Genomic DNA, 57,671 nt, shown 5'->3' with positions numbered 1-57,671 from the left:
AAGCAGGCACGGACGGCATTGCGGAGGCGCGGTAATGGAACCGATCCTTGACATCAAGGGCCTGGAAGTCGCCTACGGCAAGGTGGAAGCCCTCAGGGGCCTGGACCTCTGCGTCGGCGAGAAAGAGATCGTCGCTCTGCTCGGCAACAACGGGGCCGGCAAGTCCACGACGGTCTCGACGATTTCCGGCGTGGTGCGATCCAGGTCCGGGACCATCACCGCGTTCGGCAGGGACATCACCGCGGCCGCGCCCTGGTCGATCGTCGAGCGCGGAATCGTGCACGTGCCCGAGGGCCGGCGCATCTTCTCTCGGCTGACAGTGCACGAGAATCTCCAAGTCGGCGGCTACACCGTGCGTGAGACGGCCACGGTCGACAAGCGGATCAAGCAGGTCTACGAACTGTTCCCCCGCATGGCCGAGCGCCGCCACCAGCAGGGAGGCACTCTTTCCGGCGGTGAGCAGCAGATGCTCGCCATCGGCCGGGCGATGGTCGCCGGACCCCGGCTGATCATGCTGGACGAGCCCTCGATGGGCCTGGCGCCACTGGTCGTCGCCCAGGTCATGGACGCCATCCGCTCCATCAACGAAGCGGGCACGTCCGTGCTGCTGATCGAGCAGAATGCACGGGCCGCGTTGAAGGTCGCGCACCGCGGCTACGTCATCGACTCCGGCCGCGTGACGCTGACCGGACCGGCTGGTGACTTGCGTACCGACCCGCAGGTCGTCGAGGCGTACCTGGGGGCGTGAGACATGCAGAGAACAGAACCGATCGACACGATCGACTGGCACACCGGGGGCGAGCCTTTCCGCATCGTGCCCAGCAGCCCGGCCGCGGTGACCGGCGACGGGCTTACCGTCGCCCAGCGCCGCGTCATAGCGATGAACAGCGACGAAGTGCAGTGGATGCGGGCCCTGCTGTGCAGCGAACCGCGCGGTCACGCGGACATGTACGGCGGATTCCTGGTTCCGCCGGATGACGCCGGTGCCCATCTAGGGGTCTTGTTCTGGCACAAGGACGGCTTTTCCACCGCGTGCGGACACGGAACGATGGCTCTCGGAGCGTGGGCCGTCGCCTCGGGTCGGGTACCGGCCCCCGCCGACGGGGTCACCGACGTCGTCGTCGACGTGCCCTCGGGGCGCGTTACTGCGAGTGTCCGCACCAGCGAAGGACTGGTCGAGGAGGTGACTTTCACCAACGTCGCCAGCCACGTCCACGCAACCGACATCCCAGTCGAGACCTCGCGTGGACCCGTCACCGTCGACATTGCTTTCGGCGGCGCCATGTATGCCGTCCTGCCGGCAGCGGCGATCGGCCTGAAGGTGAGGCCGCAGGATGTCAGCCAGCTCATCGCGGTGGGCCGTGAGATCCGTGACGCTCTCAACACCGCCGGCGTCGCCGAGCATCCCAGCGACCCACAGCTGTCAGGGGTGTACGGAACCATCTTCGCAGAGGAAGTCGGACCTCCACGAGTTCACGCGGATGGCAGCCGTCAACTGCATCAACGCAACCTCACCGTATTCGCGGACGGAGAAGTGGACCGCTCTCCGTGCGGGTCTGGCACCTCGGCCAGGGTCGCGCTCCTGGCCGCGACCGGGGACCTGCGCCCGGGAGACGAGCTGCACCACGAATCTGTGGTGGGTTCCGTCTTCCGTGCGCGCATAAAAGAGCGAGCCACATCGCACGGGCAGCCAGCCGTGATCGCATCTATGACGGGAACAGCTCACATGGTGGCAGAATGCCGATTCACCGTCGATCCACGAGATGACCTCGTTCCCGGGTTCGTACTGCGATGACTGTCAACCTCGATGCCGCAGACGTCTTCGCGCTGGGCCCTGTCGCCGCTGTCGCCGCTATCCGCGACGCACTGGCTGGAGGCCTCGAGCCCGACAGCGACGTACCGCGAGCTGTCCTACCGCTTGCCTATGGACAGGGACTGCTCATGCCGTCGGAGGCAGGCGGGTGGTTCGGGGTGAAGATTGCCACGGTATCCCCGGGCAACACCGCCCGCGGCCTGCAACGGATCAACGCCACCTACCTCCTGCACGACAGTGCAACACTGACCTGCGCAGCGATCCTGGACGGCATCGCCCTGACAGCTCTGCGCACGCCGGCGGTCTCGGTCGCAGCCGGCCTGGACAGGTTGCGGGCCCTGGCAGCCGGTTCGTCCGCCGGGCTTCGGCTCGTTGTCTTCGGCGCAGGACCGCAGGGCGAGGGGCACGCACGCATGATCCGAGCCCACGTACCCGTTGCTGACGTCACCGTCGTGGCGCGCAGCGCCGGTACGCCTCCCGTATGGGCCGACCGCCGCCTGGTGACCGGCGATGCGGAGGTTGCGAGCCGTGTCCGCAGCGCGGACGTCGTCGTCACGGCTACTTCAGCACGTGAACCGGTCGTTGATGGCAGCCTCGTGCAGGACTCGGCGCTCGTCCTGGCCGTCGGTTCCCACGAGCCATCGGTGCGTGAACTGGACGGCGCTCTCATGGGACGTGCGACGGTCGTCGTCGAGAGCCGCCAAGTCGCACTACGTGAGGCCGGCGACGTTGTCCTAGCGGTACGGGAGGGCTGGCTGCAGCCTGAGTCGCTGGTGTCGATGACCGACCTGCTCCGCTTGGGCTGCTCCCCCGCTGCCAACCGCCCTATGGTTGTGAAGACGAGCGGGATGGCATGGGAGGACCTGGTGATCGCCGTCGCGGCTTACAGCCAGGGCGGCCGAAGGGTGTCCCGCGGCGTGTCTTGTGATCTGTCGTCGTGCTCCGTTACTCCCCCCGCTTTCGCATGACGATTCAGTCACAGCCTTGGCGAAGGCTGGGTACCCGGCAGTGCGGCCTTCCGGTACGCAGGTCAGGCACGGGCCGGTCACAGACGCACCGTCATGATGCTCCTTTCAGGCGCGGGCGCCGGGCCAGGGTGACCGTGCGCAGCGCCCATTCCGCGGGTCCGTAGGAGTGGTGGGCAAGCCACCAGCGGCTGAAGGCCAGTTGCAGGGCGAACAGGGCCAGGGCGGTCAGGGTGGCGAAGGCCGGGGAGAGCCGCCCCACCAGAGCTGCGCCGTATCCAGTGAAGACGAGGGCCAGTACCAGTGACTGGGCGAGGTAGTTGGTCAGGGTCATGCGGCCTGCCGGGGCCAGGAGTGCCGTCATCTGCCGGCCGTGCGGCCCGGCCAGTGTCCGCAGTACCGTGGCCGCGTAGGCGACGGCCAGCAGCGGCGCGGTCACCACGTCCACGGCCAGCGCGAGCAGTTGGTACGCCGTGCCGGAGTAGCCGTGGCTCGCGTGTGCCCAGACCAGGCCTCCGGCGACGCCGATCGTGAAACCGGTCTGCTGCAGGCGGCGCAGGAGCGAGGTGTGACGGGTGGGGTCGGTCAGCATGCCGCACTTGCCGGCCGCCAAACCCAGCAGGAACGCGGCGAAGGCCGCAGGAGCCTGAAAGAGGACAAGCATGACCACCACGTCGGGCATCTGACGCAGGTTGGCCCTGATGACCGATGCGGCGTTGCCTTGGAGCGCCTGAGTGGCTTGGCGGCCCTGTTCGGTCACGGCGGCGGTGTCGATGCCACCGCCCCTGGTGGCGGCCAGTGCCCAGGCCAGCAGTAGGTAGCAGAACGCAGTGAGGGCGAAGAGGGCGATGGCGGCGCGTAATGCGGTGCACGGCCGGATCCGGTGAACGGCGAGCAGGATGAGGCCGAGTACGGCGTAGGTGGTGAGGATGTCGCCGGGGAAGAGCAGGAGGGCGTGGCAGAGCCCGAGAGCGAACAGGCCGGCGCAGCGCCGCAGGAAGCGGGGCAGGAAGGTGGCGCCGTCGCGGTCCGCGGAAGCTAGCTGAAGGGTGAAGCTGTAGCCGAAGAGGAAGGAGAACAGGAGGTAGAACTTGGTCTCGCAGAAGACCTCGGTGGTGAAGCGGACGGCGGTGTCGAGTGCGGAGCCGAAGGCCGGGTCATCCACACCGGTGCCCTGATAGGCCGAGGCCATGAAGGTGACGTTCACGAGAAGGATGCCGCAGAGGGCGAAGCCGCGCAGCGCGTCGATGTCGGAGAGGCGCTGCGGTGCTGCCGCCTTGGCCGGCGGCACCGATGTGGGCTCTGCCGCGGGTCGGATGGTCATCGTTTCGCTCCTTGGGTGCTGACGGAGGCAAGAAACCGTCGTTGATCGTCGAGGAAGCCGTCGGCGAACAGGGCTCTGGGCGTGCATAGTGCAGTCAGGGTGAGGCGGAGTGAGGAGTTCTCCACGTCGTGCTTGACCAGGCCGTGGGTGGCGTCCGGGTAGTGGGCGACGCGTAGCGCCGGCGCTGGCAGGAGCCGGCGGTAGGTGGCCTCGGTGTCGGCGGTGTCGACGTTCACGTCGTGGCCGGCGAGCACCAGCAGGACCGGCATGCGGCGCAGTGCGGGCAGGTCGGCGCTCGCGTCGGCGGTGTGGTTTTCGGAGATGAACCTCCAGCGGGCGGCCGTCATGCCCTGCGGATCGCCGACGGCACGGACGTACTCCCCGTATGAGGCGCCCCGCCTGAGCAGTTCCAGCCCGGTCTCACGGCGGCGCAGGGCGGCGGTGATCTCGGTGTCGGAGGCGCCGTCACGGCGCAGTTCGGCCAAGAGGTTGTAGCGGCCTTGTCGGTGCCAGTTGATGGCGGGTGAGACGGCGATGGTGAAGCGGATGCCGGGGTCCTTGGCGGCGATCTTGGGCAGTACCCAGCCGGCCTGGCTGGCGCCCCACAGGCCGATCCGGCTGCCGTCGACGTCTGGTCGCTGCCGGGCCCAGGCGATGGCGTCGACGGCCTCTTGGGCGCGGTCGTCCATGGACTGGTCGAGCCAGTCGCCGGGCGCGCCTTTCACGCCCGGCTTGCTCCAGGACAGTGAGGCATAGCCGGCGCGGGCGAAGGACTCCCAGATCGGCCGGTAGAAGGTGTCGTGCGTGGCGTCGACAGGTCCGTCGCCGTGCACGAAGACCACGAGCGGGAAGGGCCCCTTTCCATGCTTCGGCAGTGCCAGAACGCCCTCCAGGGTCTGGCCGACCCGAGGTATCGTCACCACCTCTTCGCGCAGGTCGTAGGTGTTTTGCCAGACCACCAGCCCACCCAGGCCCGCTGCCATGACCACCAGTGCGGCCAACGTCGCAAGCACGATCCGGACCTTCCGGCGGCGTAGAGCGCCTTTCAGCGCCATCTTCCCTCCAGGGGATATTTATCAGACTAGAAACGATCGTTTTCGTTTCGACCGTACTATGATCGTACGTAGAGTGCGAGGAAGACTCATCGATTTGGCAGCCACCATCCGCCGCGTCGTACCCCGGCAAACCGAGGAGCAGGTGGCCGCGTTGTACTGGGAGGGGTTCGGCGAAGACGTGTTGTGAGCTTGGCCGGCTACCAGCTCTCAGGGCGCGGTCTGGCTGGCGGCGACATACGCGACATGTTGTCCAGCTACGGGCTTTTGCGTGGGATGTCCCGGCTCGTCATGCTGGCCCTGCTCGATCGCACCTCGGAGCCCGGGGAGCTGGTCATGGACGGCATAGCCGTCGACCCCGCCTACCGGAGCGCCGGCATCGGCGGCCTGCTGCTGGCCGAAAGCGCGACCATCGCGGCCGAACATGGCTGCTGCATGAGTGGCACGGCTTCACCGCCGTACGTAGCGAGCAGACCCGTACCTCAGGGGTCTCATGGGGTTTAGTGCTGTGCCTACGATGCATCGCGCCGTCCCTGCCAACCCGAGCGGCGGCGCATCCGGCGACATCTTGAACTTGGAGCAGCAGCGATGACGACCCGGCCCCCGGGCGCCTCCGCGGCGGAGCCCGCGACGCCCGGGGTCAGTACCCGGACCCTGGTGTTCGGCCTCGTCCGCGAGGACGGCACTGCAGACGCTGGCGAACTGTACGCGGTCGCCCAGACGCTGGGCATGACCAACCAGCTGGTCAGACTTTGCGTCAAACGGCTGGTCACCGAGGGGCGGTTCACCCACGGGGGCCGGGGACGCAAGGCCGTGCTGCGCGCCACAGCACCGGGATCGGTCATGAGATCCGCGACCTGACAACCCCCGGAGCCGATCTCGCGTTTTGCCATTACTTGGTCCGGATCAGCGGCACAATGCGGGACGTCACCGAGGGCGGCATGTGGGTAGGCGCGACGAGCTGGCTGCGCCGGCAGTGCGGCGCCTAAACGAGTCATTCCGATGTGATCAGTGGTCGTAGGCGATGAGGGAGCGTGTGACCGGCTGGCCGTCTTGTGGTTGTGCCAGATCGCGGCGGCCATCGCGAGGACGCGCTGGGCGACGCGGACGGCGACGCCTTCGAAGGTCCGGCCTCCGTACTGTTCCAGGTCGAGCTGGCCCTTGAGGGTGTCGTTGACCGACTCGATCAGCTGTCGCACTGATTTCAGGAGGCTCTCGCCCTTGCGTTTGTTCTCGCGCTTGTACGACGGCCGCAACAACTCGGCACCCCGCAAGGCCAGATCGGCCTCGAACTCCTTGGAAGCGAATCCCTTGTCGGAAATCACCAGCAGCCCCGGCCGGTCCGTGACCGTCTCCGGTTCGCGGTCGAGCATCGCGGTCAGTACCTCGCGTTCGTCGATCTTCGGGTTGGCAAGAGCCCACAGGATGGGCATCCCGGTCGGGGTGCATACCAGGAACAGGTGCAGGCCCCAGAAGAACCGGCTGTGGCTAGCGCAGTACCCGTATCCGGCCCAGCCGGCCATGTCCGACCGCTTCACGGCCGGACGCGAGCGGCCGCATGCCACCGGCGTGGAGTCGACGATCCAGTGATTGTCGAAGCAGAAGTCCGTGTCGGCGGCCAGGAGCCGTATGATCTTCTTTTCCAGCGGCAACGCGGCCCTCAGCCGCTTGTTCCAGCCCGGTTGCTTGGGCACGTACGGGAACATCTCACCTAAGCGGGAGTCCACGAACCGCAGCCACCGCGACTCCGAAGTGAAGCCCAGCAGCGCCTGCGCGACGGCGAGGCAGACGAGTTCGGAGTCCGTCAGCTGCGGCGGTCGGCCCAGCCATCGGGTGCCTCCGATCTCGTCGTCGATCTTCACGTACAGTGCGGTCAGCAGGGCATCCAGGTTGTTCGTCACACAACGATCTTGGATGCCCTGTCTGCATTCCCGGACACCGTCAGCATTCGAATGTCAACGAGAGCTGCGCCGTCAGTTCGGTCGGCGACCGTTCCAGCATTTGTGACAGGGTGAACGAATGGCGACGAACCGAGGGCACTCACCCGATCTCCACCCCACCGGATTCAAACCGTGGTCGGACACCACCCCTGCCCACAGAGATCTCCTCGCGGCGAAAGCGCTCGTCTACGACCCCTGCGGGTTCACCTGCTCGCAGCCAGCCCCAGAAACCGAGAGTGCCGCATACGCAGCCCACGCCTTCACTCTTGACGGACTCGCCATCCGATTCCGCGCAGCCAAGACGACCCCGACAAAGGTCGGCCAGTTCGTCACCGTGTGGAAGAGGTCCCTGGGCGGGCCCATCCAGCCTTTCGACGCCACCGACCCCGTTGACCTCTTCGTCGTCAGCACCCGCGACCATCATCACTTCGGCCAGTTCGTCTTTCCTATGGAGGCGCTCCGCCAACACGGTGTCGCATCAGCAGACAGCTCCAGTGGGAAACGAGCCTTCCGCGTCTACCCGCCCTGGGTGACCACCATCAACCGCCAAGCCGGCACTGCGCAGGCGTGGCAACTGGACTACTTCCTGTACCTGCCCCAGGACCGCCCCATCGATTCCGCCCGCGCGCAAGAGCTGTACCACCCATAGGACGCACGCCCAGCCGGGGTGACATGATCGCCTACGACCTCTGATCATTCGGAACCACTCATCTACTGAGCTTTTCGTTAGTTCTGTGGTGTTTGGGGATGCATGATCAGGCCGGTGTGGGTGCGGAAGGACCAGGGGAGCTGCTCGCTGGAGCAGACTCGGTGGATGCCGCGTTCGGCTGCGTCAGCGACATCGGCGAGGTGGTCGCCGGCGAGGTTGGCCAGCTCGCGGGTTTTGATGGCCGACCACAGCAGTTCGACCGGGTTGAGTTCGGGTGCGTAGGCCGGCAGCCGCTCGAGGGTGAGCCAGTCCTGCTCGCCCGCCCAGGCCCGCATGCCCCGACTCCAGTGCGCGGACAGTCCGTCCCATACCAACACCACCGGCTCACCGGCGTAGAAGGTTTTGATCTGTTCCAGCACCTCGATCAGGGAAGTGGTGTTGTAGCTGCCCGGCTTGAGGTGGAAGCACAGCCGCGGGCCGCGTTCGGGGTCGGCGGCGTGGTAGCCCAGCGCGGCGGCCATCCCGGCTCGTTTCCAGTTCAGCCGGTGCCGCAAGAGCGGAGTGCGGCCACGGGGTGCGTAGCTGCGACGCACCTCGGGCAGCAGCGATATGCCTGATTCGTCGAAGAACACGATCCAGGCACGTTTCTTCACCGCCCCTTTTTGATGCGCGGCCACTCTTACTGGCTCTAACAAAAGCGCGTGATCATGTGACTGTCGGCTTGATCGTTCGTTGATGCGGGCATGGGGAAGCGTCAGTCGCGGCCGTGGATCGTGTCGGACGAACTGTGGTCGCTGATCGAGCCGTTGCTGCCCGAGCCGCCGCCGAAGCAGGTTGAGGGACGGCCGCGGGTGCCTGACCGGCAGGCCCTGTGCGGCATCCTGTTCGTCCTGCACACCGGCATTCAGTGGGAGTACTTGCCCCAGGAGCTGGGCTTCGGCTCGGGCATGACGTGCTGGCGGCGTCTGGCGGCCTGGAACGAGGCCGGCGTCTGGGACCAGCTGCACCAGCTGCTGCTGAACAAGCTGCGGTCGAAGAACCAGCTGGACTGGTCGCGGGCGGTGATCGACTCCTCGCATGTCAGAGCGGCTCGGCGAGGCCCAAAAGCGGACCCAGCCCGGTCGACCGCGCACGGCCGGGCAGCAAGCACCACATCCTCACCGACGGCCAGGGCATCCCGCTCGCGGTGTCGCTGACCGGCGGCAACCGCAACGACGTCACCCAGCTCCTTCCGCTGCTTGACAAGATCCCAGCGGTCGCGGGAGTCGTCGGCCGGCCCCGACGCCGCCCGGACATGCTCTTCGCCGACCGCGGCTACGACCACGACAAGTACCGCTGGCTCCTTCGCAAGCGGGGCATCCGGCCAGTGATCGCCGAACGAGGCCAGCCTCACGGCACCGGCCTTGGGACCTTCCGGTGGGTCGTCGAGCGGACCATCTCCTGGCTGCACGGCTTCCGCCGCCTGCGCATCCGCTGGGAACGACGCGACGACATCCACGAGGCCTTCCTCGGCCTTGCCGTCTGCCTGATCACCCACCGACACGTCCAAAGGCTTTGTTAGGGCCACTTAGGCAACCCATCGGGCGATCTCGGACTCGTCCCGCTCGACGGCCTGGCGCCTGGGCCGCTGCAGACTCCACCCCAGCCGCCCGGTCAGCAGACGCCATACCGAGGCCCGGGCCAACGTCACCCCGGTCACCCGCTCGACCACGACGCCGACCCGTTCCAGCGTCCACAGGTCCGCCTCGAACCCGTGCGCCTGGGCGCCCTGCTCCAGCACAGTCCGAACCGCTTCGACCCGGGCGTCGTCCAGCTTGGGCGGCCGACCGGTAGCCGAACGCCGCCGCAATGCCTGAACCCCGCCCTGCTCCCACAGCCGTTTCCACCGGCGCACACTCTCGGGATGCATCCCCACTGCCCGGGCAACCTCGGATGAAGGACGTCCCTGCTCGAACAACTCGGCCGCGCGCATGCGCCGGGCCTCGGCCAACTGGGGCCGCGTCAACGGCAGAACGGAGACACCGGCAACAGCATCTTGCGGCTTGGAAGACACACCATCATGCTCACACCCCTGAAGCTCCTGCACCCACAGAACTAACGAAAAGCTCAGTAGTGACCTGAGTCAGAGATTCGTCAGGCCCTGCTGACACTCGCCCATCTGCGGGTGGGACACACCTATGCCCAGCTCGCGGCCGGGTTCGGCGTTGGAACCACGACGGCATACCGCTACGTCACCGAGGCTGTTGAGCTCCTGAACGTCCTCGCCCCCAGCCTGGCCGACGCGATGCGCACCGCGTCGGTGAAGGCGTATCTGATCCTGGACGGCGCGCTACTGCCCATCGACCGCACCGCCGCGGACCGGCCGTTCTACTCCGGAAAACACAAGAAACACGGAATGAACGTGTAGGTCATCGCCGACCCCTTCGGCCGACTGCTGTGGGCCTCACCGGCCATGCCCGGCGCCGTCCACGACGTCCGTGCTGCGCGTGAACACGGCATCGTCGGCGCCCTCGCCGAGGCCGACATCAAGTGCTGGGCCGACAAAGGCTACCGGGGCGCCGGCGGCACAGTCCGGATCCCCTACATGGGAGACCTTCTCGACAGGTCAGAAGGCGGCGAACTCGGTCTCGCGCGAAGATCCGGGCCCTCGGGGAGCAGGCCATCGCCACCCTCAAGTCCTGGAGGCTCCTCCGCAAACTGCGGTGCTCGATCACCAGGGTCATTAGCCTCGTCCAGGCCGTCCTCACCCTCCATCTGACCAGCTCATAGTGAAGATGGAGAAGGCTCAATGCCTCCCAGCCCGGTGACACCACCATTTCAACCATGACCGACAAGGGGCGCAAGTCATGCCGGACCCGGAACCCAGGAACCCAGAAACCCAGAAACCCATTGTGGGGCCAGGGAAACGGTAACAGGGGCGAACACCCCGGTCCGAGCCCCATAATCGCGGCAAGCTGGATTTCAAGGTACATCCTGTCGTACGCGAACAGATTGCCCCTTCTCGTCGACATCTCGACCAGCAGGGACGGAGGGGAACGTTGATGCCCTTCCCTGCGTTCGTTGCATCCTTCTGTCCGCGGAGTGTTTGGTGACCAGGTCAGGTCGCTGGAGCTGCAAGGCGGGTCAGGCGCGGCTTCCACTGTTGCTGCGGCGACTACGGACCCGGACTGTCACAAAGCCGGTCAAGCCGCCGAGGACGATGCACAGCGGGGAATACAGCAGCAGGTCCCAGTGCCGGAACTCGGCCGGCGCCTCACTCAGGGTGAAGCCCGAGACGATCAGGCCACCCAGCCCGCGAATCAACAGCACACCGCAGAGCGTCCATAGCCCACCCCTGACCAGGCGCGAGGCAGCTAGGTGGTTTGTCGGCCGGACGCCGGTGACAACGAGCCAGCAGGCCAGGCCCAGCATACCCGCGACGGTCAATGTGAGCGGGCGGGACGGCAGCTGCGATTCCGCCACCCCCACCACGACGGCCGCGTAGTCGGCCCGCGAGTCCAGCGGCCAGGGGGAGAACGCCCACACTGCATGCAGGGCCCCAGCCGCCGACAAGCCCGCACTCGCCGCGATAGCCGCGGCTCTAACTCCCAGGTCTGCGCCTGCCGTTGAGCCACTCCCCGGCTGTCGTGTCCCGTCATCCCCCGCCGGTCCGAGCACCCATGCCACCAGGTTCATCCCGCCACCCCTTCCGAGACACATCCGTACAGTACTGTACGGATCTCCGTACAGTACTGTACGGCACATGGGTAAGGGCAAAGTCGGCAGGGATGACTGGACTATGGCCGCGTTGCAGGCGCTGGCCCGCGGCGGGATCACCGCGGTAGCGGTGGACCGACTGGCGCGTGAGCTGGGCGTTACGCGCGGCAGCTTCTACTGGCATTTTGCCGACCGGGAGGCCCTGCTAGTGGCAGCCCTGGAGACCTGGGAACTGCGCGCCACCGCCGAGGTGATGGCGGCCGTCCGAGCGCTGGGCGATGCCCGGGCTCGGGCCCGCGCTCTGTTTACGGAGGCTCTTGGCGGCGAGGAAATCGCCGGTCTCGAGCCCGCTCTCGCCACACAGACCAGACACCCGGCCATCGCCGAGGTAGTTGCCAGGGTCACTGAAGCCCGACTGGCCTTTCTGACCGAGATCTTCACCGACCTAGGCTTCGGCCCGCAGGGCGCCCGCCCCCGGGCACTCGCCGCCTACGCCGCCTACCTCGGCTGGCTCGAACTGCGCCGGACCGCAGCCACCCTCGCCCCCGAGGCTCAACTCCACGGTCCCGGCTCCTCTGCCGCGCTCGACCACCTGATCGGTATGATTCTCACGCCAGCGGAGCCACCCACTTGTCCTGGGCGAGATCTGAAGTGGCGAACAGATACCTGACCCCGTTCGGGCGGGTCTAGGCGCTGTTTCTCGGATCACGTTCGGAGCCAGACGATGAGTGCTGCGAGAGTGACGGTGCCGAGGTAGATGTAAGCCCGCTTCTCGTAGCGTGTGGCGACGACCCGGAAGCCTTTCAGCCGGTTGATAGCCCGTTCGACGGTGTTGCGCTTCTTGTAGCGTTCGCGGTCGAAGCCGGTGGGCCGGCCGCCGAGGGAACCGCGATTGTGGTGGTGTCTTTGCTGGTCGGGCCGTTCGGGGATGGTGTGGGAGATGCCTCGTCGTCGCAGGTAGCGGCGGTTTTCGCGGGACGTGTAGGCCTTGTCGGCCAGCACGTGGTCGGGCCGGGTGCGAGGCCGGCTCACTCCGATGCGGGGCACCGAGACCTGTTCCAGGACGGGGCGGAGTTGGGGGCCGTCTCCGTAGTGTCCGGGTGTCAGGAGCAGGGCGAGGGGCCGGCATCGTCCGTCGGCTGCGAGGTGGATTTTGGTGGTGAAGCCGCCGCGGGAGCGTCCCAGGCACTCGCGGACTTGAGGACCTCCTCCAGCCGGAGGGCCAGTTTCCGAAGTACCGGATCGACCTGGTTCGTCCGCGGGCGGACCCCCTTTTGAGGATTTACGGCGGGAGGTGTCGTGCGCGCGCCGGCGGCGTGCTGGTGGGCACGGACCGCGGTGGAGTCCACGGACACGTCCCAGTCGATCCGGCCTGCGGCGTCCTCCGCAGCCTGCATCTTCGACAGGAGCGTCTGCCAGGTCCCGTCCGCCGACCAGCGGCGATGACGTTTATAGACGGTCTCCCACGGCCCGAACCGCTCTGGGAGATCCCGCCACTGCACCCCCGTGCGGACCCGGTAGAGCACTCCGTTGATCACCCGTCGGTGATCACTCCCCCGGCCCCCGCGTGCACCACCGCGAGGTAAGAACGACTCCAGCCGCTCCCACTCCGCATTCGTCAGGTCCCCACGTCCCATGCCCTCAGCCTGCCCCCAACATCCCACCCACGGAGGGAGATCCGAGAAGCAGCACCTACTGATCTTTTCGTAAGTTCGGTGGGTGTGGTGGCCCTGCGAGTGGGAGGCTTTCGGGGTGGCTTATCAACCCTCATCTTCGGCTGCCGGCTCGTCTCTTCCTCCTTTGTCACGGCCTCAGTTGGCGGAGGCGCGTCGTGTTCGGGCGGTCGAGTTGCTCGAGGAGGGCGCCTCGAATGCGGAGATTGCGCGGGCGGTGGGGGTGTGTGCCGAGAGTGTGCGGCGTTGGCGTCGGGTGTGGGAGCAAGACGGTGCCCCGGGCCTGCGGAGACGGTCAGCCACCGGGCGTCCACCCAAGCTGGACGACGCCCAGGTCGAGCGGGTGCGGGCCGCGCTGGAGCAGGGCGCCCAGGCTCATGGTTTCGAGGCTGATCTGTGGACCCTGGAGCGAGTCGGTACCGTCGTGGAGAAGACAACGGGGGTGGCGTTGTCGAGGGCATCGGTATGGCGGCTGCTGACCGGCCGGCTCGGGTGGAGCCTGCAACGGCCCGAGCGGCGGGCGGTCGAACGGGACGAGTCCGAGATCGCCCGCTGGATCGCGCACGAGTGGCCGCGCATCAAAAAGGGGCCGTGAACACACGTGCCTGGATCGTGTTCCTCGACGAATCAGGTGTCTCCCTGCTGCCTCAGATCCGCCGCACCTACGCACCCCGAGGGCGGACTCCGCTGCTGCGGCACCGCCTGAACTGGAAGCGGGCGTCGATGGCCGGGGCCCTGGGCTACCACTCCACCGACCCCGAACGCGGGGCCCGCCTGTGCTTCCATCTCAAGCCCGGCAGCTACGACACCGCCGCCCTCATCGAAGTCCTCGAGCAGGTGAAGGTGTTCTACCGCGGCGAGAACGTGGTGTTGGTCTGGGACGGCCTGCCCGCCCACTGGAGCCGGACGATGCGGGCCTGGGTCGCCGAGCAGGACTGGCTGACTCTGGAGCGATTACCCGCCTACGCTCCCGAGCTGAACCCGGTGGAACTGCTGTGGTCCTCGCTCAAGAAGCGTGAACTCGCCAACCTCGCCGGCGACCACCTCGCCGATGTCGCCGACGCCACCGAACAAGGCATCCACCGCATCAACACCAACCCCCAACTTCCATGGTCATTCCTCGCCCACACCGGCCTGGCCATCCACCCACCACACCCACCGAACTTACGAAAAGATCAGTAAGACGTCATTTCACTTGGCCAGTCGGCGGTGACATATGAGAGTCGCGGCGATGGCTGTGAAGGCAAGGAAATGTTCCGGCTTGCGCTCGTAGCGGCGGTGCAGGCGGCGGCAGCCTGACAGCCAGGACACGGTCCGCTCCACCACCCAGCGGTGCCGGCCCAGCCGCCGGGAGGACTCGATGCCCTTGCGGGCAAGGCGGTGCCGGATGCCGCGGGAGGCGAGCCATCGCCGCAGGTGGCGGTAGTCGTATCCCTTGTCACCGTGCAGCTTGGCGGGCCGTCGGCGTCGCGGGCCGCGACGTGAGCGGATGGGTGGGATGCCGCGGACCAGCGGGATGAGTGCCTGGCTGTCGTGGAGGTTGGCGGCGGAGATGCCGATCGACAGAGGCAGGCCATGGCGGTCGACGACGAGGTGGATTTTCGATCCCTTCTTGCCACGGTCGGTCGGATTCGGTCCCGTCAGCTGCCCCCTTTGAGGGCCCGGACGCTTACCGAGTCGATCGCGCACCGCGACCAATCCAGCTCACCTCGGGCACCGAGTTCATCCAGGATCAGGCGGTGAAGCTTGGCCCACACCCTGGCCTCGGTCCACTCGGTGAACCGGCGGAAGGCCGTCACGCCCGACAGCCCGAAGCCTGGCGGCAGTTGGTTCCAGGTGCAGCCTGAGGTGGCCACGAAGACGATGGCAGCCAGCACCTCGCGGTCCCCTCGCCGCCGGTGCCCTCCACCCTGGGGGCGGACCGGGGCCGACGGCACCACCCGCTGGAACAACGTCCACAGGTCTTCCGGTGCCATCCGCTCGACAAGCGCAGCAGTCATCGCCCCAGACTGCCGCAAGATCACGCCAACTGAAATGGCGTCTAAGGGTTACGGGCTTATCTGACCGGTCGGGCGGCTGGTTCGAGTCGGCCAAGTGAGCACTGCCCCGGCTAGGCGCTGGGATCGTCTCGAGCGATCGCAGGTGGGTGCCCGGCTGGCTGCTCACGGCGCCCGGCTGCTCCTCTGCTCGGCGCTGGCAGGGGGCGTAGGCATACTTCTGGCATGTCTTCTGGGCTCGTTACTCGCCTGCAGTTGACGCTCATGGGCATTGAAGCCTGCTGGGCGGGCTTCGGCGCGTGTGCGGGGTTCGTGCTGGGCGGGTGGTGGGGACTGGTCATGGGGGCTGGTGCGGCGGTTGCGGTCGCGGAGATGTGCCGCTTCTTCTACCGCCCTCACCTGCCGGAGTCGACGCAAGAGAGGCTGCAGGAGCCTTTGTTGACTGCTGAGGCCAAGGGCTTGGCGGAGGAGCAGGCTGATTTGTCCCTCGTGCTGATCATGGTCTATAAGGCGGTGATGTTCCCGCTGACACCTGGCGGGGTGAGTGAGGCGGAGCAGGCGGCTCATCGTGCTCTGGCGTACCGGGCGGCTGCCTACGAGGGTTTGCCGGCTTCGGTGCGGGTGCCGGCTGCTGCTGCGCTGGAGGTCATCGACGAGGGTCTGGACGAGGATCGGACTGTAGCGGCGCTCGGCGCACTGATACGCGCGGTGTACGACCTGCGCAAGCTATGACTGCCGGCGGGTGACGGACGATTCAGGTGTGGTCAGGCGCCGACAGATCAGCGTAGCGCTGGCCGCAAGGATTCCCAAGGCGAAGCATCAGCACCGCAACGGCCGGCCCGGCAGAATCAGGGCCTCGGTCAGACCAATTTGGGTGCAGCCATGCAGGAAGTACACGTCGACGGCATCCGGTCTATTGTCTTGGTCGACCGTAAGCCAAGTAGCTGCGTTACATCTGGGCGGTCTCGAACCGGGTATCCGGCTCGAGGTCGCGGTTCGACGGGGCGGGCAAGCTCCTCGTTTTGGAGGCGGAGGCGCTCCTTGCCATGACCGGCTTCCTGCTGCGTGCTGTGCCTGACGAGACCCCTCTAACCGATGCAGAGCAGCGACCGTGATCCGTGATCATCACCGGCTCTAGGGTGCTGCCGCTTAGGTCGGCGCGCCGGCCCGGCCCGTTCGGACTCTGGCCCGCCAACAGCCATCGCCAAGACGAGGACCAGGGGCACCAGGACCAAGAGCCGGCTCCCGGCTGTAAGCCGGAAACGGGATGATCATCTGAGGGCGGGCGAGGGACAACCGCACCGACGATTCGCCCTCAGATAGAACAGCGTGCTGGCCAGCCGCCTGCCGGAGTGGTTGCAGGCTAACTGGCTCTAACAAAAGCGCGTGATCATGTGACTGTCGGCTTGATCGTTCGTTGATGCGGGCATGGGGAAGCGTCAGTCGCGGCCGTGGATCGTGTCGGACGAACTGTGGTCGCTGATCGAGCCGTTGCTGCCCGAGCCGCCGCCGAAGCAGGTTGAGGGACGGCCGCGGGTGCCTGACCGGCAGGCCCTGTGCGGCATCCTGTTCGTCCTGCACACCGGCATTCAGTGGGAGTACTTGCCCCAGGAGCTGGGCTTCGGCTCGGGCATGACGTGCTGGCGGCGTCTGGCGGCCTGGAACGAGGCCGGCGTCTGGGACCAGCTGCACCAGCTGCTGCTGAACAAGCTGCGGTCGAAGAACCAGCTGGACTGGTCGCGGGCGGTGATCGACTCCTCGCATGTCAGAGCGGCTCGGCGAGGCCCAAAAGCGGACCCAGCCCGGTCGACCGCGCACGGCCGGGCAGCAAGCACCACATCCTCACCGACGGCCAGGGCATCCCGCTCGCGGTGTCGCTGACCGGCGGCAACCGCAACGACGTCACCCAGCTCCTTCCGCTGCTTGACAAGATCCCAGCGGTCGCGGGAGTCGTCGGCCGGCCCCGACGCCGCCCGGACATGCTCTTCGCCGACCGCGGCTACGACCACGACAAGTACCGCTGGCTCCTTCGCAAGCGGGGCATCCGGCCAGTGATCGCCGAACGAGGCCAGCCTCACGGCACCGGCCTTGGGACCTTCCGGTGGGTCGTCGAGCGGACCATCTCCTGGCTGCACGGCTTCCGCCGCCTGCGCATCCGCTGGGAACGACGCGACGACATCCACGAGGCCTTCCTCGGCCTTGCCGTCTGCCTGATCACCCACCGACACGTCCAAAGGCTTTGTTAGGGCCACTAAGAGGGCATCTGATCTGAGTAATTGGTGTTCTGGGATGGTTTTGTGACTGGCGTCGTTGGCGGTCGTTGGATGAGGCGTGAGTGTTCGTAGTCCGTACCGAAGTGACGTGTCTGACGCCCGCTGACCTTGATTGAACCGGTCTTCAACGACTGGCGGGCGAGACGGACCGGCCCCGGAATGGCAGCCCGGGTGCACGAACTGCGAGAGAGTGTCAACGCGATCCTCTACGTCAACCGCACTGGCATCCCGTGGGAGTACCTGCCGCACGACTTCCCGCCCTACAAGACCGTCTACGACTACTACGCGAAGCGGGAAACCGACGGCACCCCCAGGTCCACGACCTCTTACGCGACAAGACCCGCCAGCTCCACGGCGGCCGTGCGGAGCCGACCGCGGCCGTGGTCGATGCGCAGAGCGTGAAGACCTCGACAAACGTAGCGGAGACGAGCCAGGGCATTAATGCCGACAAGAAGATCAAAGGACGCAAGCGGCACCTGATCACGGACACCCTCGGCATGGTCTTGGCTGTCCTGGTGACCGCCTCGAACGTGCACGACACCACCGGCGGCAAGCCCCTGCTCGACGACCTGGCCGCGACACATCCCAGCGTGTCCAAGGTCTGGGGCGAAACGGGTTCCCAGAACAGCATCTTCAACCACGGCGCCGGTCTGGGCATCGACGTCGAGGTGGTACAGCAGCCGCGGGCCAGGAGATTCGAGCCGCTGCCGAAGAGATGGGTGATCGAGCGGACCTTCGGCTGGCTGATGCAGCACCGCCGGCTGGCGCGGGACTACAAAGCCCTCCCGCAGAGATCCCGGACGATGATCCACTGGGCCATGGCTAACAGATGTCCCGCGAACTGACCGGGAAATCCGCACCAACCTGGCAAATCGAAACGGACATCCTGATCATATCCGCGTGAACACTGAGCCTCTTTCATCCTGTGCTGGAGGGTGAAATGGGCTGGTCAGCGGGTGTGGTGACGAGGCAGGGCCCCTGGTCGTTGGCGTGGTGATCTCACTCAACACGTTGGCGACCGAAGGGGCCCTGGTGGTTCCGTATCCTGCCACGCTTGACGTCCCGCACGAGGTGGTTGAGCACGTTGCCTGGCTGCTTCACGAGCGCCATCGAGCTCACAACACCCGATGGCGTAAGCTCGGCCGCTTCAAGCAGGCTCTGCTCACGCTGGTCCATCTGCGGAAGAACGAGACGTTCTCGCAGCTCGGAGCCAGTTTCGGGATATCCCAGGCCACCGTCTGGCGTTATGTCGACGAGACACTGGACGTCCTGGCCGGCTGGGCGCCCAGCCTCTACGAAGCCCTCACCGGCCTCGGTGAAGGCGACCACGTCATCGTTGACGGCACCTTGACCTCCATCGACCGCATCCGTGCGGACGAGCCGTACTACTCGATGAAGTACCGCCGGCATGGCATGAACGTGCAGGTCATCGCCCGCCCTGACGGCACACCCCTGTGGTTCTCCCGCGCAACGCCTGGCGGCACCCATGATCTGACCGCGGCTCGGGCCCACGGCATCATCCAAGCCTGCCTGACACGGCAGATCCTCGTCCTGGCCGACCGCGCCTACCAGGACGCCGGCGCCACCGTCCGCACTCCGTACAAGAACCACCGCGAACAACCCGAGCACTACCAGCAGTTCAACCGCGACCACGCACGGCTGAGAGCTCCTGGTGAACGCGCCTTCGCACAGCTCAAGTCCTGGCAAATCCTCCGCCGAGCCCGATGCTCCACCCGCCGCATCGGCACCATCATCCAAGCCGTCCACACCCTACTGAACTGTAACTATTCGGATGAAAGAGGCTCACTGATCAGATGCCCTCTAAGTGCTGCTCTTGGCCGCAGCCTTGATGCCGCATCAAACCTCCCCGTGATCACATCGGCGCCCATCGTAAAGACAAAGCCCGGCCAGTTCTTCAGCCCCCACGGCCGCTGCCACAGGTCCGTCTGGGCGCAACGGCGCCGAGAACGCCGTGAGCCCCGGCACCGGGGAGGCCGGGGCTCACTCACGTATCTGCGGGGGTTCGGATGCGCACCCGTGCTCGGCCCATCACTCCCTCAGCGCAGGGGTTACGGCTTGGCGGAAGCGGCCCCGGGCTCATCGACCTTCGGCACCTGCGCGATATCGATGTCCGTGCGGATGCAGTGCGAGCGGGCAGGGCGGCGGAACCTTGCAGCAGTGTCCCGGGCAACGTCGACGGCCACCTCCCGCACCACTGCAGGCTCCACCAAGACCACTTCCAGCGTGCGCTGTGTTCCCCAGCCCGCTGAAAAGTTTATCCCTCCCACGGATGCACGCGCGACGGCCGGACCAGGACGTCGCCAAGGGCACGCCCGAGACATGCGGACAGGGTGGTGCTGCGCCCGGCATACCGGAGACGCCGCACGGCGTCGTAGCGGCCCACCAGCACCGTCCTGGGCGCCTGCGGGGGGTCGGTGACTGCACCGATGATGGCCCCGGTGGGTGGTGGCACCGTGTACTTGTGCCAGGCTCGGGCGCCCCCGATCTAGGGCTCGTCCAGTCGCTTGGAGCACAGGCCTCCAGCCCGGCCGCCGTCCACTCCAGCCACCCCCGGGCCACGGTGCGATCGGTGGTCGACGGGCACAGCGTCAGCGGTGCCTCCGACCGGTGGCCGGTGAACTGGGCTTTGAGCGCCGTGCGCCGCTGCTCGTACGGCCAGCCGGTCAGGCCGGCCGCGTCTGCGTGGATCACGTCGACGGCCACGGAGTGCGTTGGCCACCGGCCCGCCCCCTGAACCGCGCTGCGCCCGTGCCGGGCGAGGCGCTGCTGGAGCCGCCCGAACGCGAGCCGGCCGTGCTGCAGCGGAGTCGACATCCCCAAGGTCGAGATGGGCTCCGGCGAGCCGGGCCAGGTAGATGGCGTGGCCGCCGGGGAACGCGTAGCTGTTGTAGGCCTCCTGGCTGGTGTGGACGGTGGAGGCTTCCTGGAAGTGGACGATACCCCGCTTCGGGTTGCCGAGGTTGAGGGCGAGCTCCCGATCAGTTGCCTCTCTTCTCCCCGGACTGACGCCCAGTGCCACTTCCACGCCCGCAACAAGGGGCCAGTGACTAGCAAATGCGCCAAATCATCGCCGAAGGACTCAAGGACGTACATTTCCAGGACGGCGGCGGGCGTGCTATGGGACTGTCGGAAGGGGAGACCAACAACATCGACTATCTCGATCTGGATTACTGAATAGGAGTGAAGAGTGCGACCGGCGAATGCCTTTCCATCGCCCGTGACAAGAGCCCGCTGCTCGACGCGGACCACGACCCCGCCCGCGTCGCCGAGGCGCTGCGCCGCACCTGGGCGCTGTCGACGCCGATCCCGACGGCGACATGGTGCGGTTCAGCACCAAGGCCGGCATCAACTACACGCTTCGCTTCACGGACGCGGAGCCGACCGAAGACGCCCTGCTGCCCGAACCGGTCCTCACCGAGGCGGTCCTCACCCACCCCGGCTTCGCCACCGCCCATGCGGACTCGCCGAGCGAGGACACCATTAACATCCAGTCGCGCAACCGGAGATGTCGCCTCCGGGTCCTGGAAGTCGATCCCCAGCAACGCCCTCGCTCACGAGGACATGTCTGCCCAGCCCTGGTCTCGCCCTCACCGCCGACAAACTGCTCGTCAGCGATTCAGGCAACGCGGAGCGGGCCGCCGCCCCCCTCCGCAACTATGTAGCGGCCTCCTGGAACAAGCAGCACCCACCACTGCGCGAGCACGCCCAGGCCAACGCCCGCACGCTACGCACCCAGTAAGGGGAATTCGTTGATTTTCGAAGCTATCGGAACGACAGAGCGCGAATATAGTTCACAAATCCGTGGGCTCATATCCGGCATACCAACGACGTCTGCGCCTCTCTCCATGCGTGCCAGAGCGGAGATCATGCGCGGCGCGAAGCAGCATATTCGTGCCCTTGGTAACAATATAGACTGGCGGATAGGGCTGGTGCTGGTTTACAGTTTGAGTTCTCAGCTATGGGAACACTTTGAGAAGTGGTACTTCTATATTTTCACGTCTGATCCCACTCGGATATTGTCGAGTGACTGGTTTGGCAGAAATCCTGCTGAAAGGGTGCTTGGCCCAATCGCTGCGACTGCAGGGCTTTGGGTTATATCACGGCCGGGTCCGGACTCCTGATTCATTTAAATACCAACAGCGCCGAGGTGGATCGCGAGGCGTAATTGCTTTCCGATCTGCGACCGTCGTGATTCTGTGTTCTCGTATGCAGCGAGCATCCTATGTGCAACAGCGTGCACTTGTGCGGGCAATAGAGAAGTCGGCTCTATGGCTCGCGCGGGCGATTCTTGTGAACTCGACAAATAGGAGCCTGAGTTCCCCCCGGTCCGTTCGCCGTCGGCATCTGAAACTGCATGCACGACTGGTAGCAGCCGCGCTTCACGAAGCAACTCGGCGACTAGACGTTGATCAAGAGGCTGGCGCGTCCGAAATCGGCTTGCTAGCGCACCAAATCTGCGAACAGGCTTCACGTGACCGGTGGGGAGCTCTTCTGGAAGATCATGCGTTCAACGGTCTCACGCCAGTGCATAGTCGTGAGTGGCTCCGTCTTCTCGGTTCTGTCACGGGGTTTGCGGCCGCGGTCGTTGGGATCGGCTTTCTGAACCTGCCGGCCGCCGTCCAGCCTACTGTGATCGGTGCCATCGGCGTCATCGTTCTTACTGCCGCATACGGACATCGTTCGCCGCGCGCCCTTGAACTGCTCGATTCAGTACGGGGCGTGCAGCGACCATGATTCCGACGGCACGAAACATCCCGGGAACGCTGGCGGTTGGATGGGTCATCTACCTGCTGAGAGGTCGTGGAGGGCAACTGGCCGTAAACCAAACTGCCCTGACGGGAGTGCCATTGCTTTTGACGCGCGGAAGGGGCTTGTTGAGATATCACGGAGTACGCCGGCCCAGCCCTCTGAATTGCGCTGCTGCGCGCCGGGCGAGGCGGTGTTGAAGCCGCTCGAAGACGAGTTGGTCGTGCTGCCACACCACCAGCTCGCCGTCGAGACCGGTGCCTGGCGGCAGCTGTGTGGCGGCCGCAGTGCAGCTCTCGGGAACGCAGCGGTCATGTCGGTGCCGTCCCACTTCGGCTCGGTCGCCCAGTCTGGCGTCAGATCGGGGGCGTTCACTGGTGGTGGTCAGCGAGCTGGTCACCAACGCCCGGAAGTACGCGCCGGGCCTGGTGCTGATGGATGTGCGGATCGTCGGCGACCTGGTCGAGATCGTGGTGTGGGACTCCGCGCCGGTGCTGCCGGTGGCCCGTGCCGCGGACGCCGACCGGGTGGGCCAGCATGGGCTGGAGATCGTGATGGCGGTCGCTCAGGGCTTCGAGGTGCAGATGGAGCCGGTCGGTAAACGTGTCACTGTCCGCACCGCCCTGCTCGACGACCTCGGGCGGTGCCGTCACCGGACGTCGTCCCCTGTAGCGCTCCGCTCTAGTAGGGCTTGGTCAGGTTCGTATATGAGTGGGTATGTCGCGGTGGCAGGTGGGGCAGGCACCGTTCCAGGTGGTGAGGAGTATCTGGAGTTCGCGGACTAACTGGTAGAGGCCCAGACCTGCACCGCGGCTTTTGGGTGGTGGGCCAGTCGTTGCAGGGTGCAGAAGGGGTGGGCGGCGGAGACGAGGGTGACGTGGTGGTGCCAGCCGCAACGTCAGCCGGTCCGAGGTGATCTCCTACTACATCGCCTACTGCCCCGACACCACACTGGACGAGCTGATCCGCATCGCGGGCAGCCGCTGGGCGGTGGAGGATTGCTTCTAGACCGCGAAGCAGGAGTGTGGCCTGGACGACTACCAGGTCCGCCGTTATCCCGGCTGGCACCGCCACATGACCCTCGCCATGGCAGCCCACGCCCAGTAGCCGTGCGCTGCCGCCCAGGACGCTGGACAGGGCCGTTGTCAGTGACCATGGCACTGTATTGCGCTTCGAGGGTGGGATGATATGCGGTCACGAACTGACCGGCTTTGGATTGGGAATTGCTCGCTCCGCTGATACCGCGCCGAGACGGGCCAGCCCGTGGTGGCAGGCCAGCAGGTTATCAACGGGATGATCGTCAAGATCCAGGCCGGTATCACCTGGCGTGACCTGCCCGAACGCTACGGGCCGCGGCAGCGGTCTCCATCCGCTTCCGGCGCTACGCCCTGGACGGCGTGCCCACCCGGGCTCTGCAGCAGATCCAGGCCCGGGCAGACGCGGCAGGTGACATCGACTGGCTCGTGCAAATCGACTCCACCATCGTCCGCGCCCACCAGCACGCCGCCGCCACCGGCCGAAATGGGGGAAGCACCGGCCGGACGAACAGGACGATCACGCCCTCGGCCGATCCCGAGGCGGACTGATAGCCAAGATCCACCTCGCCTGCGACGGCAAGGGCCGCCCTCTCGCCCTCCTGATCATGGCAGGACAGCGTCACGCCAGCATCTGCGCATAGGTCCTGCTGGACAGGATTCGACTTACTTCCTCGGACCGGCCCAGGCCGGCTATGCCGCCAACCTGACCGTGCGATCGCGGCCGTCACGGTGGTCGGTTACCGACATTCGACCGGCACTTCTAACCGCCACCGCAGCATCGTCGAACGCTGCTTCACCAGTTCGAAGGCTTTCGGGGCATCGCCACCAGATATGACAAGACCGCCACTCCTACGAAGTGGCGATCAGTCTCGCGCTCCTCCTGCTCTGGGCAACTCATTCCCACCACGGCCATGCGGACGGGGGTAGTGGGCCAGGACTGGCTGGCTCTAGCTCCTCCCGGGTGCGAGCCCGCCAGCTGTGCGGGTCGACAGTGGTTTCCGATGTAGCAGTGACGTTCACCAGTGCCGTGAGCGCGGCACCTGCCAGTTGCTCCTGGTCCAGGCCCGTGGCCGCCATCACGCCGTGGGTGTGGACCGGGACGAGTATGTGTCCCTCGGCGAACGTCGGAACGGATACATGCGTCGTACGAGGGCCGACCCGCTTGACGCGAATTTGCACCCGCTTATATTCGGCACTGCTCTGCACTTGCGTCGTCTCCTCCTGCTGTGCACTGTCCTGTGTGCGGTCACCCGGGACGGCAAGCGGCATCGGCCCGGGACCTGCTCGCGCAGGTCCCGGGCCTCAGGCACCGGCGCTCTCCCCAGGCGCTCGGCGCGTTCAGCCGGCCAGCAGCGTGACCCCTCGGTCCGAAAGAGCGCGGCTGATCGGCTCGTGGATCATGCCGCACCCGCTGGAGGGGCCGCCGCTGAGAATGCCGTGGGCGGTCGAGCCGTTGTAGACGCCGCTGCCGCTGTCACCAGGGCCATCACATGCGGTGCTCCATGTCATGCCGGTGAGGGTGCGGTTGGGGTAGGAGACGGTTGCGTTGGTCTCGGTGACCTGCCCGCAGGTGTACCCGGTCGTGGAGCCCTCCTTGCAGACGTACTGACCGACGTAGTCGTAGTCCCAGCTGGTGATACGCGTCGACGGGTAGACCCAACCGCGGGGCTGCCAGAAGCTGGGGTCGTCGATACTGACGATGGCGGAGTCGCCGTAGTAGCCGAAGGTGTAGTCGACCACGCTGCCCACTGTCTGGTAGCCGTAGCTGTATGTGGGGACCTGCCAGTACGCGCTGTCTTCCGCGCAGTGGCCGGCGGTCATCATGTAGTACCTGCTGCCGCTGTACGCCATGAATGCACTGGAGCAGCGGATGTTGGCGCCGTAGATGGCCAGGCCTGAGCGCAGCGGGGGGTCGCAGGAGTACTGGCCGCCGCAGTAGAAGGGCTTGGAAGCGTGCGCGTAGGTGCTGACGGTGAGGGCGTCCCCGAAGGTTCGCTGCGCCCACTGCACCACTGAGCGCTGGGCCTTGCTCAGTGCTGCACCTCGGGGCAGGTCCAGGCGCACCTTGTTGTCCTGGACGACGACCGCGGACTGCAGCCCATGGGCGGCTCCCTTGTTCGCTGCCGCGATGCGTTGGGCGAGCCGGGCCGATATGCGGTCCAGCTCCTGCAGGCTGTGGCCGACGACGACGGTTGCTGTGTCGGGCGCCTGCATCTGCGTCGCCCGGTCCTTCACGAGCGGCGCGGTTGTCGACTGGGTGACGGCGACCGTGAGCCGACCGCCATGCTCCTGGTCAATCCAGGCGCCACCGAAGCGGGAGCCCAGACGTCCGCGCAGCGAAGTGGCGACGTCAGTGAGGCGGTCCTGGCGGAGTACGCGCTGCTGCGCTTCCTGGGCCGAGACGTGGTGGTCCGCAGCGAGTTGCGTGGCGGCGGCTCGTTGCGAGGTACTGAGCTGTGGGGTGTTCTGGTCGCTGCTGCCGACAGCGGGCGAGGTGAGTGCGCAGGTGACAGTGAGAGACGCGAGGGCGGGCCACAGGAGGCGTCGTCCTTTGCTTGCCAGTAACGTCTTCATGCCTTACCTCCGGGGTGGGGGGACTCTGTGTGAGCGGTAGGCCGGACGGGTCGGGCAGTCCAGGGCAGGGGCCGACCTCTTCCCCCGCCCCGGACGTTGCCCGGGGCGGGGGGAGCCGCCCCGGGCCGTTCTGTGCGTCGATGTAGTGCTGGTCTGTCAGTAGCTGGTGCTGACGGTGACGCCGCTGAAGCCGCTGACGGCGTACAGGCTGATGTAGTTGGCGCCGGCCGGAGGGTTGGTGATGGTCAGGGTGTGGCTGTTGCCAGTCCCCGTGGCACGCTGCGTGTAGCTGGTGGTGGTGGCCCAGCCGCTGCTGCTGTAGTACAGGTCGGCGTCACCGGTGCCCCCGGCAGTGGTGATCTTCAGCTGCGTAGTGCCAGCCGGGACGTACAGGTAGAGGTAGGCGTAGTTGCCCGTGGTGGCGGCCTGATTGCTGCGCTGGCAGTTCTGGCCCAGCTCCCGGGTGTCGGTACCGGTGCACTCGGTGACGGTGCCCCCGCCGCTGCCGACGGTGACGGTCCTCGTGGCGGTGGAGGTGGCTCCCTTGTCGTCGGTGACGGTGAGCTTCACCGTGTATGTCCCGGCGGCGCTGTAGGTCTTGCTGGGGTTGGCGGCGGTGGAGGTGGTGCCGTCACCGAAGTTCCAGGACCTGGAGGCGATGGTGCCGTCGGCGTCCGTGGACTGGTCGGTGAAGGTGACCTGCAGGCCCTGAACTGAGGTGGTGAAGGCGGCGGTGGGCGCCTGGTTGCCGGGCGGGTTGGTGCCGCCTCCGCAGTTACCCGCGGCACAGCCCGCCAGCCAGGTGTACCAGTCGTTGTTGTAGCGGGTCCCGATGCTGCTGGTCAGGTAGGTGCGGGCGGCGTTCCAGTTGCCGGACCGGTAGTAGCCCAGCACCGTGTCCATCTCGGCGCGGTGGTTCTCGAGCATGTACCGGGTGGCGAGGTAGCCCCAGCGGTAGATGCGCGTGGTGTCGTTGCTGTACGTGGTGTCGAACAGGGTGCTCAGGGCGTAGGTGCGCCGGCCTGCCTCGGTCATGGCCTCGGTGTAGGGGACGCCACGGTAGGTGTAGGAGACGTACTCGGCGAAGCCCTCGATCCACCAGATGGTCGGGGTGGTGGTGCCGGCGCTGAAGTCGCCGTACATGTCGTAGCGGCCGTCGAGGTAGTGCGTGTACTCGTGGTTGAGGTTCCAGATCTGGAAGTCCGGGCGCAGCCACTCGGCTTCGTAGGCGATGAACCGGGGCTGGTTGCCGGCTGCCGCCGGGTTCCCCTCGAGGTACATGCCGCCGTTGTTGGTGTCGATCCCGTACATGGCACCGGCGTAGGTCTGGTAGTCGGTGCTGGAGTCGAAGACGACGACCTCGATGGTGCTGTTGTAGTCGTTGGCGACCGGCCCGTTGTCGCGCACGACGCTGTGGAAGTAGGCATCCTGGTTGCGCAGGCTGGCACAGCTCGAGGAGAGCTCACCGGAGGTCATCTGCTGAGCCTTGATGGTGATGCTGGAGCTGCACGCGTAGGTCACCGTCAGCACCGAGCTCGCCAGTTGCGACGACAGGTTGCACGTGCCGTAGTAGGAGCAGTTGGCCTTGTCGTAGTAGTCGGTCATCTCGGCCACGCCGACCCAGAGCGGGGCAGTGGTGCCCTTGATCGAGCTCGAGTTGAGCAGGCCTGCTGCCAGGGGCCGGACCTTGGTCTGCAGCGTGGAGTGCTGCAGGAACCTGCCGAGCTCCCTTCCGGCGTTGGAGGTGAGGTAGGCCTGGTTCGTGCCCAGCAGTGAGACGTGGCTGGAGGCGAAGTTGTACAGCGCGTCGATCAGGCTGGTGTCGGACTGCACGGCGGTCACGAACGCGGGCACCTGGTGGCCGCGGAAGGTGACGGTGTAGACGTTGTTGGCCGCGTTGAGCATCCACCAGGAGGTGTTCCAGGAGGAGCTGTAGTCCGCCAGTATCCGCTTCAGGACGTAGATGTAGCGGGCGTTCTCCTCAGCGCTGTCGATCAGAGTGACGGCCTCGGAGAGGGTCTCGCCGTTGGCGTCCGTGACGTCACGGGAGTGGGCGCTGGCGAAGAAGGCGTCCAGAGCGGAGCGGATCGCGGTTTGCAGAGCGCTGCCGTAGGCGCCCACCGTGCTGGCGTTGTAGTAGTGCACGTAGTAGCCGGCTCGCAGGTAGAGCACGAGCTGCGGCATGCCGGTGCTGGAGTTGCCGGGGTAGGACGCGGAGCCATCACGCAGGGCGTAGGCGACCGTGGTCATCTGCGCTTCGCGAAAGGCGGCGGAGGCGTCGCTGCCGGTCAGGTTGAACAGCGTGTTGACGCAGTCCGTCGTGGACGTCTTGATCTGCTGTACCAGCGCGCTGCCTGAACGGCTCGTAAAGTCGGAGACGTTGCAGACGGCTGCTGCGGCGGCGGACTTCTTGCCGGCCGTGTTCTTGGCGACGGATGGCCGCAGCGGGGGCTTCTCGGACTGGTCGTAGGACTCCTTGAGGGCATCCTTGCTCGCCGCGAGCGGTGGGAGTTCAGATACCTTCAGGCGCCCCTTGGCGACGTGTTCGGTCTCCGCCGCGGCGGAGTGCGCCGCAGGCGCCGGACCGGAGTGCTTCTCTCCTCCGACCGCAACGCGTGCCGCGGACCCGGGGGCTCGGGTCTGGGCGCTGGCCGGCTGGGTCAGCAGACCGGCGCCCATGGTGAGAGTCAGGGCCAGCGGCAGTGCCGCGCCGAGACTTCGCCGGACGAGTGACATTCTCACTACGCCTCCCACGAGGGGGTTGGACCACGCCAGGCGTGGTCTATGGGGGATAGGTGGAGGCCGCGTTTCGCGGGGTCACGCCGCAATAGGGCGGGACAAGGCCGTGATTGACATGACCACGACTGGGTGCCATGTACCATTGCACAGGTGACATGTCCCAGGGAAGCGGTGCAGCGCATCCACACCCGCCAACTGCCATAACAAGAGCAGGCGATGGGCCATAAACTGCGACTGGCTTGGCGGGCACGACGAGGCCGGCATCCGGCCTTACCGGATGCCGGCCTCGTCGCAGCCCGATCCCTGAAGAATCCCGTTACTCAGTCAGTGGTCAGTAGGGAAGTGACAGGCGGCCTGACGGCCTTCACGTCCCACACGGGCCAGTGCGGGCCGCTGGCTGCGGCAGATGTCCTGGGCTTTAGGGCATCGCGGATGAAAGGAGCAACCGCTGGGCGGCGCGGCCGGACTCGGGGGATCACCGAGAAGGACGATTCGCTCACGTCGGCGCTCGGCGGCTGGGTCGGGAAGCGGGACGGCGGAGAGCAGAGCCTGGGTGTAGGGGTGAGCTGGTGCGTCGTATACGTCGCGCTTGTCGCCGATCTCGACTATGCGGCCGAGATACATCACCGCCACCCGGTCGCATATCCGCTTGACGACCGACAGGTCATGGGCGATGAAAAGAAGAGCGAGGCCGAGCTCGTGCTGCAGGCGCTCCAGGAGGTTGACGATCTGGGCCTGCACGGACACGTCGAGAGCGGATACAGGCTCGTCGGCCACGATGAGTCGGGGGCCTGTGGCAAGCGCGCGAGCGATGCCGATGCGCTGGGCCTGGCCACCGGAGAACTGGTATGGATGACGGTCCAGATGCTCCGGGTTGAGCCCGACCAGTTCCAACAGCTCTACGGCCCTATGGCGTGCAGCTCGCGCGGATTTGCCCTGGATCAGGAGCGGTTCGGACAGGATGCGACTGACGGTCTGCCGCGGGTTGAGGGACGCGTACGGATCCTGGAAGATCATTTGCAGGTGTCGCCGTGTCGGCCTCAACTGACGCTGCGACAGGTGGGTGATGTCCTGGTTGTCGAAAGCCACCGTGCCGGCCGTTGGTTCCAAGAGCCTGACGAGCATTCGCCCGGTGGTGGACTTGCCGCATCCGGACTCGCCGACCAGTCCCAGGGTTTCCCCTGCTGCCAGGTCGAAAGCGACCCCGTCCACCGCTCGCACACGGCTGGCAGGACGGCCCAGGCGGCGCCGTCCAGGGAACGTCTTCGTCAGGTCGCGCACAGAGAGCAGTTTGCTGTCGGTGAGCGGGGTGGGAGCGGGGGCGTTCGAAAGGCTCACCGCGCCTCCTCAGCCGGGTGTTGTATGTCGGTACGGGACGTGCCGTGTTCGGGGATACCGAGGGGCAGGTGGCAGGCGACGAGTCGTCCTGGAGCGTAATAAGACGGCCTGGGCTGCTCATCCGTGCAACGAGCGCGGATGGCCTCCTCCGCTTCGGCCGCACGGGAACAGCGCGGTGCAAAGGGACACCCGGGTATCGGTGAGGCGAGTGAGGGCGGACTGCCGGCGATCGTTCGCAAGGGTGCGTCGTCCGGGTCATCGAGCCGCGGTATGGAGTCGAGCAGCCCCCGGGTGTAGGGATGAGCGGGCTGCCGGAACAGATCATCCACGGGCGCCTGTTCGGCGGCACGCCCGCCGTACATGACGAGCACATCGTGAGCGACGCGGGCCACCACGCCCAGATCGTGAGTGATCATCAAGACGCCCAGTTGCCGCTGCTGCTGCAGCCGGGCGATCAGTTCCAGGATCTGCGCCTGGACGGTGACGTCGAGGGCTGTGGTGGGCTCGTCAGCGATGAGCAGGTCGGGTTCGCAGGACAGCGCCATGGCGATCACGGCTCGCTGCCTCATGCCGCCGGAGAACTGGTGCGGGTACTCCCCCGCCCTTCGGGCGGGTTCGGGGATGCCGACTTCGCCGAGCATGTCCACGGCATGCCGGCGGGCCGCCCGGCGACCGGCGCCGAAATGGCGGCGGCGGGCTTCGGCTATCTGCTCGCCGACCGTATAGGCAGGATGCAGCGCGGACAGCGGGTCCTGGAAGACCATCGCCATGCGCCGACCGCGCAGCCGGCTGAGCTGCTGGTCGGTCAGGGACAGCAGCTCTCGTCCGGCCAGGGCGATCGAGCCGCTGACCCGGGCTCGCCGGAGCAGGCCCATGACGGCCATGGAGGTGACCGATTTGCCGGACCCTGATTCCCCGACCAGCCCCAGGGTGCGGCCGGCCTCGACGGTGAAGGAGATGCCGTCGACCGCACGGACGGATTCGGCCCGGGTCTCGAACTGGACCTGAAGGTCTCTCACCCGCAGCAGTGGCGTATCGGTTTCGGTGTTCGACGGCACGTCAGGTCCTCACCCTCGGGTCGATGACGGCGTACAGGAGATCGATGAGGACGTTCGCCATCACGATGAAGAAGGCGGCCAGGAGCGTGACCCCCAGTACGACGGGCTGATCGGACCGTTGCAGGGCGTCATAGAAGAGCCGGCCCACGCCGGGGATGCCGAAGATGGACTCGGTGATGACGGCGCCGGCGAGCAGGGCGCCGAGGTCCATGCCGAAGAGGGTGAGCACGGGCATCATCGCGGAGCGCAGCCCGTGCTTGACCACCACGGTGCGTGCGGGCATGCCTTTGGCCCTGGCGGTGCGGATGTAGGGCTGGGCCATCGCTTCGATCATGGAGCTGCGGCTCTGGCGGGCGTACATCGCTGCGTAGAGCAGTGCGAGTGCGAGCCAGGGCAGCAGAAGGTTGGTGGCCCATCCCAGCGGGTCGCTGGTCAGCGGGGTGTAGGTGGGGTAGGGCAGGAGGCCGCTGATGCGGACCAGGCCGTAGATGAGCATGACGGCGGTGAAGTAGACGGGGAGCGAGGCGGTGGCGACGGCTGTGACCATGAGAGTGCGGTCGAGCAGTCCGCCCTTTTTCAGGGCGGCGGTCACGCCGGCGCCCAGCCCGAGCACGAGCCACATGCAGGCGGCGCCGAAGGCGAGCGAGGCGGAAACAGGCAACCGGTCCATCAGCAAGTCCCACACCGGCAGGGCGTTGTCGTAGGAGTAGCCCAGGCACGGGAAGCCGCAGTGCAGCGCATGCGGTCCGCTGCCGAGGTCACGCCCAGCGAAGATTCCGACGAGGTAGTCGCCGAACTGTCGCCATAGCGGCTGGTCGAGTCCCATGTAATGGCGCACCTCGGCTAGCCGTTGCGGACTGCACGTCTTGCCGCAGGCGGCTGCCGCCGGGTCGGCAGGCAGGAGGTAGAAGATGATGAAGGTGACGGCGCAGATGGCGAGCAGCACGCCCGCCACGCCGAGACACCGGCGGATCAGGTAGGCGATCACGAGCGGCCTCCCTGTGGGTCGAGGATGTCGCGCAGAGCATCGCCGAGCACCGTGAAGGCCAGCACCGCGATGAAGAGGAAGGCGCTCGGGATGAGGAAGTACATGGGGTCTGTCTCGTAGTAGGTGACGGCCTCGGCGATCATCTGACCCCATGAGGACGTAGGCGGACGCACCCCTACCCCGAGGAAGCTCAGTGCTGCCTCTGTGCTGATCATGCCGGGGATCAGCAGGGTGGTGTAGGCGATGATGGGGCCGGAGATGTTGGGCAGGATCTCCCGGGTCAGGATGCGCCACGACCCCGAGCCAGCCACGCGCGCCGCGTCGACGTATTCGCGGTGGCGCAGGGAGAGAGCTTCGCCCCGCACGATGCGGGCGATGCCAGGCCAGCCGAAGACGCCGATGACAGCGGTCATCAGCAGGACCCGGTTGACGTCCTGCGCCACGGACATCATGGCGATCATGAAGATGAGCGAAGGGAAGGACATGGTCAGGTCCATGAGCCGGCTCAGCACAGTGTCGACGCGGCCGCCGAAGTAGCCGGCCGCAATGCCTGCCGCAGTTCCCGCCACGACGACGATCGCCGTGGCAGCGAACGCGATCAGCAGCGAGACCTGGGCTCCGTGGACGACGCGCGCGAACAGATCGCGGCCGGTGGCCGGCTCGACTCCCAGCCAGTGCTCGGCGCTGATGCCGCCGAGCGAGCCGCGGGGCATGCCGCCGAGATAGGGGTCGATGGCGCGGCTGTCGAAGGCGGTGGGTGACCAGCCGCCGAGCCGGGCGAGCAGCGGGGCGGTCAGCGCGGTCAGGATCAGCAGTGCTACGGCGATCAGGGCGGTCCTGGTGCCCCAGTCGCTCCACAGCTTGCGCGAGGTCGAGCGAAGCGGGTGCTCTGGTAGAACTGGCGGATCGGCCTGCGTGCTGGTGTTCAGTGTGATGGCCACGGGGCGTTGTCCTCAGCCCTTGCTCTTGGACGGGTCTTTCAGGCCGATCACTGCGAAGTCGAATTGCCCCGTCCAGGCGCCGTGGCCGAAGGCTCCGGCGATGTTGTCGCCGACAAGCAGGGGCTTGCGCTTCCACAGCAGCGGAACGGCCGGCGACTTGCTCTGGATGACGATGTCAAGATCGTTCCAGGCCCGGTCGGCGCTGGCTGCGTCAGACATCGCGGCGATCTCGTCCATCCGCTTCTCCACTGCCTTGTCGCGGAACTGGGAGACGTTGCCCTGGTTGCCCTTCTCCTTGATGGTCCGGCCGTCGAACACGAAGGGCAGGAAGGTGGAACCCGAGGGGTAGTCGGGGCACCAGCCGTTGATGGCCATGTCGGGCGCGTGCTTGGTGTCACCGATGGTGTCGTAGTAGACGGAAGGGTCGACGGTCTGGATCTTCAGGCGGACGCCTACCTGGGAAAGGCTCTGCTGGAGGGCCTCGGCTCGGGTCTTGTCGCCCGTGGAAACGGTGATCGTGGTGGAGAAGCCGTTGGGCTTGCCGCCCTCGGCGAGGAGCTTCTTGGCCTTGTCAGCGTGGCTGGTGGTCGAGCGCCCGTAGGCCGAGTTGGAGCGTCCCTCACCGGTGAGCGCCGGCGGGAGGTAGCGGGTTGCGATGTCGTTGAGGGCGGGTCCACCGCTGGCGGTCACCTGGGCGGACTTGTCGACCGCATACTGCATCGCCTGACGCAGCTTCAGGTTGCTGAACGGCGGCCGGGAGGTGTTGAGGGCGAGCATGTCGGTGCAGCCGGTCCGCTCGGCGACCAGCCTCCTTTTGACCTCGGGCCGCGGCAGCACCTTGGCGATGCTGGACGGCTGCATGTCGGACCACTCGACGGACGAAGCGTCAGCACCCTCGCTGGCAATGATGCGGTCGTCGATCTGACCGCCCTTCAGCCCCATCTGCACGACGATCTGGTCCGGGTAGGCCTCGCGCACCGGGTCCGTGGTCTTGGCCCAGTGGGGGTTGCGGACCAGTATCAGCTTCTTGCCCCGTGCGTAGCTCTTGATCTTGTAGGGCCCGGAGGAGAACGGGCGCAGGTCGTACTGCACGCCCTTCTCCTGCGACTGCGGCACAGGAGAAAAGGTGGGCAGCGTGACCGTGTAGGAGAACTCGGCGACCGGTCTGCGCAGCGAGAAGATGATGGTGCGCTCGTCGGGCGTCTGGATCGAGTCAAGGTGCTTGCCCTGCAGGGGCCCGGTGTAGCCGTCGGTATCGGCCAGGTAGCGCTGGGCGTAGTCGGGGCCTCCGACCAGGTCGGGGGCGAAGGATCGCTCGACGTTGTACTTGATGTCCTGGGCCCGGATCGGACTGCCGTCTTCGTACTTCAGGCCGGGCTTGAGCTTGAACGTCCATACCCGTCCGCCCTTGGACGGCTTGCCGAGGTCGGTAGCCAGGTCCGGGACGATTCCACTGCCCTGGTCGCCGGGGGCGGCCTTGAACGTCGTCAGGGTGCGATAGAGCAGGCGGGTACCGAAGTCCATGGTCGGCATCACCCAGTTGCGGGCCGGGTCCAGGTGACCGAAGTCCTGGTTGGACAGCACGGTGAGCGTGCCGCCCTTCTTCGGGAGGCCGCCGATGATGGTGCCAGTGGCGACTCCAGGCTGCTCGTGCTTACCGGAGTCGCTCCCGCCTTCCTGACTGGTACAAGCGCCCAGCAGGGCAAGTGCGAGCGAGGCGCTCAGCGCTGTGGACAGAGCACGAGTTTGACGAGGCATGGTCACTCCAAGGAGGCGAGGAAGAAAATCCGGTGAGGTGTGACCGGTAACATAGTAATGTGAAATTTTATAGCCAAGAGTTACGGCGCCTCGTTACCGATCTGTGTCCCGCCGACAGGCACTAGACGCAGAGCGGCCCAACATTTCGCAAGTGTGCCCGCTCAGACTCAGTAGGCTTCGACGACGCGTGCATCACCGGGTACGGCCAGGCGGGCACCCCCTGCCTCAGACGCCACTTGCCACGCAGCTTCAACCACAATGCATGGGCAGTCATGCCTGCCGTCGCGTGCTCGGACGCAATAAGGCGACGAAGCAGGCTGGCGCACAGGGCCAAGGCCTCGCAGGTGCCATAGTTCGGGTTCCCTGGCAGGACGCGTCGCCTAACGAGCTCGTGCACGGTAGGCAGTGAAGCGTCGAGGATGGCAGCGGGGCTCGGAGTTCACATCTGCCGTGCCGACGTCAGGTCCGCGGTCTGTTGAAGGGACAGCAGGCTGGCGACGGCTTGGACGATGTCACTCATGTGCTCGCGGCGGCCGAGATGGCGGGCCAGGGCCTGCCAGTTCTTCAGGTGCGCGATGCCGTGCTCGACCCGGACACGTCGTGAGGAGTGCGCTTTGCGCTGCCGCTCGTGCATTTCCTCGTACCAGTCCGGGCGTTCTTCCTGAACTTGCGATGCGGAGGTGTGACCACCCGGCCGCCGGTCTGCGCACCCAGGCCCTGGTAGCCGGCATCGGCGAGGATCTCCATGGCGGGACCGTTGGCCAGGAGACTGACCAGCCCTAACTGGCGGGCGTGGGTGATGTCCGCGCAGCTTCCGGGCCTGGCCGGACTGCAGAACAGGAGCCGGCCATCCGCGTCGGTGCGGACCATGGTCTTGACGGCGTTCTGCTTGCCCTTGCCGGAGATGAACTTGTCCCGGTCCTTGCGGCCGGCCGCCGGACCCGGATCTTGGTGCCGTCGATGATCCCGGTCTTCCCGCTGGCACCGAGATGGTCGACGACCTCGGTCAGAGTCCGTAGCCGCACGCCGGGGCTCACGGTGCATCCTCGCTCGGCGAGCAGCGGCCGCACCTCGCCGATGGCGCGGGTGATGGTGGAGCGGTCCACGTCGAACCAGCAGGCCAGCACGTCGTGCGTGGCCCCGTGCCGGAGGTGCACGAGCGTGGCCAGGAGCCGGTCGACGAACACGAGCCGGTGCTTCGCCCCGGCGCCCACCGCCCGCTTCCACGGCCGGGACGCAAGCTTGGCCTGATGCCGTTCATGCCACAACGGGCCCAGCTCAGCCACCAGTTCAACGATCACATCGGCCGAAAGACCCGTGATTCTCCGATTGCTGACGATCGCTGCACGAGCTACGTTCCCCACCACACGACCATGATCGCCGATCAAAAGCTCGACACCTCACCGCCTACGGTGCACGAGCTCGTAAAGGGTGTTGCACAAGGCCGTGATCAAGCAGCCTGAAGCGGGCGGCTGAGCTTGGCGGTCACGCGGCGAGGGCGAGGTTGTGCATGCGGGCGACGGCCTGGATCGCGTGGTGCAGGCCGTCGCCGCGTTGGCGGCAGTCGCGGAGGATCTTGTAGTTCTTCATCCGGAAGAAGACGTGCTCAACGCGTGCACGGACTTACGGTGGGCGGCATTGTCCTCTTCCTCGCCCTTCAGCAGTGGTCGTCCGGGGCGTTTGCGATGCGGGACGATCAGGCCGGTGTTGATGTAGGCGCCGTCGCCGAGCACGGTCACACCGTGGCAGTAATCGGCCAGACCGGAGTTGCACCATGCTCTGGCATCGGCTGTGTTGCCAGGCACAGGCCGGACGGCCGCCACCACTAGGCGGGTCTCTGCGTCGACGATGACCTGTACGTTTGCAGAGAACCGGTAGTTCCGTGAGGAGGCACCCACGCCTCGGTCGCGCACCGGGATAAGGGTGCCGTCCACGATCCACAGCCGGTCCGGGGCGTCTGCGGAGCGGCTCGAGCGCGAGCAGCGGTCCCAGCCGCTGGATCACAACACAGACGGTGGACGAGGAGACGCCGAACAACGGGCCCAGCTGCCGCATGGTCAGATTGGTACGGTCGTACACCGCGACCATCAGCACCCGCTCAGCCAGCGGCAACGACCACGGCCGGCCCCGCAGCGTGCCGTTGCCGCCCCGCCCCCGCACCACCTCCAACAGACGCAAAAAATGCGTCATCCGCAGCCCCGTGAACGTCTCCACCCACACCCGTTCAGCACGTAACACCGCGGCCATACCAGGGAGATGCCCAGCTCACGGCCTTGTGCAACACCCTTTACGAGCTCGTGCACCGTAGGCGGTGAGGTGTCGAGCTTTTGATCGTCGATCATGGTCGTGTGGTGGGGAACGTAGCTCGTGCAGCGATCGTCAGCAATCGGAGAATCACGGGTCTTTCGGCCGATGTGATCGCTGAACTGGTGGCTGAGCTGGGCCCGTTGTGGCATGAACGGCATCAGGCCAAGCTTGCGTCCCGGCCGCGGAAGCGGGCGGCCTGAAGAACTGGCAGGCCCTGGCCCGCCATCTCGGCCGCCGCGAGCACATGAGTGACATCGTCCAAGCCGTCGCCAGCCTGCTGTCCCTTCAACAGACCGCGGACCTGACGTCGGCACGGCAGATGTGAACTCCGAGCCCCGCTGCCATCCTCGACGCTTCACTGCCTACCGTGCACGAGCTCGTTGAAGGCGATACGGCGACATGACATTAAGAGAGGCTCCTTATGACGGTTCGCGGCACCGCCAAAGCCGCATGGGGGCGGTTAGCACTTCAGCGGCTGCCGAGCCGATGAACCAGCTTGCGCTCCTCAGCCCGGCCGTCGGCCCACAAAGTGCGCACGTGGGCAAGATGCCGCCGCATACAGTCCTCGGCCTCTTGCGTCTCGCCACCTACGATCAGATCAAGAAGTTCAATGTGCTCCTGAGCGGAGGCAACTAGTCGTCCCGTTTCGTTCAGGCTCGCCAACCCGAACAGGCGAGAGCGCTTGCGTAGATCGGCAACCACCTCCACGAGGTGATGATTACCGGCCAGAGCTAGAAGCTGCAGATGAAACTGGTGATCTGATTCCAGGTACTTCAGCACGTCGTGCTCTTGAGCTGCGGTGACGATCTTCTGCGCGAGGGGACGCAGCGCCTCCAACTGGTCAGCGGTAGCCACAGCACTGACGCGGCCCACGGTGGGAACCTCGATCAGCGTTCGGATTTCCGTGAACTCGTCGAGGTCCTGGTCGGTCATCTCCGTGACGCGGAATCCCTTGTTGCGCACCGCTTCAACCAGCCCCTCACGGGCCAGGTCAAGCATGGCCTCACGCACGGGGGTGGCAGAGACACCGAGATCCGCTGCCAGCGTGGGAGCGGAATACACGACGCCTGGGCGAAGCTCGCCAGCGATGAGAGCTGATCGGAGGGCACTGGCAACCTGATCGCGTAGGTGCGTCTGAACGGAGATCGCCTGCGGTTTAAGATGAGGCATCTGCGCTCCTCCACGGATCCAGCCCAATGACCTCCCACTATACAATGTCACGTTGCCTGAGAGGACCCGCAGCCACCTTGACGTGTGCCACATCCGTCTTGATCTGCCATCGGTGGCACCATAGCGCCGCGTGAGTCAGCGCATGGACGCTATCCAGGCCTCTACACCGTCCGCGCTGCGCGGGAGCTCCGACGACAGGCATACGGGCCCGTCGGCCGTGATGACGAAGTCGTCCTCGATCCGTACGGCGATGCCACGCAGCTCTTCGGGTACCGTAAGGTCATCAGGCTGGAAGTACAGGCCGGGCTCCACGGTGAGAACGTGCCCGGCTTCGAGCAGGCCGTCCATATAGGTCTCGCTGCGGGCACTGGCACAGTCGTGACAGTCCAGACCCAGCATGTGGCCGGAGCCGCATACGGTGTACCGGCGGTAGAGATCGGACTCAGAGGTCGCAGCGGTCCCGCCGTACGGCTGCAGCCCCCAAGCGTCAAGACCTTCAGCGATCACCCGCATCGCGGCGTCGTGGAACTCGCGGTACCGGGCGCCGGGGCGGAGCGCGGCTATACCCGCGGCTTGAGCCGCGAACACCAGGTCGTAGACGCGGCGCTGGGTGTCGGTGAAGTGCCCGTTGACCGGGAGCGTGCGTGTGATGTCGCCGGTGTAGAAGGAGTCGGACTCGACGCCCGCGTCCAGCAGTAGCAGGTCTCCGTCCTTCACGGGGCCGTCATTACGCATCCAGTGCAGGACGCAGGCGTGCGCTCCGGCCGCCGCGATGGTCTCGAATCCCAGACCGTTCCCCCCGAGCCGGGCTCGCCGGTTGAACGTGCCCTCGATCCAGCGTTCTCCCCTGTCAAAGCTCGTCACTCGATGCATCTCAGCAGCGACGTCGTGGAATCCTGCGACTGTGCAGTCGACGGCGATGCGCATCTGATCGATCTCCCACTCGTCTTTGATCAGGCGCAACTCCGATAGGAAGGTGACCAGTTCGGCGTCGGCCTGCGGCGCCGGCGCGACCAGGGCGTCAACACGCTGGTCTATCCCGCGCAGTACACGAGTTGGACGGGCTCCGCCTAGCGCCCGTTCAAGATCCTCGTATGCGGCGGTCTCCACGCCCAGTGCGTCCGCAGTCTCGTTGAGGGTGCGGCGCCTGCCGGTCCAGAACTCGCCGTGCCGTCGATCGCTGTAAAACTCTGCACTGTTCGGGCCGGGTGTGCGTGCCGACCTAGGGCGGGTGAATAGGGTGACCGAGTGTCCGCTTGGGGAGGGTTCGAAGACGAGGACACTGTCAGGAACTGCCTGTGTGCCCTCCTCCCCTGTGAGGTGGATGAATGCGGAGTGCGGACGGAACGCGTAATCAAAGTCATTACTTCTGACTTTGAGTCCTCCTGATGGAACGATGATTCTTTCGTCGGGGAAACGCTTGGATACCGCCGAGCGGCGGGCAGCCGCATATATGGATCCCGGCATGAGCGGTACTTGCAGGTCTGTATTCGCCCATCCTCCCAGAAACGCGTCGATCACTGGGGCGGCCGGAGCCTGGCATTCATCCTTACTCATACAGAACAAACCGCCTTGTCTCACGTCTCGAAGGGTGCAGGTGTCAGGGTTTGGGGAAAATTCAGTCCCGCAACCGGGCCATCCATATTTCTATTTCGCTTGCTTCTCGCGGAAGACCGCAGGACAGGTTTTCGTTGCCTTCCTCGGTTACGAGGATGTCGTCCTCGATACGCACGCCGATGCCGCGGTATTCGGCAGGAACCGTCAGATCGTCGGGCTGGAAGTAGATGCCGGGCTCAACGGTGAGCACCATGCCTGGTACCAGCGTGCCGTCCACATAGGTTTCGGTCCGCGCCTTGGCGCAGTCGTGGACGTCCAGGCCGAGCATGTGACCGGTGCCGGCGAGTGTCCATCGTCGCTGCAGCCCAAGTTCGTAGGCCTCGTGCGCCGATCGGTCCCCGAACAGGCCCCAGGCGGCGAGGTACTCGGCCAGTACCCGCTGTGCCGCGTCATGGAAGTCACGGAAAGCAGCCCCCGGCTTGACCGCGGCGATGCCAGCCTCCTGCGCCGCGTATACCGCGTCATAGACCTTCCGCTGTACCGCGGTGAAGCGGCCGTCAACAGGCAGGGTGCGTGTGACGTCGGCCGTGTAGAGGTTGCGGGTCTCTACGCCGGCATCGAGTAGCAGGAGATCACCGGGCCGCGCTTCGCCGTCGTTGCGGACCCAGTGCAGGGTTGTGGCGTGAGAACCCGCAGCACAGATCGATGAGTAGCCGACGTCGTTCCCCTCAATGCGTGCACGCGTCCAGAATGTTCCTTCTATCAGGCGCTCGGCAGTCGGCTCCGCGGTAGCGAGGGCGCGGACAACGTCCTCGAAGCCGAGCGCAGTGGCCTCGCAGGCGAAGCGGAGATCGGCGATCTCGAACTCGTCCTTGACCAGGCGTATCTCGGAGAGCACGACGCGGAACTCCTCGTCGCCCTCACATCCGGCCTCGGTGCCCACCACTGCATCGATGTCTGCGTCGCAGCCCCGCAACAGACGCACCGGGGCGGTAGATGGCCTGAGTCGATCGGTGAGCGTGCGCACGTCGAGGCAGGGCAGGCCGAGCAATTGCGCGTTCTCGGCCAGACTGTTCCGGCGCCCGTCCCAGAGTTCACCGTGATAGTCGAGCCAGAACTCACCCGTCTCACGATCGGAACGCGGAAGCATGTAGATGGTCGCCCGGTGCCCGCCGTACTGTCCCGGCTCCATGACTAGCACAGCGCCCGGGGACTGGTCACCCGTCAGGTAGACGTAGTCCGAACAGGCCCTGAAGGGATAAGACGTATCGTTGGCACGGACCTTCGTCCTGCCGGCCGGTATCACCAGCAGTTCATCGGGAAAGCGTGCGGACAGCTCCAGCCTGCGCCGCGCGGTGTATGCCGCCTGTGCGATCGGTTTGAGGTCGCGGCGTTCGGTATCTGCCCAGCCCTGCTTCATGTTGTCGGCGAGTTCGGCGCTTACCTGCCGGTACAAACCGTTTTTACGCTTGCGGTTCTCATCCGCCTCTGCGGTGACAATAGAATTCTGCAGCGAATCACTCATAGGTGCACCTCTTTGTCAAGGTTTCTGTCTCATCAGCTGGATATCCAGGTTTCGACTTCTCTGCGAAAGCTGCGGCATCATATCGACGGGAAAAAGCTCGATAACAGCTTCTCTGCGGCGGGAGTCACCGACCAGCGCGCCCGGTCTGCCTCGGTTCCGCCGTCCTGAGTATCGTGCAGTAACTCGCTGGCTTCCGGTCTGAGTAAAGATGCCGCCGGCAGAGCCGCCCAACAGCGCTTGCCGGCGGTGGTGCGGTCAGATCCTTGGAACAGACAGAGACCTTCGATCAGCGCAAGACCACGCCCTCGCTCGTCATCGACGTCTGCGTCACAGGGTTGGGGCTTTGCCGAACTGCCATCGTGGACCGCAATCACAAGGAGGCCCGCGTCCAGCACCATCTCGACCAACATGGGCCCCCCTGCATGCTCGAGGCCGTTGGTGAGCAGCTCCGAAGCGACCAGTTCCAGCCGGAAGGACAACTCGTCGTCAGATGGCGCAGTCCACGACCTCACCGCCCTGGAGACACGGTGGCGAGCACTGTGAACCGCAGCTGCAGTCGCTTCGACAGTGAAGCGGATCTGGGAGTGAGGCACAGTGTTTCTCCTTGGGCACGAGGCGCTCAGCACGGATCGGACCCGCTGGCGCTGCGGCACGCGAGCACTCCACAGGCAGAACGCTGTGCCGCAGCGGTGCAGGTTTCACGGCGTGCGGGCCCACGCTCCTGGACGCAAGCAGGACGCACAGGGGACAGTTCCAGGGGCCACTCCGCCAGGACAACTGGTGAGGGCATAAGAAAAAAGGTGGAGAGGGCATAATTTCGGTGACTGCAGTGGGCTCGTCGGCCAGGCCGTACGGCCATACCTCGCGCATGCCAAGCACCGTTTGTCTAGGGGCTGGCACTCGTGCGCATAATGGCCGCTGCTTCCGCGACACGACGAGGTGTACCGATGGAACTGGAGCTGCGTCATCTGCGTGTGCTGTGCGCAATAGCGGACTCTGGCAGCGTCGGCCGGGCAGCTGCCTCACTGGGCTTCACCCAGCCCGCACTGAGCACACAGCTCCGCCGTATCGAGCGACTCCTGGGTGAAGGACTGTTTGTTCGCAGCAGCACCGGCATGGGTTTGACCGCTTACGGGGCAGATGTGGTAAGCCAAGCCCGCGAGATCCTTCACCGTGCCGATGCCCTTGCACGACGGCACACGGACCGCATGACCGCCGCAGCCAGTACGATTCGGCTGGGCGCCACCAACACACCAGTAGTACCGGCACTGCTGGACACTCTTCGTCATACCTGCCCGGACCTGACGGTCTCCGTTCACAGCGTGTATGCCACCAGCGAGCTTCTCCGGCTTCTGGAAGCCGGAGAACTCGATGCCGCACTGGGCGTCGACTATCCCGGACAGCCGATGAAACATTCCGCAGCCCTCGCGCACCGCGCCATCAACACCGTTCCGGTCTTCGTGGCGATACACGCCGACCACGCACTGGCACACCGCATCGAGGTGCCGCTGGAGGAGCTAAGCGAGGACACTTGGTTCGTCTCCTCGGACGACGGGGCGGGCTGGCCTGGAGCCTTTTATGATGCGTGCCATGCCGCTGGTTTCACTCCCGCTAAGACTCACGAGTTTCATCTACTCGATCAGCTGCAGACGATGATCGCCAGAGGTCTGGGGGTGACAGCCGTTCAACCCACCTTGTGTCCCATCGACGGAGTCTTGGTTAAGCCTTTGGCAGGAGACCCTCTGTGGCAGCGAAATCTTCTCGTCTGGCGTCAGGAAGCCGTCGAGGCGCCCGTAGCAGAGGCTTTGCACCATCATGCGGTCCGCGCCCACCGCCAGCTGTTGGCTCAGGCTCCACACCTGCAGAGGTGGATGACTCGCGCCTACACCACTGGGCGTTCACCCGGTAAGGATGGAGTGGAGCCTGCCTGCTCCACTTACTGATTGAGCGTTTCAGTGAGCCTCTTTCATCCTGTGCTGGAGGGTGAAATGGGCTGGTCAGCGGGTGTGGTGACGAGGCAGGGCCCCTGGTCGTTGGCGTGGTGATCTCACTCAACACGTTGGCGACCGAAGGGGCCCTGGTGGTTCCGTATCCTGCCACGCTTGACGTCCCGCACGAGGTGGTTGAGCACGTTGCCTGGCTGCTTCACGAGCGCCATCGAGCTCACAACACCCGATGGCGTAAGCTCGGCCGCTTCAAGCAGGCTCTGCTCACGCTGGTCCATCTGCGGGAGAACGAGACGTTCTCGCAGCTCGGAGCCAGTTTCGGGATATCCCAGGCCACCGTCTGGCGTTATGTCGACGAGACACTGGACGTCCTGGCCGGCTGGGCGCCCAGCCTCTACGAAGCCCTCACCGGCCTCGGTGAAGGCGACCACGTCATCGTTGACGGCACCTTGACCTCCATCGACCGCATCCGTGCGGACGAGCCGTACTACTCGATGAAGTACCGCCGGCATGGCATGAACGTGCAGGTCATCGCCCGCCCTGACGGCACACCCCTGTGGTTCTCCCGCGCAACGCCTGGCGGCACCCATGATCTGACCGCGGCTCGGGCCCACGGCATCATCCAAGCCTGCCTGACACGGCAGATCCTCGTCCTGGCCGACCGCGCCTACCAGGGCGCCGGCGCCACCGTCCGCACTCCGTACAAGAACCACCGCGAACAACCCGAGCACTACCAGCAGTTCAACCGCGACCACGCACGGCTGAGAGCTCCTGGTGAACGCGCCTTCGCACAGCTCAAGTCCTGGCAAATCCTCCGCCGAGCCCGATGCTCCACCCGCCGCATCGGCACCATCATCCAAGCCGTCCACACCCTACTGACCTGTAACTATTCAGGATGAAAGAGGCTCAGTGAGCGTTTTCAGCGTTGCCTCTCCAAGGTGAGGACGGCTTTGGTGATGACGGTCATGCGGTTGGGGCTGGTCCGGGACCTGCGGAAGATCTGTCAGGACTTCAGCCGTGCCATGCCGCGTTCGACCGGTGCTCTCGCCGCGGCCAGGGCCCGATTGACAGCGCGCTGGGTGAGGGTGAGTTCACCACCCGGTGGTTGCTTCAGTCCGGTGGTGACCCAGGGGCCGGCGTCCTGGTAGGCGCGATCGGCGAGGATGGGGACGCCCTGACGCTCGCAGATCTAGGACGATGAGGTGGGCGCGGGCTGCGGTCAGGTCGTGGGTGCGGCCCGGCAGCGCGGGCGAGATCCACAGCACCTCGCCCGCGGGGTCAGTGACGACCTGGACATTCACGCCGTGCCGGCGGTGCTTGGCCGAGTAGTCGGCCCGGCTGTCGCCGACGCGGTCGCACTCGGCGAGGGTCCCGTCCAGCAGGACGAACTCCGGATCGTGCTCGCGCAGAGTCTTGAGCAGGCCCGGCGCGCGGTCGGCGAGCAGGCCGGCCACGGCGGCGACAGACACCGTGGCCGGTGCCGACGGATATCCCGAAGCCGGAGGCGATCCGGGTGAGAGTGTCGTGGCGGCGCAGGTACACCAGAGCAACGAGCGCCCGCTGGTGCGGCGGGAGTTTGCACCGTCGGTCACCCTCACGGGCACGATGAGCATCGTGACACACTCGACGAGGCCATGCGGGAGGTCGAGTGCGGCAGGAAAGGGAACCAACAGGGCTTCTGTGCCGATGGGTTGAGACTTCGAACACCTCCCCCAACGGCACGGGAGCCTAGCCTTGTGCGTTGCGGCCCTCACCTCGACCTCATCGGCGTCACCCGATCAGTGGCCACCCTGAAAACGCTCAGTGTTACCGCCTCAGGGTGCGGGCAGCCTCGACAGTTAACGACAGTCGATTCGTGTTGCTCCAAGCCCTTCCGAAGATGTGCCGAACCCCAGATTGGCCGTGCATGCCCCGTTCAACATGGGCTCTCGCTACGGAGGACGCCTGTTTCCCCATGCGCTGCCCCCGGCGGTCTCGAGTGTGTCTCTGCCGGTGACCGCTGTGCCGTCGGCAGGGGCTACAGGAGCCGTCTTCGGTGGTCGTCGAAAGAGCGGCCAGATGCCGTGTGTAGGCGTTCTGGGCATAACCGACGTCGGGGCGGCGGTAGCGCGTTCAAGGACGGCGCGGATGCGACAGCGCAGGACGGGAGCGGTCGATGACTGTCCAGGAGCCGGATCGGTGGTGCGGACCGGGTGGACGAGGATCCCCAATCGGGTCGGGACGTAGTCCGTCTGTACGGCGAGCTACCGCGGACCCTGCGCATCGCGGGGGCATGGCTGGCCACGTTCCCGCGCGCACCGCGGGCTCCTTCGCCCGCGATCTCACCGACGACCACCGGCGGCTGGCTGTGCTCAGCCTGGGCGAGCGCAGCGTTCTGCGGTCTTCTCGCCGCTTATCAGGCGCTCCCGTCGTTGCAGCAGCGTGCATTCAGGCTGTTGTCGGCCCTGGACACTCCCGACCTGCCGGCCTGGGCGCCGTCGCCCTTGCTGGACGTGGTCGCCGATGCGGCCGACGCGTGCCTTAAGGGACTGCCGCTGGCGCAGCTGGTGCAGGCGCGGCAAGTCAGAGGGCCAGCGCATTGTGCTGCACGATCTCGCGCGCGGGTATTCCAAGGAGAGGGCGGCCGAGCATCCCGCGGACGAGGCCGACCGCTCCGTGCGGCGTCTGCTGGGCGCCCTGCTCAGCGCGGCCGACGTAGCCGACGCTCGGTTACGGCCGGCCGGTATCCAGCACAGCGGCCGTGACGGGTCGGTCCGGGATTGCCGCCGGGCGACGCTGTGGCGGGAAATGTGTGGGAAGCCGTTGAGTGGTTCGAAGCCGTGCGGGTCGCAGCTGTCGCCCATGCCCAGGCTCGCGGGTGGTGGGAACTGTGCTGGGAGATCACCGACGCGATGAGTGTCGCTTTTGAGCACCAGCGGCGCTGGGACATCAGCAGCCAGGTGCACGAGCTCGCTTTGGATGCGGCCAACCGTCTGGGGGGATGGCCGGGCCCGTGCCGCTCTGCTGCGCAACTTCGGCGTATCAGCGTCAGTAACGCGGGCAGGACCGCGGAGTGCTTCAGGGAAGCGTTCGCTCTCTTCCAGCTTGGGCGACGAGCACGGCGAGGGCAACGCCCTGGAGTACCTAGGAATTCTGCTACGCCAGCAAGGCGTGCTGAGGGAAACAACCATGCGAAGGCTCATCGCGGCCGAGACCCTTTTCAGGGCCCTGCCGCTTGAGCGTGGACTGGCCCGGACCCTGCGGGAAAGAGCGGTGACCAGCCGGCGCCGGGCTCGCACAAGCCCTCGCCCAACTCGACGAGGCGCAGGCCCTCACTGTAGTGAGGTGGGCGTCGGACCGCATCTGCTCGCTGCTTTCACTGGCCGAGTTGCGCCGTGCCGAGTGGTGGACCTGGACGACTGCGCCGGTGGGCGGCTCGCACGTTTGGGCCTCAATGCGAGCCACGTCGGTTACTCGCCTGCCATCCGCTGGGGCCGCGCTCTGGCAGCCGTCGCCCTGTCCGGACGGCGAGAGCTGAGCCTCACCGACGGCAGCGCCTCGGAAGCAGGCCCCGTCATCGGTGCAACGGTGCCTTGTCCGAAGTCCGCTGTGCCGTCTCCCCGACCCTGCCCCAGTACAGCGGCATCGGCCTCCTCGAAGCCTGGTGCCTGGAAAGCACGCATCCCGGCGTCGTCGACCTCGTCGGCCAGGGTGATGCAGCCGCTGACCCCGTGCAGCCCACGGCGCGGCCTGATGCCAGGGCTGGGAGGGCCTAGCCATACGTCACTCGGTCGGTGTAAAAATGTCATATGTCACGCCAAGTTGGACGTTCCGGGCGCTTGTCTAGGCACTTGATGGTCAGCAAGAGCTCACGCAGCGTCGCCGGACAAGCCGTCCTCCTTCAGGCGGTTCTAGTAATTCTCCTTGTGGTGGGCGCTGTCATCGCTCTCGTGCTTCAGTCGGAACGGGACCTGGCCGCGGAAGCGAAGCACCGGTCCGTAGCCGTTGCGCAGACCTTCGCTCACTCGCCGGGCGTCCAGCAGGCGCTGGCCGGGTCCAACCCATCCGAGGTCCTCCAGCCGCTCACCGAGGCGGGGCGCAAGGCCGCAGGCGTCGACTTCATCGTGGTGATGGACAAGAGGGGCGTTCGCTATACCCATCCGATACCGAACCGGATCGGCAAGCAGTTTGTGGGCCGGATCGGCCCTTCCTTGGCCGGCCGGGTTTACACGGAGAGCGTGTACGGCCCGCTGGGCCACGAAATGCAGGCGACGGTGCCCGTCCGGGACCACGTCGGCAAGGTGATCGCCCTGGTCTCAGCCGGCCTCAAGGTCAAGAACGTCACCAGCGAGGTCAACCAGCAACTTCCGATCATTCTGGGCGCCGGTACGGGAGCGCTCCTGATGTCGACCGGTGGCACGGCGCTGATGGGCAGGCGGCTGCGGCGGCAGACTCACAGCCTGGCTCCGGACGAGATGAGGCGCATGTACGAGCACCACGACGCGGTACTGCACTCCGTGCGGGAGGGCGTGATCATCATTGACGACGACCAGCGACTGTTGCTCGCCAACGATGAGGCCAGACGCCTGCTGGACCTGCCGTCCGATGTCGAGGGTCGCAACGTTAGCGAGCTGACCGGCCTCGACCCGGCGACGGTGGAGCTGCTTACTTCCGGCCGTAATACCGACGACGAGCTGCACTTTGCTGGAGGGCGGCTGCTGGCGGTCAACCAGCGGCCCACGGACCGCGGCGAAGGCCCCAAGGGGACCGTGGCCACGCTCCGCGACTCGACCGAGCTGCAGATGGTCTCCGGACGCGCGAAGGTCGCCAGAGAGCGGCTAGAGCTTCTCTATGACGCCGGTATTGGCATCGGCACCACCCTCGATGTGGTCCGCACCGCTGACGAACTGGCTGGGGTCGCCGTACCTCGCTTTGCCGACTTCGTCACCGTGGACCTATCTGACACCGTGCTGCAAGGCGAGGAGCCCACCCCCACGGCGACTGACATGCGGCGCGTGGTCGTGCGCGGTATCCGCGACGACCATCCGCTCTATGAGCAGGGCCGGCTGATCGACTTCCTGCCGTCCACTCCACAGGCCCGCAGCTACGGTGTCGGCCGGTCCGAGCTGGTGCGCGACCTGTCGACCGCGCATGGCTGGCACGCACAGGACCCGTGCCGCACGCAGCAAATCATGGATTACGGTATCCACTCGCTCATCACCGCCCCGATCAAAGCTCGTGGCGTCATCCTGGGCATGGCGAACTTCTACCGCTCCAAGCAGGACCCCTTCGATGAGGAGGAGCTGTCGCTCGCGGAGGAGCTGGTGGCACGCTCCGCGGTGAGCATCGACAACGCTCGCCGCTACACCCGCGAACATGCGCTGGCCGTCACCCTACAGCGCAGCCTGCTCCCGCGGGCACTGCCGGAACAAAACGCCCTTGACGTCGGCTACCGCTACCTGCCAGCGCAGTCCGGGGTGAGCGGTGACTGGTTCGACGTGATTCCGCTGCCGGGCAGCAGGGTGGCGCTAGCCGTCGGCGACGTGGTCGGGCACGGGCTGCACGCCGCCGCGACGATGGGCCGACTACGGACCGCGGTGCACAACTTCTCCAAGCTCGACCTGCCGCCCGACGAATTGCTCGGCCACTTGGACGACCTCGTCGGCCGCATCGACCAGGATGAGGCGTGCTCGGATTCGGCTGAAATCGTTGGTGCCACCTGCCTATACGCAATCTACGACTCGGTGACGCGCCGCTGTGCCATGGCGCGCGCAGGACATCTGGCGCCCGCGCTGGTCCAGCCCGATGGCAGCGCCCTCTTTCCCGAGGTACCCGCGGGCCCACCACTGGGCCTGGGCGGTATGCCGTTCCAGACGGCTGAGTTGGAGCTGCCGGAGGGCAGCCAGCTCGTGCTGTACACCGACGGCCTCATCGAAGACCGCACGCGGGACCTAGATGAGGGCCTTGAACTGCTGCGCCAGTCGCTCTCAGGGCATCCCGACCGGTTGCCGGAGGAGAGCTGCCAGGCGGTGCTGGACGAGCTGCTACCCGAGCGTCCTAGGGACGACGTGGCACTGCTGATCGCTCGTACCCGGGCGCTGCCACCGGGGAACGTCGCCGATTGGGACGTGCCGCAGGACCCGGCAGCTGTATCAGGGATGCGCCTCATGGTCTCCGGCAAGCTTGACGAGTGGGGCCTGGCGGAACTGGGCTTCGGCATGGAACTGGTGCTGAGTGAGCTCATCACCAATGCCATCCGCTACGGCTCCGGCCCCATTCACGTGCGGTTGATCCGTGACCGTGTGCTGATCTGTGAGGTGGCCGACGGCAGCAGCACCTCACCGCATCTGCGCTACGCCGCAACAACCGACGAGGGAGGCCGGGGCCTGTTCTTGGTCTCACAGATGACCGATCGCTGGGGCACCCGATACACCCCGCAGGGCAAGGTGATCTGGGCGGAGATGACTTTGCCGGACCTCTCGGCACTCAGCGAATAGGTGCCTGCGCCGGAAGCTGCAGCAGGCACAACAGGGTGAGCTGACGGTGCACCACCTGGCGGCCGCCAAATCCAGCTTCCGCTAGGTGGCAAGGTTGATGATCGTGCGCCTTTACGAGTTGGTGCGTGATAGTGGGTGGGTCGTGTTTGGCCCGGTCGTAGCCGCTTTTAGGCGTTGATGGTGCGGTCGGAGACGAGGCCGGCGATGGCGCGGTAAGTGTCGGGCAGGCGGTCGCGGCGGTGGGTCCAGCGGGTCAGTTGCTTCCAGCGTTTGTGGTCGGCGAGGGCGTGTTCGACGGTGATGCGGTCGGAGGAGTGAGCGTGGCGGTCGCGTTCCCACTGCTGGACTCTGCCGGGCAGTGCTCCCGGCCGCGGTTTTCTGGGCGGTGTGATCGCTTGCCCGCGGTGGTCGCGGCTCAGGCCCAGGTAGCCGTCGTTCAGGAGGACCTCGACGTCGGGGAAGTGCTGGAAGCAGACGGCTATGCCTTCGTTGCGGGCGACCGTAGCATCGTGCATACGACGAGGCCGCAGGGCGTCGGTCGATGCGTGCGGCCCCGCCAGTCGGCGATGACGGTGGCCTTCATCATGTTCTGTTTCTTCTTGCCCGCGACGAACCCGCGACGTCCGCCACGACCGGCCGGTGGCCGGCGGACCTGGATCTCGGTGGCGTCCAGGCGCAGCTCAATGCCCTCGGCCTGGGCGTAGGCGAACACGTCCGCCAGTATCCGTAACCGCAGGCCGGGGCGGTCGGGGACCGCGCACCCCCGATCAGCAAGGAGCGGACGTATCTCTGTGATCGCGCGGGTGATGATGGAGCGGTCGACGCCGAACAGCAGGTCCAGCACCGCGGGCGGCAGGTCGTGCCGCAGATGGATCAGCGTGGCTACGAGACCGGTCGACGAAAACCAGCTGGTGACGGGCGCCGGCACCCGCGGCCCGCTTCCTGGCTCCACCTCGTGCAGCATGGCGACGACCCTCGACGCCGGCCTGCCACGACACAGCCAACTCCTCAACCAAGCAGGCGAGATGACGCCGAGAGACCCCCGTGAGCAGCCGATGAGCCAGCACCGTTCGATTGACCATGATCGCCACACACTGATCATGCCACCGGCCAGGCAGGACGCCTTCACCCGCTATCACGCACCAACTCGTTAACATTCGCGCGGTGCGGAGCGCATTCTCGAACGGGAGGCGGACCGTACCCGGGTGCTGATCTTCTCGCTGAATATCTTGTTTCGCGGGATGCCGTGCTGGCTGAACGCGTCGAGTTGGGGGTCAAGTTCCTGCCCGGGGGGGGCGAGCGCCTCGCGTAGCCGATGCGGATCGGCGCTGAAGCGGACCGGCACGACAGCCATGAGGACCTGGTTGTGGATGGCGACGGTGAACTGGGTGAGCAAAACCCCAGCCGCGGGCACCGTCACACGGCCTTCATCAGGCCGCTCCCCCGCCGCTGGCTTGCCACCGTCAACGCCATGCCGAACCTACGCAGTGAGTGGCCAGGTCGTCATGGTCACCGGCGCCTCGTCGGGCATCGGCGCGGCGGCGGCCCGGTTCTTCGCCGACGTCGCTGTCGGGCCAGTAGGTGTCGCTGGCGAAGGGTTGGCGGACGGCCAGAGGTGGCCGGCGTAGGCGTCGTTGTCGAACTGCGGCTGTGGATCAGATGCCGCGGTCGGGCACTGTAAGCCCAAGAAATTGCTCTTCACGCCCCGCGCGGTCCGTCCTGCGGCCCCGTCTCACGCCGCAGAAGGCACACCGGCCGCCGCACCTCTAGGCAGCGTCTTGTCGATCACGTCTGGAGCCAGATGAGTGTGCTGGCCAGGGTGATGGCGGCGAGGTAGCGGCCGGGCTGTTTCTCGTAGCGGGTGGCGATGCCGCGCCACTGCTTGAGGCGGTGGAAGCAGCGCTCAACGACGTTGCGGCGCCGGTAGACGGCTCGGTCGAAGCCACAGGGCCGTTCGCGGCGACGGCGTCGGCCCGCGAGCTGGTCGACGCGTTCGGGGATGGTCGCTTTGATGCCGCGTCTGCGCAGGTAGGCGCGGAAGGTCCGGGCCGAGTAGCCCTTGTCGGCAACCACCCGCTCCGGGCGGACGCGAGGCCGTCCCGGCCCGGGCCGGGTGACGCGGATCTTGTCGATGACCGTCTCGGCCTGGGTGCAGTCGTTGCGGGTGCCGGCTGTGACCGTGAACGCCAGGGGGCGGCCCCGCCCGTCGCAGGCCAGGTGGATCTTGGTGGTCAGCCCGCCTCGGGAGCGTCCGAGGCCGCGTTCCTCGAGCCCCCTTTGGCCGCGGTGTGCTGATGGGCCCGCACGATCGTGGAGTCCAGCGCGACCAGCCAGTCCACCTCCGCCCGCTGCCGGGCCGCGGCCAGAAGCCGGTCGAAGGTTCCGTCGGCAGCCCAGCGGGCGAAACGTCCGTGCACGGTCTGCCAGGGCCCGAACCGCTCCGGCAGATCCCTCCAGGGCACCCCGGTACGGAACTTGAACACAATGCCCTCCAGCACCTGGCGGTGATCCCGCCACCTGCCCCGGGCACGACCCGCAGGCGGCAACAACGGCTCGATCACCGCCCACGCGGCGTCAGTCATCTCCCCATCCCTCACGACCAGCCCAACGATCGGATGATCGGAAAGACACCCCCTAGGGGAAACACGGGCCGTACGCCCAAGACCTTTTGATGAACCGACTCGTCCTCACCGGCACATGAGACTAGTTAAGCAGTATGACATGTGAAATATTACCGGCCATCAGTCCACCACCCACGACCCGAAGGTGCTGCAGATGCGCAGACCCTCCGCGACCGGACTCCTGGCCGCGCTCACCACCAGTGCGATAGCCGCGGCCATGCTCAGCTCCCCCGCTGCCGCACAGGAGAAAACACCCCCGTCCAAGCCGGCGGCTTCAGCTCACCGCAGCATGGGCGCCGAGGCGCCCCAGCCCCCGGTTGCCGCGCCGGCGCACCGCCAGCAGGCCCTGCGAGCACAGGCCATGCAGCGGCTGAACGCCGGAACCCTCGCCCGTGCCTCCGACGGCAGGGCCCCCGCACGGGCAAGGATCGGCGACGACTACGTCCAGCTCGCCCGGCAGCGCACGGACAAGGTGTTCGTGATCCTGGCGCAGTTCGGCGACAAGGTCGACGACAGCACGCTCTACAACGGCCACGTCCGCTACGGCGGCACACCCGGCCCGCGACACGGCGAGATCCCCAAACCCGGCCGCGACGACACCCACACCTACTGGGAACCGGACTTCAGTAAGTCCTACTACCAGAGAATGTTCTTCGACGACACGCCCGGCACCAACTCCGTCCGAAACTACTACCGCACGCAGTCCGCAGGTCGCTACGACATCGAGGGCACCGTCAGCGACTGGGTGACCGTCCCCTACAACGAGGCCCGCTACGGAAGCGACAAGGGGCCCCAAGGCAACGGCGCGTGGACCCAGGCGCAGGAGTTCATCGGCGACGCCGTCAACGCGTGGTACGAGCAACAGCGGGCCAACGGCCGCAGTGACGCGGACATCAAGGCACAGCTCACCCAGTACGACACGGCCGACCGTTACGACGCCAACCACGACGGGAACTTCAGCCAGCCGGACGGCTACCTCGATAACGTGATCGTGGTGCACGCCGGCGTGGACCAGACGTGGGGCGGCGGCGCGCAGGGCGACGACGCCCTGTGGGCGCACCGCGCCTGGGAATTCCCCGACCCGGCGGGAACGACCGGCCCGGCCGGCGCGAAGCTCGGCGGTGCCCAGGTCGGCGACACCGGGGTGTACGTCTACGACTACGTGCAGGCCGGTGAGAACAGCGGGGTCGGCCTGTTCTCCCACGAGTACGGCCATAACCTCGGCCTGCCGGATATGTACCCGCTGACCGGCGGGGACAACAGCGTCAACTTCTGGTCGCTGATGTCCTCCGGGTCCTATCTGGGCCGCGGCCGCAACACCACCGGCGCATATCCGGGCGACCTGGACCCGTACAGCAAACTCCAGCTGGGATGGCTCGGTTACGACGAGGCGCACGCCGCGACGCGCTCCCGGCACGTGCTCGGCGTGAGCGCGTACAACACCCGGCACGCGCAGGCGACCCTGGTCCATCTCCCGGACGGGCGGAGCGAGACCGATCTCGCCGACCCGCACCAGGGCACGGCACAGTGGTGGAGCGGTACGGGCGACAACCTGGACAGCACACTGGAACGGACCGTGGACCTCATAGGCCGCACCGGGCCCGCTGCACTCGATACGGCCGCGTGGTACGACACCGAGCCCGGCTACGACTTCTTCTCCGTGGAGGCGTCCGTCGACGCGGGGAGGACCTGGACCACGCTCGGCGGCACGGTGAACGGCACCCCGATCGGGAATACCACCGCTAACACCCCGGGCCTGAGCGGGAGTTCCGGTACCTGGGCGCAGTTGCACATCCCGCTGGATGCCTATGCCGGGCAGCAGGTCCGGCTGCGTTTTCACGTCACCTCGGACGGCAACACCCACGGCAAGGGCGTCCTGGTGGACGCGGTCCGCGTCACCGCGGGCGCCGACACGATTCTCGACGACGGCGCTGAGAAGGGCGGACAGGGCTGGACCGCAACGGGCTTCGGTATCGTGCAGGGCCGGGTCGCCGTCGAACACCACGCACGGGCTTACCTCGTGGAGAACCGCCGCTACGCCGGCTACGGCGCCTTCCTGCGCACCGGCCCGTACAACTTCGGCTACCGCGGGGTCGCGGGCAAGGCAGACGTGATCGACACGTACCCGTACCAGCAGGGAGTGCTGGTCTGGCTGTGGGACACCGCCTTCAGCGACAACAACACCGCCGACCACCCGGGCCACGGCCTGATCCTTCCGGTCGACGCGCATCCCACGCAGATCCGTTTCGCCGACGGGACTGCGGTCAACGCGCGGGCGCAGAGCTTCGACGCGCCCTTCTCGCTGCACCGCACAACACCGTTCGCGCTGCACAAAGCCGGGGTGCGGACATGGATCCGCAGCGAGCCGGGGGTGCCGTCCTTCGACGACCACACCGGCGTCTACACCGACCCGGCGGCGCCCCAGCTGGGCGTGTCGGTCCCCGATACAGGGACGCGCATCAGTGTCGTGCACGAGTCGGAAGACGACGACCTGACCACGACGGTCCAGGTGTCGCCGAGTTCCTGATCCGTCATTGCGTCCTGCCGGGCCCCGGCCGCCTTCCGGCTCCGGGCCCCGGCAGGGCTTGCTCACACCGTCAGCATGGGCAGCAGAAGCGCCGCCGACCAGCTGAAGTTGGTGGCGTTGCGGGCCTGCCCGGACAGTGGCTGGTAGTTCTCCGCGATCGGCGCGTCGCCGGCGAGTCCCGCGGCATTGGCCAGCAGACGCCTGACGACGGCGCGAGCGTCGTCCTCGTAGCCGTAGCGCCGCAGGCCCTCGACCGCGAAGTAGACGTGGTCAAGCCAGACGAGGCCGCGCCAGTAGCCCTCGGGATCGAAGTACGGTGAGCTGCGTGCGACGGTGGGACATGGCAGGAAGGCGGCGAACTCGTCCGGGTCCAGCAGCAGACGGCGTACGGCGGCGGCCTGGCTCGCGGTGGCGGTGCCCGTCCAGAGGGGAATGACGCCCTCAATACCGCGTCCTCGTGCGGTGAGACGTGTGCCGTCGGCCAGGTCCGTGTCGTGGAACCAGCCGCTGTCCGCGTCGTACATCGTGGAGCACACGGCCCGGCGCACGACCGCGGCCTCTGAGCGAAGTGTGCGGGCAGTGTCTCGGTGGCGGAGCGCGGAGGCGATGTGGGCCAGGTACTGCTTGTCGGCGGCCAGGTAGGAGTTGAGGTCCACCGACTGCTGGGTGAGCGAGTAGCCGAGCGTGGAGCCGTCGGCTCGCGAGGTATTTGTGACCACCGTGGTGCCTAGGGCGGCGTTGAACCGCGGGGCGTCGTCCATGCCGCTCTCCCACGCTGCCGCCTGCCGAGTGTCCGCGGCGTTGTCGTTGCCGGGATCCACGGTGGCGCCATACTCGGCGAGTCCGTCGTGGTCGTGGTCGCGGTTGCGATACCACCAGTCGTGGTAGGCCAGCAGTCTTGGGTACATCTCGCGTAGGAAGCCCTTGTCGCGGCCGGCGCGGTAGACCTCCCACACGGACCAGGCGGCGAGCGGCGGCTTGGAGTTGCGCTCGTTCCAGTTACCGCCTCCGGTGCCGGGGTCGTTGTAGAAGATGCAGTCGGGCACCATCCCGGCGTCTTGCGGGCGCACTGGTGAGTTGTGCGGGATCTGGTGGTCGAACACCGAGCGGATCTGCGCCGCCGCCAGGTCCGGTGCGAACCTCGCGGTACCCACCGCCTGCTTCCACGTGTCCCACGCCCAGACACCGCTGAACCACTTGTACGACAGCGAGGGGGTGACCGCGTCGTGGAGGATACGGCCTGCGGGACTGCGCCAGTTGGTGATGAGCGTCTGCACGCACTTGACCGCCGTGCGCCGCCGCTCGTCGGGGACGCCGGCGACGGCGCGCGTGATGTAGCCCTTCCAGCGCGCGGCGTTCGCGGCGAAGACCCGCCCTGGTTCGTCCAACGCGCGGGCCACGGCTGTGGCTTCTCGCGCTCGCTCGGCCTCGGTGAAGGTGTACGTCTCCGTCCAGTGCAGGGCAGCGGTGTGTCCGGCGTTGAGGACGACGGGTTCGATAATCTCGGTCCTGTAGGTGTCGCCGTCTACCTCGGTGCGCACCGGCCGCCGGTGCGTGACGGCGAACCGCTCGGTCCCGTCGGTCAGGAAGTCCCACGTCTGGCGCACCCGGGTGAAGTCCACCCTCACGCCGTCGGGTGCTGCTCCGAGGTGTGCCGCGGAGCTCTGCGGAGCGTCCGCAGGGCGTAGCAGGGAACCGGTCCATGAGGCGTGCAGGGTGCGCCGTGCCGCGCCGTGATTGGTCACCAGCGCCTGGACGAGCGCGGTGCGGCTGCCGGCGAAGACCAGGTCGAAGCGTACGGTAAGGCCCGACCCGAGGTCGTAGTCCTGGCGCAGCGCCCCCGGCAGTGAGGTAAATACCGGCTTGCCTCCGGCGGAGAAGTCCAGTTGGTGGCCGGACTCGCTCAGCCGGAGGCGGCTGAATCCGGCGCTCAGCCACCACGGGTACTCCTGCGCGATGTACAGCGGGCCGGTGAATGCGCCGTGCGAGGCCGGGTCGGACTCGGTGGGCAGCGCATAGGCGTGCCAGGCGCCGAGGTCGGCGAAGATGTTGATGGGGTTGTTGTCGTTGGCGTCTCCCGGGTGGGCCGCGGCGGGCACGCCGCGCAGGTCGAGGATGTTGGTGTAGTCGTGTGGGCCGCCCACCCGGTCGGCAGGTTGGGCGGTGCCCCCGGCCGGGGTGGCTGATGGGAGGGCCGCGGCTGTGGTTCCGACGGCTGTCGCGGCGAGGAAAGTGCGCCTTCTCAGTCGGCTCATGTGCGATTCCTTTGCGGGGATGTGCGGATTACGGCGGCGTCCGACGGCGCGAGGGTGAGGGAGCCCTTGACGGCGGCGCCGGTGAGCAGGTCGACACCGGGGACGGTAACGGGCTGGTGTGCAGTGTCCTGCCCGTGGTTGAGGAGGAAGAGGTAGGACGTCCCGTCGGCGGCCACCCGGCGTGTGGCCTCGACGCCGGGTACGGGTGGCGGCTGCGGGCCTGCTGGGACGGCGCCGGACGCGGCCAGGGCGACATCCAGTACGGCGCCTGTTCCGGAGCCGAGATGGCAGCCGATGTACCACGCGGCACCCGCCCCGTGGTCCCTGCGGGTGACGGCGGGCAGGCCGGTGAGTTCACCGGAGGTGTACGACGCAACGGGGACGGCGCCTTCGAGGTCGAGCCATTCGCTCCACAGGGCTGCCCGCAGGCCGAGACCGTTCATCTCCACGCGCGTCCATCCACCGTCGGGTATGGGCCATACCTCGTCGACCGCGACACCGAGGAGTGGGGCCAGGGGGCCGGGCGGCCCGCCGGGGTGGATGTGGTCGTCGCGGTCCACGACTCCGCTGAAGGGTCCGCACACCACGTGACCGCCGGCCATGGCGAAGTCCGCCAGCCACCGCGCACCCGCGTCGTCCACCATGTGCAGGTTCGGTGCGAGCACGATCCGCCGTCCGCCGAGATCGGCGCCAGGTGGCACGAAG

The 57,671-nt window shown here is 66.6% G+C and carries 39 protein-coding genes and 14 pseudogenes (2 of these 53 cut by a window edge); 24 read left to right on the top strand and 29 right to left on the bottom strand.

All coding sequences use genetic code 11. The annotated features are described in order from the left end of the window. The 4 genes in view from E4U91_RS36325 to E4U91_RS36310 are tightly spaced (at most 3 nt apart) and all read left to right on the top strand, a layout consistent with a single transcriptional unit that may run on beyond the window. Positions 1-35: the 3' portion of an ABC transporter ATP-binding protein gene (locus E4U91_RS36325; RefSeq protein WP_067237775.1), read on the top strand. The gene continues 802 nt to the left of window position 1, outside the view; only the last 35 of its 837 coding nucleotides appear in the window; its start codon lies off the left edge, out of view; its stop codon occupies positions 33-35. Continuing rightward, positions 35-748: an ABC transporter ATP-binding protein gene (locus E4U91_RS36320; RefSeq protein WP_137311301.1), complete on the top strand. Its 714-nt coding sequence runs from the start codon at positions 35-37 to the stop codon at positions 746-748. Before E4U91_RS36325 ends, E4U91_RS36320 begins: the two co-directional genes overlap by 1 nt. A gap of 3 nt (positions 749-751) precedes the next feature. Continuing rightward, positions 752-1,795, top strand: coding sequence for a proline racemase family protein (locus E4U91_RS36315; RefSeq protein ID WP_137311300.1), 1,044 nt, complete (start codon positions 752-754; stop codon positions 1,793-1,795). Beyond that, positions 1,792-2,781 (top strand): ornithine cyclodeaminase family protein, encoded by a 990-nt coding sequence (locus tag E4U91_RS36310; RefSeq protein ID WP_137311299.1) that lies wholly within the window; start codon positions 1,792-1,794, stop codon positions 2,779-2,781. Before E4U91_RS36315 ends, E4U91_RS36310 begins: the two co-directional genes overlap by 4 nt. Before the next feature lie 91 nt (positions 2,782-2,872). Here E4U91_RS36310 and E4U91_RS36305 read toward each other — a convergent pair whose 3' ends face one another. Together E4U91_RS36305 and E4U91_RS36300 are read right to left on the bottom strand one after the other, a co-directional pair. Then, a complete protein-coding gene (locus E4U91_RS36305) occupies positions 2,873-4,102 on the bottom strand; it encodes a DUF418 domain-containing protein (RefSeq protein ID WP_137311298.1) in 1,230 nt (409 codons plus the stop codon). Beyond that, a complete protein-coding gene (locus E4U91_RS36300) occupies positions 4,099-5,157 on the bottom strand; it encodes an alpha/beta hydrolase family protein (protein WP_137311297.1) in 1,059 nt (352 codons plus the stop codon). Before E4U91_RS36300 ends, E4U91_RS36305 begins: the two co-directional genes overlap by 4 nt. Before the next feature lie 243 nt (positions 5,158-5,400). Here E4U91_RS36300 and E4U91_RS39410 point away from each other — a divergent pair, with 243 nt between their 5' ends. Together E4U91_RS39410 and E4U91_RS36290 are read left to right on the top strand one after the other, a co-directional pair. After that, entirely contained in the window at positions 5,401-5,658 is a 258-nt protein-coding gene (locus E4U91_RS39410) for a GNAT family N-acetyltransferase (protein ID WP_338326719.1), read from the top strand. Between the two features lie 84 nt (positions 5,659-5,742). After that, positions 5,743-5,985: pseudogene (locus E4U91_RS36290) on the top strand (PaaX family transcriptional regulator C-terminal domain-containing protein); the annotation flags it as partial. 177 nt (positions 5,986-6,162) lie between these two features. Here E4U91_RS36290 and E4U91_RS36285 read toward each other — a convergent pair. Next, positions 6,163-7,055 (bottom strand): annotated as a pseudogene (locus tag E4U91_RS36285) (IS982 family transposase). 118 nt (positions 7,056-7,173) lie between these two features. Here E4U91_RS36285 and E4U91_RS36280 point away from each other — a divergent pair. Beyond that, positions 7,174-7,743: a MepB family protein gene (locus E4U91_RS36280; RefSeq protein WP_137311296.1), complete on the top strand. Its 570-nt coding sequence runs from the start codon at positions 7,174-7,176 to the stop codon at positions 7,741-7,743. 77 nt (positions 7,744-7,820) lie between these two features. Here E4U91_RS36280 and E4U91_RS36275 read toward each other — a convergent pair whose 3' ends face one another. Next, positions 7,821-8,396, bottom strand: coding sequence for a transposase (locus tag E4U91_RS36275; protein ID WP_137311295.1), 576 nt, complete (start codon positions 8,394-8,396; stop codon positions 7,821-7,823). 90 nt (positions 8,397-8,486) lie between these two features. Between E4U91_RS36275 and E4U91_RS36270 the strand changes: the two are divergent. Beyond that, positions 8,487-9,304: pseudogene (locus tag E4U91_RS36270) on the top strand (IS5 family transposase). A 6-nt stretch (positions 9,305-9,310) separates the two neighbouring features. Here the strand turns inward: E4U91_RS36270 and E4U91_RS36265 are convergent. Then, positions 9,311-9,796: a winged helix-turn-helix domain-containing protein gene (locus E4U91_RS36265; RefSeq protein WP_137311294.1), complete on the bottom strand. Its 486-nt coding sequence runs from the start codon at positions 9,794-9,796 to the stop codon at positions 9,311-9,313. 78 nt (positions 9,797-9,874) lie between these two features. On the opposite strand from E4U91_RS36265, the pseudogene E4U91_RS36260 reads away from it, so the two are divergent. Beyond that, positions 9,875-10,512 (top strand): annotated as a pseudogene (locus tag E4U91_RS36260) (transposase family protein); the annotation flags it as partial. Positions 10,513-10,866: 354 nt separating this feature from the next. Here the strand turns inward: E4U91_RS36260 and E4U91_RS38350 are convergent. After that, positions 10,867-11,418, bottom strand: a complete 552-nt coding sequence (locus tag E4U91_RS38350) for a DUF3995 domain-containing protein (protein WP_241678957.1) — start codon at positions 11,416-11,418, stop codon at positions 10,867-10,869. A 67-nt stretch (positions 11,419-11,485) separates the two neighbouring features. Between E4U91_RS38350 and E4U91_RS36250 the strand changes: the two genes are divergently transcribed. Further along, on the top strand, positions 11,486-12,109 hold the full coding sequence (locus E4U91_RS36250; RefSeq protein WP_137311292.1) for a TetR/AcrR family transcriptional regulator: 624 nt from the start codon (positions 11,486-11,488) through the stop codon (positions 12,107-12,109). A 35-nt stretch (positions 12,110-12,144) separates the two neighbouring features. Here the strand turns inward: E4U91_RS36250 and E4U91_RS36245 are convergent. Next, a protein-coding gene (locus tag E4U91_RS36245) for an IS5 family transposase (protein WP_422070951.1) occupies positions 12,145-13,076 on the bottom strand; the annotation gives its coding sequence in 2 pieces (ribosomal slippage) (positions 12,145-12,681 and positions 12,684-13,076; 930 coding nt in all). A gap of 82 nt (positions 13,077-13,158) precedes the next feature. On the opposite strand from E4U91_RS36245, the gene E4U91_RS38345 reads away from it, so the two are divergent. Then, positions 13,159-13,707: a winged helix-turn-helix domain-containing protein gene (locus tag E4U91_RS38345; RefSeq protein WP_137304609.1), complete on the top strand. Its 549-nt coding sequence runs from the start codon at positions 13,159-13,161 to the stop codon at positions 13,705-13,707. After that, complete coding sequence (locus E4U91_RS36235; RefSeq protein WP_137304610.1) at positions 13,704-14,294, top strand: transposase; 591 nt, start codon at positions 13,704-13,706, stop codon at positions 14,292-14,294. Before E4U91_RS38345 ends, E4U91_RS36235 begins: the two co-directional genes overlap by 4 nt. A 9-nt stretch (positions 14,295-14,303) precedes the next feature. Here E4U91_RS36235 and E4U91_RS36230 read toward each other — a convergent pair. Further along, positions 14,304-15,112, bottom strand: a protein-coding gene (locus E4U91_RS36230) for an IS5 family transposase (protein WP_206666943.1) whose coding sequence is annotated in 2 segments (ribosomal slippage) — positions 14,304-14,762 and positions 14,765-15,112 — 807 coding nt in all. Because the reading frame shifts where the segments join, the coding sequence is not laid out codon by codon here. Between the two features lie 222 nt (positions 15,113-15,334). Here E4U91_RS36230 and E4U91_RS36225 point away from each other — a divergent pair. The 8 genes and pseudogenes from E4U91_RS36225 to E4U91_RS39995 all read left to right on the top strand — a co-directional run. Further along, positions 15,335-15,841, top strand: a complete 507-nt coding sequence (locus E4U91_RS36225; RefSeq protein ID WP_137311290.1) for a hypothetical protein — start codon at positions 15,335-15,337, stop codon at positions 15,839-15,841. A gap of 696 nt (positions 15,842-16,537) precedes the next feature. Next, positions 16,538-17,355, top strand: a pseudogene (locus tag E4U91_RS36220) (IS5 family transposase). Between the two features lie 85 nt (positions 17,356-17,440). After that, positions 17,441-18,286: pseudogene (locus E4U91_RS36215) on the top strand (IS5 family transposase). A gap of 86 nt (positions 18,287-18,372) precedes the next feature. Further along, positions 18,373-19,173: pseudogene (locus E4U91_RS36210) on the top strand (transposase family protein); the annotation flags it as partial. Positions 19,174-20,454: 1,281 nt separating this feature from the next. Then, positions 20,455-20,577: pseudogene (locus E4U91_RS40000) on the top strand (telomere-protecting terminal protein Tpg); the annotation flags it as partial. A 1,829-nt stretch (positions 20,578-22,406) separates the two neighbouring features. Continuing rightward, positions 22,407-22,784 (top strand): annotated as a pseudogene (locus E4U91_RS36190) (ATP-binding protein); the annotation flags it as partial. Positions 22,785-23,034: 250 nt separating this feature from the next. Next, a pseudogene (locus E4U91_RS36180) lies at positions 23,035-23,256 on the top strand (IS701 family transposase); the annotation flags it as partial. Positions 23,257-23,360: 104 nt separating this feature from the next. Then, positions 23,361-24,075: pseudogene (locus E4U91_RS39995) on the top strand (IS5 family transposase); the annotation flags it as partial. A gap of 449 nt (positions 24,076-24,524) precedes the next feature. Here E4U91_RS39995 and E4U91_RS36170 read toward each other — a convergent pair. The 15 genes and pseudogenes from E4U91_RS36170 to E4U91_RS36095 form a co-directional block, all read right to left on the bottom strand. Further along, a complete protein-coding gene (locus E4U91_RS36170) occupies positions 24,525-25,400 on the bottom strand; it encodes a S1 family peptidase (protein WP_277755378.1) in 876 nt (291 codons plus the stop codon). 516 nt (positions 25,401-25,916) lie between these two features. Continuing rightward, positions 25,917-28,496: a collagenase gene (locus E4U91_RS36165; RefSeq protein WP_174867970.1), complete on the bottom strand. Its 2,580-nt coding sequence runs from the start codon at positions 28,494-28,496 to the stop codon at positions 25,917-25,919. Positions 28,497-28,823: 327 nt separating this feature from the next. Further along, positions 28,824-29,837 (bottom strand): ABC transporter ATP-binding protein, encoded by a 1,014-nt coding sequence (locus E4U91_RS36160; protein ID WP_137311285.1) that lies wholly within the window; start codon positions 29,835-29,837, stop codon positions 28,824-28,826. After that, positions 29,834-30,895, bottom strand: a complete 1,062-nt coding sequence (locus E4U91_RS36155) for an ABC transporter ATP-binding protein (protein WP_137311284.1) — start codon at positions 30,893-30,895, stop codon at positions 29,834-29,836. Before E4U91_RS36155 ends, E4U91_RS36160 begins: the two co-directional genes overlap by 4 nt. Position 30,896: 1 nt before the next feature. Further along, positions 30,897-31,883: an ABC transporter permease gene (locus E4U91_RS36150; RefSeq protein WP_137311283.1), complete on the bottom strand. Its 987-nt coding sequence runs from the start codon at positions 31,881-31,883 to the stop codon at positions 30,897-30,899. Beyond that, positions 31,880-32,824 carry an ABC transporter permease gene (locus tag E4U91_RS36145; protein ID WP_137311282.1) on the bottom strand — a complete coding sequence of 315 codons (945 nt, stop codon included), beginning with the start codon at positions 32,822-32,824 and terminating at the stop codon, positions 31,880-31,882. Before E4U91_RS36145 ends, E4U91_RS36150 begins: the two co-directional genes overlap by 4 nt. 12 nt (positions 32,825-32,836) lie before the next feature. After that, positions 32,837-34,582: an ABC transporter substrate-binding protein gene (locus E4U91_RS36140; protein ID WP_137311529.1), complete on the bottom strand. Its 1,746-nt coding sequence runs from the start codon at positions 34,580-34,582 to the stop codon at positions 32,837-32,839. A gap of 439 nt (positions 34,583-35,021) precedes the next feature. Further along, complete coding sequence (locus E4U91_RS39405) at positions 35,022-35,216, bottom strand: transposase family protein (protein ID WP_241679000.1); 195 nt, start codon at positions 35,214-35,216, stop codon at positions 35,022-35,024. Further along, a complete protein-coding gene (locus E4U91_RS39400) occupies positions 35,147-35,452 on the bottom strand; it encodes a transposase family protein (RefSeq protein WP_241678956.1) in 306 nt (101 codons plus the stop codon). Before E4U91_RS39400 ends, E4U91_RS39405 begins: the two co-directional genes overlap by 70 nt. Beyond that, entirely contained in the window at positions 35,362-35,949 is a 588-nt protein-coding gene (locus tag E4U91_RS39395; RefSeq protein WP_241678955.1) for a helix-turn-helix domain-containing protein, read from the bottom strand. The genes E4U91_RS39400 and E4U91_RS39395 overlap by 91 nt, the downstream gene beginning before the upstream one ends. 118 nt (positions 35,950-36,067) lie before the next feature. After that, positions 36,068-36,829, bottom strand: a pseudogene (locus E4U91_RS36125) (transposase family protein). 528 nt (positions 36,830-37,357) lie between these two features. After that, positions 37,358-38,059: a GntR family transcriptional regulator gene (locus E4U91_RS36110; protein ID WP_168218308.1), complete on the bottom strand. Its 702-nt coding sequence runs from the start codon at positions 38,057-38,059 to the stop codon at positions 37,358-37,360. A 135-nt stretch (positions 38,060-38,194) separates the two neighbouring features. After that, the gene (locus tag E4U91_RS36105; protein ID WP_137311279.1) at positions 38,195-39,616 is read right to left on the bottom strand and encodes an aminopeptidase P family protein; all 1,422 of its coding nucleotides are present in this window, start codon (positions 39,614-39,616) and stop codon (positions 38,195-38,197) included. A 61-nt stretch (positions 39,617-39,677) separates the two neighbouring features. Beyond that, complete coding sequence (locus tag E4U91_RS36100; protein ID WP_137311278.1) at positions 39,678-41,141, bottom strand: aminopeptidase P family protein; 1,464 nt, start codon at positions 41,139-41,141, stop codon at positions 39,678-39,680. 77 nt (positions 41,142-41,218) lie between these two features. Further along, a complete protein-coding gene (locus tag E4U91_RS36095; protein WP_137311277.1) occupies positions 41,219-41,734 on the bottom strand; it encodes an ATP-binding protein in 516 nt (171 codons plus the stop codon). A gap of 354 nt (positions 41,735-42,088) precedes the next feature. On the opposite strand from E4U91_RS36095, the gene E4U91_RS36090 reads away from it, so the two are divergent. After that, positions 42,089-43,084, top strand: a complete 996-nt coding sequence (locus tag E4U91_RS36090) for a LysR family transcriptional regulator (protein ID WP_137311276.1) — start codon at positions 42,089-42,091, stop codon at positions 43,082-43,084. A gap of 95 nt (positions 43,085-43,179) precedes the next feature. Continuing rightward, positions 43,180-43,986 (top strand): transposase family protein, encoded by an 807-nt coding sequence (locus tag E4U91_RS36085; protein WP_137311275.1) that lies wholly within the window; start codon positions 43,180-43,182, stop codon positions 43,984-43,986. A 20-nt stretch (positions 43,987-44,006) separates the two neighbouring features. Here the strand turns inward: E4U91_RS36085 and E4U91_RS36080 are convergent. Continuing rightward, positions 44,007-44,757: pseudogene (locus E4U91_RS36080) on the bottom strand (transposase). A gap of 2,163 nt (positions 44,758-46,920) precedes the next feature. Between E4U91_RS36080 and E4U91_RS36075 the strand changes: the two are divergent. Then, on the top strand, positions 46,921-49,563 hold the full coding sequence (locus E4U91_RS36075; protein ID WP_137311528.1) for a SpoIIE family protein phosphatase: 2,643 nt from the start codon (positions 46,921-46,923) through the stop codon (positions 49,561-49,563). A 167-nt stretch (positions 49,564-49,730) separates the two neighbouring features. Here the strand turns inward: E4U91_RS36075 and E4U91_RS36070 are convergent. From E4U91_RS36070 to E4U91_RS36055, 3 genes and pseudogenes are all read right to left on the bottom strand, one after another. After that, positions 49,731-50,645: pseudogene (locus E4U91_RS36070) on the bottom strand (transposase). 68 nt (positions 50,646-50,713) lie between these two features. Beyond that, entirely contained in the window at positions 50,714-50,983 is a 270-nt protein-coding gene (locus E4U91_RS39390) for a hypothetical protein (protein WP_241678954.1), read from the bottom strand. A gap of 365 nt (positions 50,984-51,348) precedes the next feature. Then, a protein-coding gene (locus tag E4U91_RS36055) for an IS5 family transposase (RefSeq protein ID WP_419249442.1) occupies positions 51,349-52,145 on the bottom strand; the annotation gives its coding sequence in 2 pieces (ribosomal slippage) (positions 51,349-51,848 and positions 51,848-52,145; 798 coding nt in all). A 193-nt stretch (positions 52,146-52,338) separates the two neighbouring features. Between E4U91_RS36055 and E4U91_RS36050 the strand changes: the two genes are divergently transcribed. Beyond that, positions 52,339-54,711: an immune inhibitor A domain-containing protein gene (locus tag E4U91_RS36050; RefSeq protein ID WP_241678953.1), complete on the top strand. Its 2,373-nt coding sequence runs from the start codon at positions 52,339-52,341 to the stop codon at positions 54,709-54,711. A gap of 62 nt (positions 54,712-54,773) precedes the next feature. Here the strand turns inward: E4U91_RS36050 and E4U91_RS36045 are convergent, their stop codons facing one another. Beyond that, on the bottom strand, positions 54,774-56,855 hold the full coding sequence (locus E4U91_RS36045) for an MGH1-like glycoside hydrolase domain-containing protein (RefSeq protein ID WP_241678952.1): 2,082 nt from the start codon (positions 56,853-56,855) through the stop codon (positions 54,774-54,776). Between the two features lie 107 nt (positions 56,856-56,962). After that, positions 56,963-57,671: the 3' end of a beta-galactosidase gene (locus tag E4U91_RS36040; RefSeq protein ID WP_137311272.1), read on the bottom strand. 1,349 nt of this gene lie beyond the right edge of the window; only the last 709 of its 2,058 coding nucleotides appear in the window; its start codon lies beyond the right edge, outside the window; the stop codon is at positions 56,963-56,965.

The organism is Streptomyces lasalocidi (genome assembly GCF_005280215.1).
Taxonomy (GTDB): domain Bacteria; phylum Actinomycetota; class Actinomycetes; order Streptomycetales; family Streptomycetaceae; genus Streptomyces; species Streptomyces longwoodensis.
The sequence above is the reverse complement of the archived record's forward strand: the minus strand, read 5'-3'. Positions and strand labels throughout refer to the sequence as shown.

Excerpts from the sequence above, each read along its gene's own strand:
- E4U91_RS36320 (WP_137311301.1), top strand. The coding sequence starts at position 35 with ATGGAACCGATCCTTGACATCAAGGGCCTGGAAGTCGCCTACGGCAAG.
- E4U91_RS36315 (WP_137311300.1), top strand. The coding sequence starts at position 752 with ATGCAGAGAACAGAACCGATCGACACGATCGACTGGCACACCGGGGGC.
- E4U91_RS36310 (WP_137311299.1), top strand. The coding sequence starts at position 1,792 with ATGACTGTCAACCTCGATGCCGCAGACGTCTTCGCGCTGGGCCCTGTC.
- E4U91_RS36305 (WP_137311298.1), bottom strand. The coding sequence starts at position 4,102 with ATGACCATCCGACCCGCGGCAGAGCCCACATCGGTGCCGCCGGCCAAG.
- E4U91_RS36300 (WP_137311297.1), bottom strand. The coding sequence starts at position 5,157 with ATGGCGCTGAAAGGCGCTCTACGCCGCCGGAAGGTCCGGATCGTGCTT.
- E4U91_RS39410 (WP_338326719.1), top strand. The coding sequence starts at position 5,401 with ATGTTGTCCAGCTACGGGCTTTTGCGTGGGATGTCCCGGCTCGTCATG.
- E4U91_RS36280 (WP_137311296.1), top strand. The coding sequence starts at position 7,174 with ATGGCGACGAACCGAGGGCACTCACCCGATCTCCACCCCACCGGATTC.
- E4U91_RS38350 (WP_241678957.1), bottom strand. The coding sequence starts at position 11,418 with ATGAACCTGGTGGCATGGGTGCTCGGACCGGCGGGGGATGACGGGACA.
- E4U91_RS36250 (WP_137311292.1), top strand. The coding sequence starts at position 11,486 with ATGGGTAAGGGCAAAGTCGGCAGGGATGACTGGACTATGGCCGCGTTG.
- E4U91_RS36225 (WP_137311290.1), top strand. The coding sequence starts at position 15,335 with ATGTCTTCTGGGCTCGTTACTCGCCTGCAGTTGACGCTCATGGGCATT.
- E4U91_RS36170 (WP_277755378.1), bottom strand. The coding sequence starts at position 25,400 with ATGCAGGCGCCCGACACAGCAACCGTCGTCGTCGGCCACAGCCTGCAG.
- E4U91_RS36165 (WP_174867970.1), bottom strand. The coding sequence starts at position 28,496 with ATGTCACTCGTCCGGCGAAGTCTCGGCGCGGCACTGCCGCTGGCCCTG.
- E4U91_RS36140 (WP_137311529.1), bottom strand. The coding sequence starts at position 34,582 with ATGCCTCGTCAAACTCGTGCTCTGTCCACAGCGCTGAGCGCCTCGCTC.
- E4U91_RS39405 (WP_241679000.1), bottom strand. The coding sequence starts at position 35,216 with ATGCACGAGCGGCAGCGCAAAGCGCACTCCTCACGACGTGTCCGGGTC.
- E4U91_RS39400 (WP_241678956.1), bottom strand. The coding sequence starts at position 35,452 with ATGGTCCGCACCGACGCGGATGGCCGGCTCCTGTTCTGCAGTCCGGCC.
- E4U91_RS36110 (WP_168218308.1), bottom strand. The coding sequence starts at position 38,059 with ATGCCTCATCTTAAACCGCAGGCGATCTCCGTTCAGACGCACCTACGC.
- E4U91_RS36105 (WP_137311279.1), bottom strand. The coding sequence starts at position 39,616 with ATGAGTAAGGATGAATGCCAGGCTCCGGCCGCCCCAGTGATCGACGCG.
- E4U91_RS36100 (WP_137311278.1), bottom strand. The coding sequence starts at position 41,141 with ATGAGTGATTCGCTGCAGAATTCTATTGTCACCGCAGAGGCGGATGAG.
- E4U91_RS36090 (WP_137311276.1), top strand. The coding sequence starts at position 42,089 with ATGGAACTGGAGCTGCGTCATCTGCGTGTGCTGTGCGCAATAGCGGAC.
- E4U91_RS36075 (WP_137311528.1), top strand. The coding sequence starts at position 46,921 with ATGGTCAGCAAGAGCTCACGCAGCGTCGCCGGACAAGCCGTCCTCCTT.
- E4U91_RS36050 (WP_241678953.1), top strand. The coding sequence starts at position 52,339 with ATGCGCAGACCCTCCGCGACCGGACTCCTGGCCGCGCTCACCACCAGT.